Origin of the sequence: Legionella yabuuchiae (assembly GCF_900640115.1) — a bacterium.
GTDB lineage: Bacteria > Pseudomonadota > Gammaproteobacteria > Legionellales > Legionellaceae > Legionella_A > Legionella_A yabuuchiae.
In genome coordinates this window covers 1-56,752 of the sequence record NZ_CAAAIW010000019.1, presented here as the reverse complement: position 1 = coordinate 56,752, position 56,752 = coordinate 1, and the positions used below count along the sequence as shown (strand labels likewise).

Here is a 56,752-nt window from a genome sequence, read left to right as displayed (position 1 = left end):
TAACAGGTGTTATTATTGGGTGACGCAAGAATTTGACCTCTTGCGTTGGGTATACCGGAAAGAGTAGAGAAATTTACAGAAGAAAAGTTGCTTTATCGGGCAATTCATGATTATCAAGGATTCGGTGATATTGAGATTCATGAATTTGAGACTATCAGCACAATAACGGAATATGCTGAATTTATAACTGAGTATGAGGAACTTGGCCAGGCATTACTTGCTGAGTTTGGTCTTGAAGAAGCTAAAGCGATGATAGAGGATCAATATCACGGTTGTTATGATTCTGAAGTTGATTTTGCCCAACATCTTATCGATGACTGCTACGACGAAAAACTGCCGGACAATTTGATGGCTTATTTTGATTACAACTCATTTTCCCGTGATCTTTTTATTAATGATTTTTATGCGGTAAAACTCAAGGGATATGTTCACGTTTTTTCTAATTAGTAAAGCTCCTATTTGGAGCTTTACATCCCATCAAATTTTAAAAAAAAATGGTATACCACAAGACCTTAAGATTAAGGTTTCTCCAGGGTTTCAACTGGCTCATCAGTTGCTTTTTTCTTTCAGATTACAAAGCCACTGGTCGAAATCAAGTCTTTTTAAACCTTGATACTAAATGAACTCGATTAAAAAGGTAGATGATTTAAAGAAAATTGAAGAAAAGTGAAATGTGTGATCGAGGTGGAGAATTGAGAACCGCAATCCGTGCGCTTGCCACCATCCTTAGTGTTGTCTCAATTTCTCCTCGTTTAACCATCATAGCAAAATAGACCGACTTGGAAAGAGTGTATTAACTTAATCTTGTTTGAGATATTTCTTGAAACTTATAGGAGATATCTTTCAGGTTGAACAAAATGACTCCAAATTGGTTTGAAAAATTTGGAGTCAAGACTTTTATTTTAACTTTTTCTTAGTTAAGATATTCAATCCGCAATTAAAAATTAAGCCGCGATATAACCTGTGGATAATTTTTTTCATATTCTCATAATTTTTCTTGACAACAAATCCATTTGTTAGGCAGTCCAATAAATATAAGTGTTATGGGCGACTTGTATCCACGATTTAAATATTCTCTTATCCACAAAATCTGTGGATAAACCTGTGAACTGAGGTTTAAAACCCTTGAAAAATAACCTTCCCGGTTGAGTGGTCAGTGTTTCTTCAAACCAGCATAGATTTGATTGAGCTGGATTTTCTTTTTTTTAAATTCCAAAAAAATTGATGGCGGGGCATTTGGTTTTATCATAAATTCATAATTGAAACAGTCTAAAATGGCGGATATGGATAAATAAGTAAGCACCATATGAGTGCGGCAGGAATTCCGCACGATAGTAACTCATTGAGGCTATATTTTCTTGAATGACTACTTACACAAAATTCTGGAAAGACTCGGAAAAACACCTCAATTTCGTAAAAAGGCTGTAATTATCAATAAAAGAGTCAAACCTCTTCTTTAGCTTCATGTGTCTTTTCTTTTAGCAAACCAAAAGTCATTAATGTATTTTCAACTTCTTCAGCAAAAACTTCCTTCGATTTTGCTGAAAGCTCATTGCTTTTAAGCAATGTTTCCATATTTTCCAAAAGTCCTCTGAAGGCAATGTGGATATGTCTTCTATCTTTGACTTTATCACTTGAAGAACAAATAGACATAATGGATGACGCTTCCTTGTTTTTAAACTCTGAGACTTTGATGTGGTGGTATTCAGGTTTTTTTCCATCATATGTATTATATAAGTAAGCCATGCCATTGGTAATGCGTTTTGGATAGATAAGATGGTTAAATTCACTCATGCATAAAACAGCAGCATATTCCTCTATCTGATATTTAATAGAGGCTTCAAGCGACTGAGTTGTGCTCAAACATTTTTCCCATGTTTTTCTCATTTTTTGGTAAAAAGTAGACTTCTTTGCACTATCCGCTTCTAATAAACTCATATAAGAAGAGAGCTCATTCGTATTTCTGCTGTTCAAAAAGTCTTTCCATCTGATTATTTTGAAGCCATCCAGAAGTTCTTCATGATCGAGCAAATAAATGTCACCTTGTTTTAAAGCTTCCTCATCACTTTTACAATTAAATCGATTTAAATAGTCGCAAATTAAAATTGTTGTTTTATTGTGATGACCAGTGGCTCGAAGTGCGTGAACGATAGCCGCCATTCGAGATCCTCTTTCCAAGGGTTGGCTCATACTGACGGGCAACACAATGGTTTCACCTTGAGGAATTACCTCCGGAAGCTTGGCTTTAAAATGCATATCAATTTCCATGTCAATCTCAAAGAGAGATAAATTATATCATAATGGCTTATTTATGCGCACCTGAATTTTCGTATAATTTTTGTATAAGTACTTTTCTGGTTTTGTACGATAAATAAGCTAATCTTTATGTTAAGGAAACAATAAAAAGCATTATGGACAAAGACTACATACTTAAACACTCCGCTGGAAATCTCTATTGGAAGGATATCCAAGGTCGATATCAAGGTGCTAATAATGCATTTATGGAAATCATGAATATAAAAAAAGTTGATAACGTAATTGGTAGAACGGATAGAGAATTATTTTCAGGGATTTTGCCCGATGAGCAACTGAGCGCCATTGAAGAGATCGATCAATCTGTTTTCAAGACTGGAAAAGGAATTCGACTTAGAGAGGAAGGGATTGATAATCAAGGGAAGAAGGCTTATTACATCACCAATAAAATTCCTTTCTTTGATGATAAAAGCGGTCGTATAATTGGGCTCATTGGTACCTCAATTGATATTACAGCTGAAGTACTTCTTGAAAAGAAATTAAAAGAAGAAAAAATCAAATCTGAAGCCGCAAGCCAAGCCAAAACTGAATTTCTGGAAAACATGCGCCATGACATTCGAACGCCATTGACGGGGATTGTTGGTTTTTCTGACATCATAAAAGCAGAAGCTGAAAACCCAAGTGTGAAGGAGTATGCGGATAATTTGGTGGCATCGAGTCATGCATTGCTCAAACTAATGGATGAAGTGCTTGAGGCGGTTCGTGTCAGTTCTGGTGAAATACCAGGGGTTAAGAAAAAGTTTTCTTTAAAAAAATCCTTGCAGCATATTATTGATTTAAACCGTGCAAAAGCCGCCAGCAAACGACTGGATTTACAGTTGGAGTACGATGAAAAACTGCCCAATTATGTGATTGGGGATAATATTCGCATTCATCGTGTGGTGCTTGAGTTGGTTTCAAACGCTCTAAACTTTACCGATGCTGGATTTGTGAACATCACAGCTGAGCTTGCTCAACAAGAAGATAAAAAGCTGATTGTGAAACTGATAGTTCAAGATAGCGGCATGGGTATTCCGCCTGAACGAAAGCAAGAAATTTTTCTGCAATTTAAGCGTCTTACTCCTTCTTATCAGGGCATTTATAAAGGCGCAGGGCTTGGCCTTTCAGTGGTGAAGCAGTTTGTCGATGACGTCAATGGCGAAATCTACGTTGAGAGTGAACCCAATAAGGGTTCGCTTTTTACGTGCGTGATTCCACTTCAAAAACCATTGCTGGATGATTCCAGTGGGGTGGAGTCTGACCGTGAAGAGACGATTGAATTGCCCAAAGAATTAGAAGCGCCCTCTCAAAAAAACATTACGACCAATGGCCCAAAAAACAAAAAAACATCAAATCGAATTTTAGTGGTTGAAGACAATCCTGTGGCCCAACAGGTTGCACAAGCAGTTCTAAATCGGTTCGATTGTCAGGTTGATGTGGCCAATAATGGGAAAGAAGCGCTTCAGTTATGGAAACCACATTCTTACGATTTAATTTTTATGGATATCGGTTTGCCTGATTTGGATGGATACGAAGTCACCCATCACATTCGTGTTCAGGAAGTGTCAAACAAAAGCCACTTACCCATCGTGGCCCTGACGGCTCATGCCAGCGAAGAAAACAAAGAACGCTGCATTTCAGCGGGCATGAATGCCGTGTTAACCAAGCCATTAACAGTTAAACGCTGTGAAGACGTTTTGAACTCGTTTATTGCTTCAAGAAAACAAACGCCCGATGAAAACATCAACCCACATCTTTTCGGATTGCCAGAAAATGAGCAGCAAATGTTTGATTTGTCGGAATGCCCCATTTTAGATGTCGAAATAGGGCTTGAATCAACCAGTACAAAAGAGATGCTTACTGAAATGCTTGAAATTTTAGTAACAAAAGCCCTGCCAGATGATTTTGAGCTAATGAAACAGGCGCACGATGCCGGTGATTGGGATAAAACACAGCAACTCGCCCATAAAATCAAAGGTGGTGCCGTTTACGTGGGGACTGTGAAAATAAAAATGGCTTGTCAGTATCTTGAGGGGTATTGGAAATCAGGGCAACGTGAATTGTTGGAGGCGCTTTATCAACAAGTGGTGTCTGTTGTTGAGGAGAGTATCCAAAGTATTAAACGCTGGTTAGCGGATTAAAACTTGAAACATAATCTGCGGTTTTAAGACAAAGTATTTCAATACACTGTGTGGATTTTGCGTATTTGAGTACGACCTTGTTATACATCGTACGACAATTGTAGTGGTTTCCTGCGATAATATTTATAATAAAATCAATTGATTATTTCTTAATTAAGGGGCTGAAAATCCTCGTGTCGGCAGTTCGATTCTGCCTCTGGCCACCATGAATATCAATAAATAGTACGCAATTTGGCTCTTCCACTAATAGAACCAATTCACGAAGCTACATAGAACTATAATTATTAATTTAGGCTAATCCCCAAATCCAGGGCCACTTCACTCACCCACACAGAACTCTAACTATTAATCTATAATTTTCACAAATTTCTAAATCCATAAGCCTGACGTTTCCCCCAAAAATAACACCATGACATTGATGAGACTTCCATTAAAATTGTAAGATTGGAGAACTCAAAATGAAAAAACGTTATACAGAAGAACAAATTATCAAAGCCATTAAATCACATGAAGCAGGGACAAACGTTGATGATATTTGTCAGGTGCGTATTTCGGTGGATTCGAACGGTGATTATTGTTGTTTCGCAACCCAATAGTACTGAATTGTAGTGATGACTCAATCCTTCAAGTCATTTCAGAATTTAGTAGTTTGCGGACTTAACCTTAAATCTCCAAGTTAAGGTTGTCATCAGCACACGCGTAAGCAGTTACCAGAGCATTTAATGTAGCAGCAAGACGAAGAGCAGATTGAATTGCAACCTTTGTAATAGAATGTCCTAATAACTGTTTAATATGCGAGTGAATACACAATCCACAACCATTAATTACCGATACAGCTAATGCAAATAATTCAAAATCCTCTTTATCTACATCATGATTACTCAAGCCATTCATGCGCAAATTTGCCGGCATGGCAGTTAACTCTTTATTCTCTGCCAAATGGATTGCTCGATAATAAACATTATTCATGGCCATTAAAGTTGCAGCAGTTTTTGCAGCAAGGTATATATCCGACAAACCAGCATTTTGAGTTTCAAATTCTAGGGCACGAATAAGATTTTTATTTTTAAGACTATAAGCAATCGATAATGCAATGCCGTAAAATTGCGTAGGGGTTAATCCGGAAGATTCAATATTTCCGAATAAATTGCTAAGGTTTAAACGGATATCTTTTGCATAGTCGGGTAGATTTTCTTTTAATTGTTCTAGTCTCATTGTTCATCTCCTAAAGTGTTTCGCCGCCAATAGGACGATTACACAAACACAGTTCATCGGTTTGCAGGCCATCTAAAATACGTAATACTTCTTGGGGATTTCGCCCAACTTGTAATCCATTTACGCTAACATGTTGAATAATATTCTCAGGATCAATAATAAAAGTTGCCCGTAAAGGTACGCCGCTTTCTTGATCACGCACACCAAAACCATCCGTTAGCTGCCCACGAGTATCGGCAAAGCTGTATTGTTTGAGTTCATTTAAATCGTTGTGATCACGGCGCCATGCAAGTTTTACGAATTCATTATCTAAACTGCCCCCTAAAACAACAGTATCCCGCTCAGCAAATTCATGCGCTAATTTTGCAAACTCCACGATTTCTGTAGGGCATACAAAGGTGAAATCTTTGGGATAAAAAAACAGAACTTTCCATTTGCCCGCAAAGCTATTCTCAGTAATGGTTTCAAAAGCTGATTTTTCCTGTTCTTCAGGATGGTTAAAACCTGGTTTAACAGCAACCACACGAAAATTCGGGATTTTTTGACCAATGGTTAACATAATTTTCCTCATTAAGTAATTTCAGAGCCAGTATAGCTATGGTATATAATTAGTTAAAACGAATTAAATCTATTAAGTTAATCGGGAAAATCGATGAATAGGCTACCAACTTTAAAACAATTACATCATTTAGTCGCACTTTTTGATTATCAACACTTTGGTAAAGCCGCGGAAGCGTGTTTTATTAGTCAATCAACCATGAGTGCATCGATAGGGCATCTTGAAGAAATATTGGGCGTTCAATTATTAGAGCGAAGCTATAAAACTTTTATTTTTACTTCCTTAGGTGCAAGCATTGTGCAAAAGAGCCGAGCGTTAATTGAGAATGCAGCAGAGCTAATGGATTATGCACAAAATGAAGGCAAATCAATGCATGGTGTATTGCGTCTCGGATGTATCCCGACAATTGCTCCTTTTATAATGAGCGCATTAGTATCCCTCTGCCATGAAGTCTATCCCGCATTAAAGCTACTCATTCGCGAAGATACTACTGATAACCTACTTCATTCTTTAGAAATAGGTCAGATTGATACCATTATTCTAGCGTTGCCTTATCCTACAAAAAACCTAAACACACTAACTCTATGCCAAGATCCTTTTCAATTAGTAATACCTGCGAATTGGAGAGATAAAATTGAAGGAAAAGAAATGGGTTTTTGGCCAGACGAATGTATTTTTCTTTTAGAAAAAGAACACTGTTTAACGGGGCATACCCTACAGGCTTGTGCACTAAAAAATAGTAAAAAAATAAACCCCTTTTTTGCAACCAGCTTGCATACGCTAACGCAAATGGTAATCGCAGGGCTTGGTGTTACTATTTTTCCTGACCTAGCAATTAAAAATGGCATTCTGACAGGATCGAACTTAATTACTATTCCTCTACCTGGTAACGCATATCGTGAAATCGGAATGGCGTGGCGAGCCACATCCCATAAACAGGATACCTATCAGTTACTTGCTGATTTAGTTAAGACATTGATAACATAATCGATTTATTAACAGATAGTCGGGTCAGATTTTGCGTTTTGCTAGGTAAGATCTTTGATTGCTTCACTTTCCCTTGTGTAGGGGATGCTAGGGGCTTATAAGCCCCTAGCATCGATAGCAATTCTTTGATGTAATAAACCCCTTTTTCTGCGTCACTGCAAAAATGTACAGTGACGCAGGAAACCATCCTTGATTTTACGCTGTAAAATCAATACATTCCGCGTTTTTGTTCAAAGGCGCTCAACGCATTTGAACAAAAAACCCACGATAAATCCTTGCCCATCTTGCACCGATTTGATAACTTCTAATGAGTGCAGCTGATGAGCCGGTAAAGGCGAAACCTTTTAAAGAACTTGTGCTAGGCCGCCCCGATCCCTAACCCTGTGGCTGTGTAAATCCCCCATTATTAAGACAAGTTGCCTTTGGCATAGTCATCTACATTATTACACTCCTTCCCAAGCATCTCCCTCTCCTGAAAATGCCAATGAGTGTAACCTATGTCTCGATAAGGACATCAATTAGTTACGATTGATTTTTGCAAAACCCTAAAAATCCTATGTGGGGATTTTGCGTGGAACAATCAACACAACGTCACAAACTAAAGCTCTTCTAGTCTTCCCCAAATCCGGGACACTTCACTCATTCGCACAGCACTTAATCTATAATCTATAGTTTTCAAAATTTATTCGATCGGACATCCTATTGCTTTACATGCAGCCATAGAGCCGAAGCAAATTTCCACTTGCTTAAAATTTTTTTGTTTTAATAAAGAAGCAGCGATCGTAGCTCTACGGCCACTACCGCAAAAGGTTGTAATAACAGCATCTTGAGGCAGTTCTTTTATATGTTTAGGTAAATCACCAATGAAGATATGTTTTGCACCAGGTAGGTGGCCTTCTTCCCATTCATTGTCCGTTCGAACATCGAGGAGTACGAATTGTTTGTTTTTCTCAATACGTTTTTTTACTTCATATGCCTGTACAACAGGAATATGCCAGTACTCTTTTCCTGAGATTTCCCACCCATGAACACTTGGTAACCAGCCTTTTACACGGGTATACCCCAAACGTATGAGCTGTTTTACTGCTGATTCCATATTTTCTTCGTTTTCAGCAACTAAGATAATATCTTTTTCATAATCTAAAAACCATCCAGCAAATTTAGATATCATATCATGCGGAATAGCGAGGCTATTCGGTATTGAAACACCAGCATACCCTTCAGGTGGACGCACATCTAAAATTTGAGCAGATTTATTTTTTATTAAATCTTCGACACTTAATGCGGCTGGTTGTGGAAGTGTTTTTAATATATCGGGGCCCTGCAAATTTCTTTTTTCCATTTCATCAAAATAAGGGGGATGCTCAAACTGTCTGAGGCGTTGACCCTCTATAAATTCTTCTCTGCTCAAATTTTGTAATGATTTATTATATTTTTTTTCATAACCTATCGTAGAGAAATTATGAGCTCCCATCCCTTCCCCACAAACTGATCCCGCACCATGAGCAGGATAAATTATAACATGATCACCCAGCGGCAGCAGTTTTTGATAAATACTGTCATAAAGAAAGCCTGCCGCTTGTTCACGTGACTTCCACAAGTCAGTACGGCCAACTGCACCTACAAATAATGCATCTCCGGTAAATACAGCAAAAGGTGCTTCACAAGAATTGGTATTATAAAGAACAAGAGAAATGCTTTCCGGCGTATGTCCTGGTGTTTCTAATACTTTAATTAGAAGATTTGAAACCTGAAATTCATCCGATTCCTTAACGGGGTGTCCATATTTAAAATTTAATTGGTTACCATGATAAATGTTTGCTTTGGTTTGTTCCGCCAAAGAGCGCGATCCAATCACATAGTCTTCATTTCGATGTGTTTCAAAAATATGGGTTATCCGTACTTGTTTCTTACGGGCCAAATCGAGGTAATGGTTCACGTCAAGGCGTGGATCAATCACAACGGCCTGATCGCCATCACCTATCATATAAGACAGATGTGCGAGGCCTTCATCAAAAAATTGTTCAATAAACATAACTAAAACTCCTTTTCATGTCATTCTTGGTATGATTATAGTAGTTTAGAATATGTTATGTTTACTGGAAAAATAGCTTGGAGAGCTTAATAATGGATTATACAGTTTTTACTCCCTATAAAGGTTTAATAGGTGGTTTTTTAATTGGACTGAGTGCCGTGTTGCTCATGTGGCTAAATGGTAGAATCGCAGGGATGAGTGGCTTGGTGCACGGCTTGTGTCCACCAGGTAAAAAAATTGAATATTGGCGCGCGACCTTCCTCTTGGGGCTGATCGTTGGCGGTTTATCCTATCAATTATTTCCTAACATACAATTCCCCTTACGGACCCACTATCCAATTGTCGTGTTAATTTTGGGTGGATTTTGTGTAGGCTTTGGAACTCGAATGGGGCATGGTTGTACCGCAGGTCACGGGGTCTGCGGTGTGGCTCGTTTATCCTTACGTTCCCTTATTGCCACCATTACCTTTTTTATCTCCGCCGTCATCACAACGCTAATTATGAGATATTTATTGGGAGTTTATTAACATGCATAGATTATCCGCTTTTTTAATAGGTATCGTATTTGGAACGGGGTTAAGCATTTCTAATATGACAAACCCATATAAGATTTTAAATTTTTTGGATTTCTTTGGCCCATGGGATCCGACTTTACTGGTCGTTATGGCTACTGCTGTGGTAACCACCTATATTGGTTATCAAATCGTTTTTCGAGCCCCAAAACCCAAGCTCACGGAAACTTTTTATCTTCCTGAGAAAACGAAAATCAGCAAACAACTTATCCTTGGTAGCATTATTTTTGGGGTAGGCTGGGGTTCGACTGGCTATTGCCCTGGTCCATCGATTGCGGCATTATCCACATTTAATATGGATCCACTTTATTTCGTAATTGGTATGGTATTGGGGTCTTATATGTATTGGCTAATTTTTAATTATTTAAAAAGATAAGCAAGTCCAAAATTGCAAAAGTTATATACCCGTGATCGTTCAAAATGCGAGTTTTTAGGCGCCTTTATTGTTTGTCCTGTCGCATTTTAAAAAGGGGGCCCTTTCAAGCGCGAACTGCAACACTTAGTTAAACCCTCCTCAAAAGTTAGAGTGAGTCACGTAAGATTGATAATCTCAAGGTGCAAACCAAGGAGATTATCATGGCCAAAGGCTATCATCACATGACTCAGGAGATAAGGTCTCAAATTTACGCCTTAAAAGCAACCGGAATAGCATTGAGAAAAATCGGCCGTATCGTAGGATACGATGCGTCGGCCATCAGTCGTGAGATTAAGCGCAATACAGGCGGCAGAGGCTATCGCTATAAACAAGCAGATGCAATGGCAAAAGAACGCCGTGCTAAAGCCAGCCGCACACCCAAAAAACTTACCCCCGAACTGATATCCATCATTGAAGCTAAGATCCTGGAAGATTGGAGTCCAGACCAAATTGCTGGTCGTTTAAAAGAGGAAGGCATAGCCAATATTAGTCATGAGGCTATTTATCAGCATATCTGGAAGGATAAACGTACCGGAGGTACTTTGTACAAACATTTACGCCATCATGGCAAAAAATACAACAAACGCTCTTCTGATAAGGCTGGGCGAGGTTGTATTCCAAATCGGGTGGATATTGATGCACGACCAGCTATTGTAGATGAGAAGGCATGTATTGGTGATTGGGAAGGTGATACCATCATTGGGGCAAAGCACCAAGGTGCCATTGTTTCCTATGTGGATCGTTGTTCAAAATTTACGGTACTCAAGAAAATTGACCGCAAAACAGCCGATCTTGTCACGATGGCAACCATTGAAAAACTTGGTCAAGATTCATTGCCTGTACTGACCATTACCTATGACAATGGTAAAGAATTTTCAGATCATAACGCTATCTCAAAAGCGTTGAACGTCAATTGTTACTTTGCTAAACCTTACCACTCTTGGGAAAGAGGCTTGAATGAACATACAAATGGTTTAGTACGCCAATACCTACCTAAGTCAACTGATTTTACGCAAGTCTCCGATCAAACGGTACAAGTCATTGCAGAAAGGTTAAATCATCGACCACGAAAAAGCTTGCATTACAAAACACCTATGGAGGTGATATCGATGCACCGAAATCAGACAAGAATGACACGTATGAGTCCGGATGGATGAAGTGTCAAGAAAGCCTTGACTAAATTAGCCATTAAATTAATTTTGTCTTTTATAGTTTTGGATAGAGGCGCTTTAATTCACGCACTCTTTGGCAATGTCAAATTGCATGATATACCCGTAATCTTTCAAAATGCGTGTTTTTAGGCGCCTTTATTTTTTGTCCTGCCGCATTTTAAAAAGCGAGTAATGGCTCATTCCCTTGCGAGTTTTTTAAAATACGGCAGGGCGAAAAAGAAAAAAGCATAAATCACGCATTTTGAAAGATTACGGGTATATAAGCATTTATAGACTCCTTGGCTGGGGCAATAAAATAAGATGAAACGCTGGGATGCGAACAGTATGCTTGAATTAGGCAAAGAACTTTTTGCCAAAATCCACAGACAGAAAAAGCATGCCAATCACAACCATGATGTGCACATTATGGCAAGGGAAATAGATGAATGGCTGCCACAAGGCATTCAATCACTAATTGATGGCACTTATGATCCACGCTGTTTAAAACGTTACTGTTTCGAAGATGAAGTTGTTGATCATGTGCATCTATCGGATCGTATTTTGCAACACCTTTTATTGAAACAACTAAAACCGACATTCAAGCACGTGATGAATTCAAATGTCTATCATTTAGTTGGTCCTTCTGGTGTTAAGCATGCAACTTCGCGTATCAAACAAGCCCTGGAAGAAGAAAAACCCAAGTATTTTTTACGCGTGGATATCCGCTCCTACTATGCTTCAATCCCGCATTATAAATTATTGAATGACATCAAGCAGTATTATCACGACCCCAAAATAATCGCCATGTTGGAAAATATCATCACTAACCCCATTGATACACCAAGAGGAAGCAGAAATCCTTCTTATGGTATTGCATTGCGCGCCCCACTGTCTCAATTTTTTAGTGCGCTCTATCTTAAACCGCTGGATGATGCGCTATCTCGAATGGATATTGTATACGTAAGATATCAAGACGATATTCTGGCACTGTGCAAATCGAAGCGGCAATTAAATCGCTGCAAGAAGCGCATGATGGAAGTATTGGGCGAAAGACCATTAAAATTGTCACGCAAGAAATCGCGTATGGGGACGGTCACCGATTCATTTCATTTTTTGGGAATACACTATTCTCTGACACAGCCAGAGAATCACATCAGCGTTAAGCAGGCTAATGATGATTTAATAGCAACAACCCAACCTGCTCAATCTTTGAGCGAATGGGGGGGGGGGGAATCCATTGTTCAACATCAACAGCCTGTCGCTTTGCGTATTACACCGCATGCTCGGACATTACGCAAAGCACGCGAGAACGTAAAACTAATGGTCGCGGATCAGGTCTCTCCTGCAAAGATCAAACGTTATTTCGTTCAATGGGCGCGTTGGTGGGTAAAAACAGCAAACACATGGGATTTTCAAAGTCTAGTGGAACAATTCATTATGACGTGTTGGCAGGAAGCACCGGCAAACATTGCCGCCGATGTTCTCGCTCACTACACTACAGAATTATACAGCGCCCTGGATGGCCGCGAGTCGACTCTGGCTGCATAATTCTCCCAAGACTGCTGTTTTTGCTCGACATAAGTTTTGAAAAAAAACGGTACCCGCCCCACAGCACTCGACGCGCAGCCGCCCCCCCCACCTCCGCCCCCGGCACCGGCCCCGCCACCGCCCACTCATAACCCAGCCCAGAAAAAGAGTCAAATACAGGAGGGAAAATCGAACCATCACCATGCTTAAACTTGAATGACCGCGCCGATTTTTCTTGATTTTCTACCCGATTATAAAGCCCCTGAGCAAAATCCATTGCGATGTTAGCCGTCAGAAACCGCTGTATAAAACCTACGACCTGCCGCCAAAATAAATCTCGTTGGATCCAATTCCACGTATCAAATTGGCTATCATAAAGCTCAAATGCCTTAAGGAGATGTTGGGGGTTAAACACCGCTTCTTGGGATGAGTGTTGCGTGAAATCCGCCCTAAATTTCTCAAGATTGCGCCAGAGCGGGGTATCGTTAGGCAATTCAAGACTGAGTGCTTTTTCTACATCTGCATTACTGCTTCGACTAATTGTCTCTACGATTTGACTGAAGTCAAACGGGGTTTGTTCTTGAGAATACGTTTCATGCCCTGCTGGAAAAATTTCTTGATACTGGCGAGTCATTTCCTCTTTTGGCATGTGATGGGCTAACATCGCACAGAGTTCATCATCCATAGCGCAAAGCGCTGCCTGAAAAGCGGTCTTTTGTTTAACCTTCCGCCTTGAATAATCAATGACCGTGACTTTTTCGGTAAGCAGGGTCTCTAATAAGGCTGGATTGCCTTGTGCTTTTTGAAGTAAGGCTTCTGATTTGGGGAGGTCCCCATAAACAATGGTTTGCACTAATTGAGTCGCCAGTGGATTGAGTTTCTTGAAAAATCCTTCTCGAGTACTCACGGTCGTTCTATCAGTTTCTGCCTTCTGCAAAGCAGCAGAAAGTCCATTCGCCATGGTGGTTTCAGAAAGCAGGGTTTGTAATGTCTTATTCTCCAATAACAGCTGACGCCCTTTCTTAGTGCTCACCAAGGTTTCTGCAACCGTCTTTCCTTGGTATTTTCCCTCGGGAATGACGGTATTCATGCCTGCCACCGTCATCGTTTCCAAAAGAAGCGGATGCTCATGTAACCAGTAGAGAGTATCGTGTTTATGCGCTTGGCTAAACAACAGCAACAGTGCTTCATTGATGTTTTGGCCCTGTTCAACATAAGCTCTTACCTCAGCGACCTCTTTTTCAGCAATGGCAATCGCAAAATAAATGGCTTGCAAATTCCGCTCTTTTTTCAGTTGAGCCGTTAATTGAGGCGCTTCATTATGAAGAATAGCGAGTACCTCTTTTTGAGCATTGGGCGATTTATCATTGAGATAAGCGCTCACCAAGGACGCTTTTTGTTCCATGCTCCACTCACTGAAATACTCCAAACACTGGACTAATTCATAACCCTGGGGAATCAGCGTGTTAAGCGTCGTTAAATCCAATAACCTATTTTCATCTAGTAAAAGGCCATCTAATAAAACAGCCTCTTCTTGAGAAAGCGTGACATAGTTTTCATCTCTTAATTGTTGCAACAGATGATGTTTGACGTTTTGCCAATTAATGTCGGTTACTTTGCCCGATAGGGTATCTGTTTCTAATAATTCCCCCATTGGGATGGGAATAAAGCGCTTGATAGATTCACAAAATTTTGCATACTCCTCCATTTTATACTCATTTTCCAAGTCACGTTTGCCCTGGTATCCATGCTGTACAATCAGGGCTTCTAGTTCATCACGCAGTGCATTCACCAGGGCGAATAATTGAAAGTGATTGGTAAACCCAGTTTCGATACGGCGTATAATGTCTTCATCAGAAAGATTTTGGCTGCCTACGTGAGAATAAAAATCCTTCGTATTGATAGGCCAAACTCCGAACCCCGCGTTTCGGGCAACTTCAATCACCCGGTTGTGCACATGAATGCCTTGAGGATTTTTTGCGGCAATTATGCCCGCTATTCTATCCACAAGCTTAAAGCGTACCTGGGCAATTAATTCATCCCTGGTTTGTGGCATGTTGAAGAGCGTAATGGTGAAATTCACTCGATCGGTGAACCCTGGTGAGCACTGGTCCACATCTTCCTTAATCCTTGACGCAATCAGCTGTTTTTGCTCATAGGTCGTTTTAGGATGCGTAAAGAGAACGTACAACGTGCCTAAAGACTCCTGTAGTTGAGGTTTTAAAGAATAAGTGGATTGCGGCCCTACGTGTCGGTCTAATTCTTTATAAAACTGCTCTTTTTCTGTCAACAGGACTACTTGATTGGTTTGGTGGTCAAAGTCTTCTTGTGCTTGTGCCTTATCATCATTGAGTTTCAATTGCGCGCTCAAAAGCGCATAAAATTCGGTGCGCCAATCATCAGGGAGGGTTGTTGGCACTTCGATTGCTAAGCGCTGCGGTTGCTGTGTGTAGCATTTATCAGGATTCAAAATCGGCATTAATTCCCTCTCTCTTTTGCTCAAGCTAATGCAGTTGTCAATACATTGTGATTAAATAATGACCATTTTAACATAAGCAGGAGGAGGAAAGATTAAGGGAAGCTTAATTGATTGTTTTATTATTTATTTATTTGATTTTTAATTGGACTTTTTGGTTGTTAAATAGAATTAATTAAAACGTGCCGGCGCAGATGAGACGGCACGTGCAATTGCAAGTGTAGGTTTTGCCTTTGCACAACCCAATGATATTATCATTTTGGTTGAGCAAATTTTGACTTTCATGCTTGCAAACGCAAAAAATAAATGCATATACTTTGAAAATTAACCTTGGGATCAATTTTAGACCGCTATCACTTTAGCAACTTTGTTGCAGTTCACTTTTGAATCGGCGGGGAGTAATGGCTCATTGCCTTGAGAGTTTTTTAAAAGGCGGCAGGGCGAAACAGAAACAGCATAAATCACGCATTTTGAAGTTGATTGGGTATATGTGTGTAACCTTTATCATTATTTGGAAGGAAAGTTTGATCTTCAAATGTCATGCTTGGCCAGCACACTCAAGTTAAAAAAATTTAGCGTCTGCTACAATAGACCCTAATTCCCTCTATATTTTACTCCGTTAAATTTGTCTTTAATGCTAATCTTGACTTATTGTTAATAAGTTTTCAAATTATGGACTAAATTGGAATTTTAATTAGTTAAAGGATTAAGCCATGTCAAAATTTCACAATATCTTATTTGTCAGCCATGGATTAGGCGGAGAAGAAGAGGGGCTAAAACAAGCCCTCCAACTAGCGAGTGCAAACGAAGCCTCCTTAACTGTTCTCATAGCATGCCCAGCATTTCCAGATACTCTTGGTGACTACAAAGCATCTTATGAACAGTCCATCATTGAAGGAATGGAGCAAGCAATCAAGTCGACACAATCGCTTTTAAACATTAGTGAAAAAACACTTAACATTCATGTTGAACTTGAGTATGGCTCGGCCCCTGACGTTCGTATTATTCAATATGTGTTAAGACATTCACATGACTTACTGATAAAACAAGCCGAAACAAGTCCTAATCAAAGGGGCTTTAAAGCCTTAGATATGGAATTATTACGAAAATGCCCTTGCCCTGTATTTATGGTTCGCTCTGCAAAACATACGGATAAAGAAATCCGGATAGCCGTTGCAATTGACCCAAAGGATAAAGAGCATGTCGACAGAGAGCTGTCATTAGATCTTCTTAAATACGCATCTTCTCTAACTCATTACTACTCAGGCCAACTGAACATTGTCTCATGTTGGTTTTTTCTACTGGAAGAATACCTTAGGGACGGTATTTGGATAAAGGTTTCTGAATCTGAGTTAGATAAAATGGTTCTGGATGAAAAACATGAGCATGGCAGAGCATTGCAGGCTATTATTAAAGACTCTAATATTCAAGAACAATATCAAATTCACCTACAAAAAGGTCTTCCTGAAGAAGCCATTCCCTCTTTTGTTGAACGTCATGAAATCGATATATTAGTCATGGGTACCCTTGCACGAACCGGAATATCAGGTTTTATTATTGGAAATACCGCCGAAAACATTCTGCAAAAAATTAACTGCTCATTGCTGGCGCTAAAACCTCAAGGATTTGTTTCTCCTGTAAACGCTTATTAAGGCAGGCTTTCCATGATAGAGAAGAGCCTTAAAGAGCACCGAGGTAACTGGCATGTTCTGCCTATTGAAAAGGTAATGTCCTCGCTTAAAACAGATCCTCAAGGGTTAAATCAAACAGAGGTTTTTAAAAGACAGGAAGCGTTTGGGTCAAATAAAATACCTGAAACAGCAAAAGAGTCCATTGCCTTACGTTTTTTGCGGCACTTTAATCATATCCTGATTTATGTGCTTTTGGGCGCCTCAATAATTACAGCCTTATTAAATCACTGGATAGATACGTTTGTCATACTTGCTGTTGTGATTGCTAACGCTTGTATCGGCTTTATCCAAGAAGGCAAAGCAGAAAAAGCGCTTGATGCCTTACGACAGATGTTATCACCTACTGCTACAGTTATTCGTCAAGAAGAACGACAGACCATTACTGCTAAAGAACTAGTCCCAGGAGATGTGGTCTTTTTGGAGTCCGGTGATAAAGTGCCAGCAGATGTACGCCTTATTAAAGCGCATGGAATGATTGTAGATGAGTCCATTCTTACAGGTGAGTCTGTAGCAGTAGAAAAACATACTAACCCTGTTGCTGAAAATGCCGTGCTTGGCGAGCGTGCTTCAATGGCTTACAGCGGCACGCTAGTGACCAGTGGCCAGGCTAAGGGTGTGGTTGTAGCTACCGGTGAATTTACTGAAATTGGCCAAATCAGCCACCTCCTATCAAAAGTGGAACTATTAAAAACGCCTTTGATTCAACAAATAGATATTTTTGCCAAATGGTTAACGGTTTTCATTTTAATGGTTGCAGGATTATTACTGGCCTATGGCTATTTTGTTCAACATCAGGATTTTGGCGAGTTATTTATGGCGGTGGTTGGCTTATCGGTTGCGGCTATTCCTGAAGGGCTTCCTGCTGTACTCTCTATTACCTTAGCCGTTGGTGTGCAGGCGATGGCGCGAAGAAATGCAATCATTCGCAGGCTTCCTGCTATTGAAACCCTAGGTTCCATCTCTGTGATTTGCACGGATAAAACAGGCACGCTTACGAAGAATGAAATGACAGTGGTTTCTATTTTAACCGCAGAGAATCAGTTTAATGTTGAAGGCTCAGGCTATGAACCTACGGGGAGCATTAAACTTCATGACCATATCATTCATAAAGAACAACACCCTCTGCTTAAGCGGCTAGCACAAACGGCAATACTTTGTAACGATGCCGAGTTACATGAACGCAACGGAAACTGGGTCATCGAAGGTGATCCGATGGAAGGAGCACTGCTGACATTAGCAGAAAAAACAAGCTTATCGGTCACCGAAAACCGAAAGGTATGGACGCGCACGGACACTATTCCCTTTGATGCAAGACACCGTTTTATGGCAACGCTTAACCATAACCATCAAAACCATGCCTTTATTTTTGTTAAAGGTGCGCCAGAGCAATTGTTAGCGATGTGCCAAACACAAGAAAATGAACATGGTGAGTTAGAACCCATCAATCACACCTATTGGTTGGAACAGATTGAGTCCATTGCTAAAAATGGCCAACGTGTATTAGCTATGGCTTTAAAGTCAGTTCCTCCAGAACACACAGTGTTGCAATTATTCGATATGGAAAACAACTTAGTCTTGCTTGGCATGGTCGGAATGATTGACCCGCCCAGAGAGGAATCCATTACTGCAGTAGCACAATGTTTGAATGCCGGCATCCAGGTGAAAATGATTACTGGGGACCACTCAGCAACTGCTGGGGCAATTGGCCGGCAAATTGGATTAAAGCATCCAGATAAAATTTTGACAGGACTTGAGCTCGATGAAATGAGTGATTCGGAGCTTGCAGGTGTGGTGTTGGAGGATGATATTTTTGCCCGCACCAGCCCAGAGCATAAGCTGCGTCTTGTTATGGCGCTTCAATCTCATGGAATGACTGTAGCTATGACAGGAGACGGGGTTAATGATGCCTTAGCGCTCAAAAGAGCCGATGCAGGCATTGCTATGGGGAAAAAAGGCAATGAAGTATCGAAAGAAGCCGCAGAACTTGTGTTAGCCGACGATAATTTTGCATCCATTGCAGCCGCGGTACAAGAAGGACGTACGGTCTATGATAATTTAAAGAAAGTAATCAGCTGGACATTGCCCACCAATGCTGGCGAGGCCCTGACCATTATTTTGGCCTTAATTCTTGGCTTAAGTCTTCCGATAACCCCTGTTCAGATATTATGGGTTAACTTAATCACAGCGGTTACTCTTGGCCTATCACTTGCGTTTGAGCCAACAGAAGCAAACACAATGCAACGCCCGCCAAGGCCAAGAAATGAGCCTATATTAACTGGTTCGCTGGTATGGCATATCATCCTGGTATCCTTTCTTTTTATATGTGGAGTATTTGGTATCTATTCTTATGCCCTTGATAGAGGGTATTCGATTGAATTGTCTAGAACCATTGCTTTAAACACCTTGGTGGTTCTGGAGATTTTTCATTTATTTTATATCCGCAATATCTATGGAACCTCTTTAACCTGGCAAGCAGTAAAAGGCACCAAAATGGTGTGGATGAGCGTTATTGTGATTACGATTGCACAATTTGCTATTACTTATATGCCATTGCTACAAAGTATTTTTAAAACAGAATCGATTTCTTTTTTTGATGGCGTTCTCATCATCGTTATTGGCATAGTGTTTTTTGCGCTGATTGAGACTGAAAAACAACTTCGGTTACGACTTATTTCGCTTCGCCACAATGTTACAGCTACGAATTATAAGGAAGGTACATGATTGGATAGGCCTTTTTTACACACTCCCGTTTTATGAATAAACGCGCTGATGCTTTGCGCTATGATTCTTGGTTTTTTGATCCTTTTATTACGCAAACCGAGGAGGGATGATTGGTCAAATTTTTTTGGCATCGCACAGTCTTACGAACCTATTGAACTGCTGGCAGAGCTTGGAATCGCGGTATTACTGTTTCTGATGAGACTATAGCTGCCTATTTGTTAGTTTGTATTTCGGTGAGGCGCCATATAATTTGGCGGGGAAGACTCACTCGACGATTTAATGCTTCCATGTCTATTTTTGGATTTTAAGTAACTCATGAAGTTCTTTAATTAATCGACTTACTGTTTTTTCTATAGCCCGCTCAATTATTTTGCTTAATTTAAAGTTTTTGGAAACGTTTTCTATTTCAATACCGTATAAAACAATTTGCTTAGGTAATTCATTCAGTGCCTTACCAATCTCAATTGCATCAATTATGCCTATGCCATGGGTGGATAAGCCATTGGGAAAGCTGATGATTTCCTCATTTTTCAGATAATGTACTGTTCCTGCTGGTGCACCGGTCATCACTGCATCGATTAGAAAAACCTTATCTGCAGAACGCATCAATTCCAATATACGAGTTCCCGGGCGATCGCAAGCTGTAATTAACAATCGTTCCGAATCCGGACCGATTTGTTGTTTAAGACGATTAGCCACATGCCATCCAACCTGATCATCACCAAACGGTGAGCCAATGCCCAACACCCGAAGATCATTCATGGCGTGTCACACGCAAATTTAAAAAATGAGTAGAGCAGGATATGCAAGGATCATAGTTTCGAATGATTTGTTCACTATAAGCTTGCAAATCATCGTCTGTTTTGTTTAAGCCATATTGTTCTAATGAAATTCGCAAATCTTGTTCGATACGGGCCTGATTTTGACTAGTTGGTGGAACAATCCGGGCGGATTTCACAAGCCCCTTCTCCGTCATATCATAACAATGCCAAAGCATACCTCGAGGTGCTTCTGTACAGCCATATCCTCTGCCGGCACGGGTTGTAATTACGGCATGAGGGGCACTCGGATAAACATAGTTTTGGAGCAAGTGCTGGGCTTCCAGTACGCAGTAATAGATTTCAACTGCACGAGCGATGATGCTGTAATTCATGTTTTGGGTTGGGAAAGAAATTCTCGATTTTTTCAACACGTCTTTGATCACTTCAGGTAGATGATGATAATTGTTATTAACACGTGCTAATGGCCCAACCAAATACGGTTTTCCTTGGAGAAGGCAATGGAGAGCATTAGAATAAGGCACCTGATTTTCTTTAAAGTAATCATCAAATTGATCGATGCTTATTTCGAGACCTTGATCTGAGACAATTTTTCCTTCATTCATAGGATATTCATCGGTATGTCGTAAGGATACACTGGTAAATGGGTGAGAATTGTCTATTTTTGGCAGAGTTGCTGTCCATTGAATTAATCGTTCACAATCTTCTATTCTATCTGTTATAAGTGCTAACAATTTATTTATTTGCGCTTGCGTAGGGGCTTTATAAAACCCGCCAATGCATGCACCAACAGGGTGTACAGAGCGACCACCAAATAATGATATCAGTGCGTTACCAAAGGATTGCAATCGTAAACCGCGCCGCACCTCTTCGGGGTAAACTTTTGCCATTTCTGGGGCGGAATGGAAGCCTAAAAAATCTGGTGCAGCCAAAAAGTGGACATGCAAGCTATGACTTTCTAACCATTCACCGCAATAAAACAAGCGCCGCATGCCACGTACCCAGCTACCAGGCTTGAACCCAAAGCAATGCTCGATGGCTTGTGCGGCGCTCATTTGATAAGCCACAGGACAAATTCCACAAATACGTGCGACCATGTCCAGTACTTCCTTATAACTCCGTCCTTCCAGGAATTTTTCAAACATGCGCGGGGGTTCATAAATTTGCAATTGCAGCTTTTGAATTGCATCATTTACAATTTCGATTTCAAGCGCACCCTCTCCTTCGACCCTTGCTAATATAGGCACATGAATGCTTTTCTTATTCTTTGACAATTTTAATCCCTTTAAAATAACTTGCGGCTTGATTAAAAGCTGGCGCTTGGTTATTAATGTGTAACAATTGTTTGGCGATGGCTTTTTTGTCCAAACCAATGTTTTGCTTAAACCATCCACCTAAAGCATCCGTATTCGGGTTTTCCGAAGGGCCATAGCAGGCATAACAAGCGCGGTTCACACCAGGACAAAGCGCGCCACATCCTGTTTGAGTCACAGGCCCCATGCAGGGCTCTTTTTTTGCCACTAAAACACAGACCTGGTTTTTTCGTTTACACTCCATGCATACGGAGTCTCTTTTGATGCGTGGACTCGCGGAATACAATAATGAACGTATTGCATCCATCACTTGCCCTGTATTCACTGGGCACCCCCATAATTCCCAATCGACTTTAACATGATGCGAAATAGCCGTTGAAGTCTCAAGACTTTTGATAGTATCCGGCGTTGCATAAATACTGGACATCCATTGTTGGTAATTTGCGGCATTTCGTAAAGCCTGTATACCGCCCGCCGTTGCACAAGCACCAATCGTAATTAAGTATTTTGTTTTTTTGCGAACGGTTTGAATGCGTTCGACTTCATTAGGTGTGGATATACTGCCTTCCACAAAAGTTATATCTACTGGCGTATCCATATCAACTTGTCCGGCTTCAACAAAATGGATGATTTCCGTCATTTCAGACAAGGTCAATAACGCTTCGCCAGCATTTAAAAAAGCCAGCTGGCAGCCATCACATGAAGTGAATTTATGCACAGCCAAGCGTGGTTTTGCCATGGCTAAAACCCTTTTTTGTTAAACAGCGCTTTCACTTCTGGATAGGAAAATACTGGTCCATCTTTACAAATGAACAAGCCTCCATATTGGCAGTGGCCACAATGTCCTATGGCGCATTCCATATTTCGCTCCATGCTAAGATATATATCATCTTCTGAAATCAACTTGTTGCGCAAGGTTTTGACTGCCGCACGCATCATCATTTCAGGACCACACATCATAACTATGGTCTTTTTTGGGTTTAAGATCAAAGTGTCGATGAGATCAGTGACATAGCCTTTGTGCCAGGCCCAATTTGACCTGGCCTGATCAGCGGCAATATGCACTTCGGTGTCAGATGCTTCCTGCCATGTTTTATATTGCTTACGATAAATAAAATCTTCACTGTGCTTAACCCCTTGTAGGATTTTCAAGCTGCCGAAATATTTTCGTCTTGCTAAAATATATCGAACTAAGGAAACCGTGGGCGCACAACCTAAGCCCCCTGTGATAATAAGCACATCTCGGCCCTTAGCTCTATCCACGGGCCAACCACGACCATATGGGCCACGAATGCCTATCGTATCGTTTTCTTTTAACGTATTCATTGCCTTGGTTACCCGCCCCACAGTACGAATGGTATGACTTAAAAAATTATCTTCCGCAGGATCAGAAGCGATAGAGATTGGCACTTCACCCACGCCATAAAGGTAAAGCATATTGAATTGGCCTGGAGAAAATTGAAAACGGCTGGGTGGATCAACAAATTGTGTATTCAGTGTAACTATGGTTGGGGATTCTTGCTTGCGTTCTATAATTTGAGCTGTAAGGGGTAAGTAAGGGTCCTTCATTTTTGTTGTCTCGTCATGAGTTTATTTATAATATCATGTTGTTGTGAAAATTAGGCCTATGACAAATAGTACTTACTTAAGAGGCGTAAAGAACTTAAATAAGCACCTTTAGGCATCCTTGACCTATACTTTTAATCATCCTCGGCCTTTTTAATAGTTGATTCACTGGAAATTGCGGCCAATTCTTCAGTGATGTCGATACCTACCGGGCACCAGGTTACACAACGACCGCAACCTACACACCCGCTGACGTCAAACTGATCGAACCAACTTCCTACTTTATGGGTTAACCATTGTCGGTATCGCTTACGTGTATCATCTCGAATCGGCTCACCACCTAAATAACTATGGCCTTCACTAAAGCAAGAGTCCCATTCTCGTTGACGTTCACTGCCACTGCCATCAAGGCTTGGCTTTTCTACTTCACTGTGGCAAAAACAGGTCGGACAAACAAGGGTACAATTGCCACAAGACAAACAACGCTCAGCAACATCATCCCAACGTGGGTGATTTAAATTTGAAAACAGTAAATCACGTAATTCTTTTTTATTATCCAAAGGAATACGTTTGGTTTGCATGCTGGCCGCTTGTTTGGGCTGGTCGGCAGCTTGTTCTTGTTGCGGTGGTGAGGCTTTGGATAAATTGAGCTGTGATAATATCGTATGGCCGCGCTCACTTCCGCTTTTCACTGTAAATCCTTTATCAATTTCGGTCAGTAGTAAATCATAAGGACTTTGCACTTCGGGACCCGTGCCAGCGGAGACGCAAAAACAACTGGAAGAAGCATAGCTACAATTCACGGCCACCACAAATAATTGTTCACGACGAGAACAATAGCGGGGGTCTTGGTGAGGGCCTTCTACAAACACCTTATCTTGGATGGACATGGCCATCAGATCACAGGAGCGCCCTCCGATATAAGCTATAGGCTGTTCTTCTGCTTGCTCAGACTTAAATTCAAGCGTTCCAACATCGTTTCGAATGACACGCCAAATTGTTTCTCGTGCTTTGAACAGATGTGGCTTGATCCCCTGTGGGCCGTTGGCCCAGGCAAAGGCTTTTTTCTCTGCAGTGGTTTTGAGCGTGTATTCACCGGGCTGTTGACTGTCTCGCACTCCCCAGGGCAATTGCTTTGCTTCGGTAAGATCGTCATAAACAATCGCGCCGTCTCGTACTTGTGGACCGATGCAGCGATAGCCTGATTGTTGTAGAACTTCTAGCAAAAACTGGAAGTTTTCGTGTGGAAGAAATTGAGTGCCCATATCTTTTCTCTTATTTTAAATACCACGGGTATATCAGCAAATTCTTGGGAGTTGCTCTCCAGCGAGCCAATCTATGATTCTTTTGCCGCCAAATTTTGTTTGTAATTGAACAAAATGGCGTGAGTCCTCAATCACTTCCCCAATAATTGCAGCGTGTTGTCCCAGAGGATGTTGGTGCATGGCTTCTAAAAGTTTCTCTGCATCATCCGGCGCACAAATGGCTAACAATTTGCCTTCATTGGCCACATACAGAGGATCCAGTCCTAACAGCTCACAAGCACTAACTACTTCCGTGCGCACCGGTATTTTTGCTTCATGAACGAGAAAGCCGACTTGTGACTGTCTGGCAAACTCATTCAATGTGGTAGCAACCCCGCCTCGGGTTGGATCACGCAAGCAATGTATGTTTGGCACTGTTTTGATCATATTAGAAACCAAATCATGTAATGATGCTGTGTCTGACTGGATTGACGTAGAAAATTGTAAATTATTGCGTAATGACATAATTGCTACGCCATGATCGCCAACATAACCGCTTACAATGACTTGATCACCTGGGGTAGCCCGGTTACCGGAAATGTTGACACCTTCTGGCACCACGCCAACGCCGGTAGTGGTAATAAATACGCCATCTCCTTTACCACGTTCCACAACTTTGGTATCGCCGGTAATGATGGCTACTCCCGATTCTTTTGCCGCAAGAGCCATGGATATAACAATGGTTTTTAAATCAGTCAAAGGCAAGCCTTCTTCTAAAATAAAACTGGCTGATAAATAAAGGGGGGTTGCCCCCGACATAACGATATCATTGATGGTACCATGTACAGACAAAGCTCCAATATCCCCGCCCGGGAAAAACAAGGGAGAGATGACATGAGCATCTGTTGCCATCACCATTCGCCCTGCATTGACAGAAAAACAAGCCTGATCATTTTTCTGCGCTAACCATTCATTATCAAATGCCTCCAGGAACAATTGATCAATTAATTGTGCCATGGCACGGCCACCACTGCCGTGGCTTAAATTAACCCGGCCTTTTTTTATATCCAGTTTAGGGCCTGTTGATTTGCTTCGCTTGATTGAATGCTCTAAAACTGTCTCACTCATACCACATCCCCTCTACCATATGCATACACTGCGGCGCAGGCTCCCTCTGAAGAAACCATGCAGGAACCCAATGGATTTTCTGGAGTACATGCCTTGGCAAACAATTTGCAATCCAGCGGCTTTTTTACCCCTCGCAGAATGTCACCACAATCACATTGCTTATGTTCTGTACCCTGGCTTTCAGGGGGATGAAAGCGCTTTTCCGCATCAAAAAAAGCAAATGCTGATTTGATTTCCAGTGCACTTTTAGGGATATGGCCCAATCCGCGCCATTCAAAGCTTGATCGCAGCTGTAAGACTTCATCCATCATGGCTTGGGTGGTTAAGTTTCCTGTTGGCGTTACTGCTCTTGTATATTGAATTTCAACTTCACAGCGGTTTTGATTGATTTGTTCGACAAGCATGAGAATTGAGTGCAATACATCCAAAGGCTCAAAACCTGAAATCACCACCGGCTTTTGATATTTTTGGCATACTGCTTGATAAGCCTGGCTGCCAATGACAATGCTGACATGGGCAGGGCCGACAAACCCATCCAAATTCACAGCGGGGTCTTCTTCACTTTGCGCTTGCAACAAACTGTCCATGGCCACGGGAGTAAGGACGTGATTACAAAACACTGTGAAGTTGGAGAGGTTTAAATGCCTGGCTTGTAAAATGGCCAATGCTGTTGGTGGTGTCGTGGTTTCAAAACCAATCGCAAAAAAAATAACTTCTTTTTCAGGAGTTTGTTGTGCAATTTTTAAGGCATCATCGACAGAATAAATCATTCTGACATCCGCACCATCTGCTTTAGCCTGCAATAAGCTTTTTTGGTCTGACCCTGGCACGCGCAACATATCGCCATAGCTGCAGAGTATGACATTTGGTTGAGACGACAGCCAAATTGCTTTATCGACACATCCAATAGGTAATACGCAAACAGGACATCCCGGCCCATGGATCATTTCTATGTTATTCGGCAGTAAACTAGGTATACCATAGCGATGGATGGTATGAGTATGTCCACCGCAAAATTCCATCAGATTATAGTGTCGTGAAGGCAAGGCCTTATCTGCAATTTGCTTAGCCAGCGTTTGTGCATAGTCGGCATTTCGAAACTCTTCAATATATCTCATACACCACGTCCTGTTGCTTGCATTTGAGCAAATAGTTCCAACGTTTTTTTTGCTTCTTCTTCATTTAGTTTTGTGAGAGCATAGCCTACATGGAGAATGACATAATCGCCTTCGCTGACCTCTTCAACAAGTGAAAGGGAAATTTCTTTTTCTACTCCACCGATGTTAGCAATTGCGCGTTGTTTTGGAAGCAGTTTTGTGATTTGCGCTGGTATGGCCAAACACATTTTTTGAATCCTTGTGCCGTGAAGAATAATAACACTAGCGTTTCTTTGCACTATTAGCAACTCCTGCTACCCAAGCTTGCCCCAAGGAGATTCCCCCATCATTGGCAGGAAGCTGTTTTGGCAAATAGACATTCAAGCCTCGCTGACACAAGGCTTGGATTAAACCCTCCGTTAATATCTGATTTAAAAAGCAGCCGCCATTTAATAATACTGTGCGTAAACCGGTTTTTTTAACCCAGATTAAAATCCATTCACTTAATCCAGCCACTAACGTTCCGTGAAAATGATTGCTGCCTGTTACCGGATCGAGTTCCAAAAGCTCTGCGAAAGTTGGCAATAGATTAAAATGACCATTTTCAATGATCCAGCCATTTGATATCACAGCAGGTTCTGTTACCAAGCTTTCCAGCAATTGTGCTGCATGGCCTTCATAATTGGAAACGCGATTTACCCCCAACAGCGCACTGGCCGCATCAAAATAACGGCCACAACTACTGGTTGTTGGCAATGAACATTGGCTGACGAGTAGATCAGATAAGTGCTTCGCTTGAGTCATATTGCCAAATCGCACACTGATTTCTTCATTTAAGCCCAACTCATGTAAAACAGATGCGCCCATCCGCCAAGGTTCTTTGGCGACACGATCACCTCCCGGCATAAGAAGGGGGTAAAAACTTCCCAGCCTTTCAAAGCATGCATTATCCAACAACATCAACTCCCCTCCCCAGGCGCCTCCTTTCGTTCCATAGCCGTAACCATCCAGGGCCAATCCAAGAGCGGGGTGGATGATGTGATGCTCTGCGGCGACTGACGCCAAATGAGCGTGATGATGTTGCACGCTAATCATTGGGCAGTCATAGGTTTCAGCCAGTTGAGTCGTATAAAAATCGGGGTGTAAATCACAAGCCACTTGTTCAGGTTTGATGTTTAAAAAATCTTGTAAATGCTCTAAAGATTCATGATAAAAATCGATGGTTTCCTTGTTATTTAAACTTCCGATATATTGTGACACAAAGGCTTCATCATTCCGGGTTATGCAAAATGTATTTTTAAGATGCCCGCCTAAGGCCAGTGTTGTTGGTATCGTAAACGGCAGTTTAATGGCTTTTGGAACATACCCACGAGCGCGGCGGACAAACGCCGGTGAATGATTAATTATTTTTATAACGGAATCATCCACCCGTGTGACAATATTACGGTTGTATGAAATTTTCAAATCAGCAATAGAAGCCAACGCTTCTTCAGCCTGGGAATCGTCAATTAGAAGCGGATCACCCCCTATATTTGCACTGGTGACTACCAACATGGTTGAATCCGGTTTATCTAACCACTCTAATCCCTTAGGAAAACCCATTAAGGCGTGAAATAGCAGATAATGAATTGGGGTGGTTGGCAGCATAATGCCTAACTGACTTAAACCTGGAGCAAGATCTTCAGGCATGCAATCCATTAATTTATTTAACAAGACGATAGGCCGAGTTTGGCCAGTTAATAATTCTCGGGCCAACGGGGTGATAGAGACCATTTGCTCGGCGCTATTTAAATTAGTCACCATAACGGCGAAGGGTTTTTCTGCTCGGTTTTTTCTTGCACGTAACGTTGAAATGCTTGCTGTATTCCATGCATCACAGATTAACTGATAGCCCCCTAACCCCTTTACCGCTATAATTTTACCATGTTGGATGGCTTTGGCCATTGCTTTAATGCTGGTAGAAAGTTGTGGGCCGCATAAGCTGCATGCGGTAGGCTGGGCATGATAGCGACGATTTATAGGATCGCTATAATCTTTTTCACAGGCACTGCACAATGGGAAAACATCCATAGAAGTTTGAGCGCGGTCGTAGGGGAGCTGACGAGTAACCGTTAAACGCGGTCCACATTGCGTGCAATTTAAAAACGGGTAGAGATAGTACCGGCTCTTGGGATCAAATAATTCCTTCAGGCAATCCTGACATATCCCCATGTCAGGGGAAATAATCGTATGACCGCCCTCTCCTTCACTGGGCTTGATTTGAAAATGCTTTTCATTTTGGATTAAAGGTAGCGTTTGGCATTGTATGGCATCAATGCGTGCCAGTGGGGGCAACGATTTTTTGAGCTTTGATAAGAATTGATCGCTGGATGAACCCTGGATTTCTATGATGACTCCATGGTTATTGTTTTTTACCCAGCCAGTCAGATTTAAACTGATTGCTATACGATACACGTGAGGGCGAAAGCCTACACCTTGAACCACGCCTTGAATTGTAATTTGTTGTCTTTTTAAATCCGAAGCTTGCTCCGAAATTGTTTTTAAAATCTTGTGGGATGACATTTCAAGTCACTCAGATTACAAGCATCATGCAACCATTGATACCAATCACGAATGCCTTTGTCTGAGGTGGAGGATAGATGTAAAATATGAACTTTTTGGTTAATTCGCCGTATGTAATCTTCGCATTGATCAAGATCAAATTGTACATAGGGTAATAAATCCATTTTAGTGATTAATATCAAATCAGCGCCGCGGAACATGTCAGGGTATTTCAAGGGTTTATTATCACCTTCTGTTACGGATAACAGAACAATTTTATGGGTTTCCCCTAAATCAAAACTTGCCGGGCAAACCAAGTTTCCTACATTTTCAATGAATAAAAGGGTATTATCCTGGATTGATAACTCTTCAACGGCATGGCCTATCATGTGAGCATCCAGGTGGCAAACTCGTCCTGTATTAATTTGCAAAGCCTCTGCACCGCTCTTTTTTAGTTTTGCCGCGTCTTCATCGGTTTGCTGATCACCAACAATGACTGCCATTCGCATGTATTGCTTTAAGTCTTGGAACGTTTTACCGAGTAGGGTTGTTTTTCCGGCACCAGGACTCGACATTAAGTTTAAAGCAGTTATATTTTTTTGCTGAAAATGAGTACGGTTCTTGATTGCATATTGTTTGTTTTTCGCCAATAAATCTTCTTCCACAGCGATGATATTGCTGTCACTGTGGTGATGATGAACTTCATTGACATCTTGATCATGAACGTGATCGGAACAACCACATATTCCACACATTAACCCATCTCCAAATATTTTACCCTTAATTCCTCACCCTGCAGTATGGATAATGAAAAATTACCACAACTTTGGCAAGGATCATAATACTGTTTAATCTTGATGGTTTTCTGGCACGTTTCGCAACGTGCTTTGCCTTCTATGTCGATGATATCTAATATAGCTTGTTCAGCAATAGTACCTTTGGCGGCAACATCAAAACTAAACTGCAGGGCAGAGCGCTCAACACAAGTTAATTGACCAACTTCTAAACAAATTTTTTTGACGCATGCGCCCTTTGTCTCCTTAACATGTTGCTTAACAATCTCCAGTATATTTTTACATAAGGTCATTTCATGCATATAACACGCTCATCATTAATCAAGTTAGCGATTTTCTGGAAAGCACACTGGAACTATCTTCTTTGTCTTATTCAAGCCTAAAACTGAGATTGCTTGCAAACTCAACCAATGTTTCATTTTCTTTAAGAATGTCACCGCACATTTTTTGATTGCATGATTTTATCCTATAATTTTTGGTTGATTTAAATTACGAAATCACGAGAATAGAAAAAATCGCTTTCATTTGTTCGGGCGTGCCCTCAATTTGTTTCACGAGCTAAAAATTGTGATAATTTAGATCAAATTTTAGCTTGAATGAGGATAATAGCCAGCTCTATTTGACGAGTTCAAGCTGAAATTTGAGCAAATCAGCGTATTTTTTAGCCGTGTAACAAATTGAGGATACGCCCTAAACATAGTTAGTAATTTTTGCTTTCGCCAGAGCTTGTTCAATGAATAAAATTGTACCTTCACTCAAGGAGACTAACCATTAATTTTTCCAGTTATTCTTTTCCTTTATTAATTCTAATGGTATTAACCTTAGGCATGCGACATGGATTTGATCTGGATCATTTAGCAACTATTGATGCAATCAGTCGTACAACTAAAGATAATAAACGGCTCTCTCGGCTTGCCGGAGTTTTATTTTCATTAGGTCATGGCTTGGTGGTTGTGTTTATTAGCTTGCTTGTTGGCAGTGGGCTTTTGCAAGCAATAGTCCCGAGCTGGTTAGATGATTTTGGGCAATGGGTCTCTATATTTTTCTTGTCGTCCTTTGGATTTATAACGATTGGTATGTTGTGGTCTCAAAGGCTAAATTCTTCAGTTCCTCTTGGGCCAAAAAGCTTTTTTTTGAACAAAATTGCCAACAAAGGTTTAAGCTCTTTTTCTATTATTTTCATAGGCGCTCTATTTGCACTTTCTTTTGATACCATCACTCAGGTGACTTTATTTTCAATTTCTGCGTCCGTTATGTCGGGATGGTTATTATCTGGACTGCTAGGCGTGGTATTCATGTTAGGCATGATGGCATCAGATGGCATGAACGGCTTTTTAGTTTCTACTCTTATTCAGTGTGCTGATAAAAGATCTCAGGTAATTGCTAATTGTTTAGGGGTATGTATTGCAGGCTTCAGCCTCGTGCTAGGGGTTTGGTCTTTGCTAGATAAATTATAAATCTCTATCTCCAAAAATAATCGTAACTCCCCACATCATCCCGAGCGCAGCGAGGGATCTCCCTTCAGTGGCACAATTTTTTAAAGTAATGTTCGATACAAATCAGTCCACTTAGGATTCAATACATGAATCAAATCCTACTTCTTTTTTCGTGACCATCCCTTGATTTGTGTTTCTCGTTCAATAGGAGTAATGATACTTCCACAAACTTCATAATAAACCAGACGATCCATATGATATTTTTTCGTAAACCCTGCCACCAGTTAGTTCTTGTGTTCATAAACGCGGCGTATCAAATCATTGGTAACACCAGTGTACACAACATGATTGTGTTTATTGGCCAACGTGATAGTCAGTTGCCGTTTTAATCGATGCTACGTGTAACCATCGAGTAATGACTCATTCCCTTGCGAGTGGTTTAAAAGGCGGCAGGACGAAAAAGAAAAAGAATAAATCACGCATTTTGAAAGAACACGGACATAGATGACCGTTTCTCTGTAAGTATCAATTCCCAGCCACTTTAACGTTAAGGGATGGTTATGATTGTCTTTAGTAGAAATTTTCTGACTCACTTTAATTCCACCTTATCCAGATAATTCGGGACCATACAGTTCCAATTCAGCTCTGTTTTGATAAATTTCGCAAAACTTTTTATTGCGTCTGGTTCACCATGGGTTAGAAATACCTTCTTCGGTGGTCTTTTAAGTTGTTTGAGCCAGACCAACATTTCTTCATAATCAGCATGTGCCGAGATATTGGTCAAATTTTCTACTTCTGCATTGATGGAAATCATTTGACCAAGTAATTTGATTTTTCTCTCACCCTTTAAGAGACGATCCCCTCTTGTTCCTGCAGCCTGAAAGCCAGTAAGTAAAATTGTATTCCTATGATCCGGAGCAAATACTTTTAAATGATGTAATATCCGTCCGCCAGTTGCCATCCCGCTTGCGGAAATAATAATTTTAGGCATGACTTGTTTATCAATTGATTTTGATTCTTCTACCGTATTTGTATAGGTAGCTATATTACAGGTTTCATAGCATTCTTCCTGACTTAAGTGGTGTTCATTGGGATGCTTGTATAAAAGATCAGTCACGTTAATAGCCATTGGACTATCTAAAAAAATAGGTAAATCAGGTATGCGGTTTTCTTTTTTCAATTGAGATAAATAATACAATATGTTTTGCGTACGACCTACAGCAAAAGCGGGTATCAGGATGGTCCCTCCTCGCTTTGCTGTTTTATTCACAATGTTTGCGATTATATCTTTTGGATTCTCTTTTTCATGCAAACGATTTCCATAAGTTGACTCGATAATTAAATAATCCAGAGCCTCGATGATAGCTGGCGGTTGCATGACAGGATCATGAGTGCGCCCCATATCACCAGTAAATAACGTTTTAACACCTTTCACATAAAAATGAATAAAAGAAGAGCCCAAAATATGACCGGCTGGTTTCCAAGATACATTCCCATCAGGCACTAAAGAATAACGTGTTTCATACTCGATGACTTCAAATTGCTTTAGCGCCATTTCCGCATCTTTCTTGGTATACAAAGGTAAGGCCGGCGTATGCTTTGTATAGCCGTATTTATTGGCGCGTCTGGCATCTTCTTCATGAATATAGCCGCTGTCTGGTAAAAGAATGGAGCAAAGATCATATGTCGCCTCTGTGGCGTATATTGGTCCTTTAAAGCCATTTTTGACTAGTAAAGGAATATAGCCTGAATGATCAATATGGGCATGGGTAAGTAAGAGCGCATCTATGGATTGTGGCGAGACTGGCAGAGGCGCCCAATTACGAAGACGAAGTTCTTTATACCCCTGGAACAACCCACAGTCGACTAAAATCTTCTTATTATTTATTTCAAGAAGATACTTTGAACCCGTTACTGTTCCTGTTGCTCCCATGAATGTCAATTTCATAATCGCTCCCTGCTTCTAAAAGAGTATAGTATATGGGTATAAACAAGCCGAAATCAGCGTTTATCAAGCGCTTCCAATAGTAGAATGGCAATATTTCAAAACCTTGAGATTACCACTGTTCAACAAATTGAATTGCTAAAAATCGCGGCCTAACCATCGTTGATGAGCAACGCGCTATATGTTCTTAAAGCCATAAGCCTTTTTCGACTCACCTCCTACATGCGAAGCAGGTGCGAAATTTAGAGTGAACCCTCGCCCAGAATTAAAAAGTAAGATTGGAATTAAACAGGTTTAATTTTTTCTTCCTGATGATTTTATATTCCTCATAACGGTTTTTTCATTTGGATGTGCACTTGTTACAAAGTCCCTGTGGAGCAATATCTAAGGCCGAATTAAATTTACTGGACATGTTTTGAAATGCAATCAATGCCGTCAATTCTATAATTTCTTTTTCATCAAAAAAGTTTTTTAAGTTGTTAAAGCAGTCATCGTCAACTCTATGATTTAATTGAGTCATCGCTTCTGCATAGTGTAAAGCTGCTTGTTCAACTTTAATAAATAATGAGGATTCTCGCCAGTGTTCAAGCGCTTGAATTTTTTCGCTGTTTTGTGATCGTTTAATAAAAGATGCTGAATTGATGTCTACGCAAAACCGACAACAATTCATTTGGGCCACCCGCACGCTGATTAATGAACGAAGTTCCGGAGAAATGGGCGATTTTTTTCTATCGAGTACGCCATAGACACTGGCCACAGCAACAAATAACCTAGGTATAACCGCCCAAACCTTCGCCGGCTCTAAATATTTGCCATATTTTCTTTTTTGATTCCAAAAAAAAGGCTTTAAGTACCAAGGAACTTGCCTTATGGTTTCCCGTGAAATACGCATTCGTCATCCTTTTGTTTGGTTATAAAACTGATAGAGTCGTATCCCTGCGGTCATCAATACTAATAAACTAAACAATAATGCCAAAATGGTAAAAGCACTTGGCCATAACATCATGACCATAAAAAAGATAAACGCTTCCGCTCGCTCCATGATGCCGGGGCTGTAATAAAACCCTTTTTCCGAATGGTTCTCGCTAAAAATTCCCACAACCAGAAAACTTGTTATGCATAACAACATACTGCCTAACATGACAATACACCAAAAACCTCTGGCATCGGGGGCAACACTCCAGAGCGCAAACACCACCACAAACTCCACCATTCGGTCCATCATGATATCCAGCACACTTCCCCAGGCTGTCGTTTTCTGACTAAACCGCGCAAGCGTACCATCCAACGTATCACAATAGCCGGATAAAAGAAGAAGACTAACGGCGAGATAACTATGATTAAACCATAAAGCGGGAAGCACTAAAATTCCGAATAAACCAGATAAGACAGTCACCGCATTCGGTGAAATTTTAGATTTTAAATAACCTATCGATGGATCTACTAATAAAGCTTGATAATATTGGCGTATACTTTGTTCTATCATGGTTTATCCTAATTTAAGTAGCCAATGCACAACTCTATTCACCCATTTGGAAAATAATTTAGGCTTATAAAACTCACCGGCCACTTGTTTGCTAACTTCACTCAATGTTGGATAAGGAGCAATGGCATCAGCAAAGGTACGTAAACTTTTCTTTTCTCGAATCGCCATCACCCAAGGCAGCAGCAACTCTCCGGCATTTTTACCAACAATCGTCACGCCTAAAATTTTACCTTTCTTGGTAATAATGGCTTTTATTCTTCCTATCGTTGCATGCTCTGCCTGAGCACGGTCATTATCGGCAAATGTAAATTCTGTTGTTTGTACATCGTCTCTTCCTGATGCTTCTTTTGCGCTTATCCCCGCATGAGCTAGCTCCGGTGTGGTATAGGTCACCCAGGGAATGGCATGATAATCCACTTTAGCCGGAAGCCAGAATAAAATATTACGCAAAACGATGCCCGCGTGATAATTGGCAATATGGGTAAACTGATACGCACCGATCACATCGCCAATGGCATAAACTTTTTTGTTTTTGGTTCGCAAACGCTCATCGACTTCTATTCCTTTAGTAGAATATTTAACATTGACTTTTTCCAGATTTAAATCCTTAACATTCGGCCGTCTTCCTGTTGCAACGAATAAATGACTGCCGGTGACCTTCATTTCACCCCCCTCTTTTTCAATCATCACCTGAATCTCATCATTATTTTGATGTACTTTGATAACTTTGCTTTTTTCATGTAAGGTAATCTTCATTTTTTCAAATTGATTACGTACGATTTCAACACAGGATGCGTCATCATGCGGTAAAATCGTTTCTGCTTCTAAAATAGTCACTTCACTGCCTAACATGGCAAACGCTTGCCCCAGCTCGCACCCAATAGGGCCACCTCCAATGACGATTAAATGGCTGGGCTGAGACTTTAAATCAAAAATCGTTTCATTGGTTTTATAAGGAACGCTATCCAAGCCATCAATGGGAGGAACAAAGGGAGAAGAGCCTGTGGCCACCACAAAATACTTTGCTTCAATGAGAAAATCACCGGCTTTTAATGTTTGCGTGTCTTGAAATTCTGCCTTCTCTTTAATGACAGTTACACCAAGGGATTCGAAGCGCTCGACCGAATCATGCTCGCTAATTTTATCGATGACTGCATGAACATGCGCCATCACTTTAGAAAAATTAATATCAAGTTTTTTAGCTTCTACTCCAAAATAGCTTGCTTCTTTGACATGATAAAATGATCTTGCAGCAGCAAGTAGTGATTTGGAGGGAACACAACCATAATTTAAGCAATCCCCGCCCATTTTATGCCCTTCAACCAGCACAACCTTCGCTCCTAATTGAGCCGCGCCTGAAGCAAAACTTAAACCGGCTGAACCACCACCAATGATGGCAATGTCACTCCGAATGGTTTGACTCACGATTCGCGTCCTTGTTTCTTATTAATAATTTTTTTATAAAGCGTGGGCAAAATGGATAAAAAAGCCAGAGCTAATATCGGCAATAAAATTTTAGGGTCGAAAATAATATCAAGCCTTGGTTTTTCATGCGCCTCTAACGCATGGCCGAGTCCATTGCCAACCATTACATACACAAATGAGCCGGGAATAATCCCCAAAAAAGTGGCCAGCACATAAGTGCTTTTTTTCATACCTAATAACGCAGGCACAATATTCAATGCCCAAAAAGGAAATAACGGGATGAGACGGAGAAACAATAAATAAGAAAACGCATTTTCTTGAAAACCTTCTTCCATTTTCTTGAGCCATTTCACAGCTTTTTGCGCCACCCAGTCCCGAAAAGCCAAATCCACAGCTAAAAAAACAATAAACGCGCCAATAGTGGCACTAATCACTACCGCAAGCGTGCCTAAAAATGGCCCAAACAAAAACCCGGCTGTAATGGTTAAGAAGGTAGCACCAGGAATGGATATCGCTACCGAAAGTGCATAAATGGCCATGAAGCTTAAAAAGACTTCAAGAAAGTTTCGCCCCATCCAGATAAGGAGCATTTCACGATGGTCTTTTAAACGTTCAAAAGATAAATAGCGATGAAGCCGAAAATAAAAAAACAGTCCTAGAAAAATAGCTAAAATTACCAATAATCCCCAACGCCTGATTTGCTCTATCATCCTGATATTTTTCCTGAAAATTAATTCCTATACTTCTGAAGATTAAGAAACTGAGTAACCATCTCAACATGGGTTCGAATGACTTCCTGGTCAACTTGAGCTCTATCCATTGTCATTAAGCCAAAGACATTCACCACCAGGAAATCAGCAATGCCTTTAATATCTGGCTTTTCGCAGCTTTCGGTGTTTGAAAATGCTTGCGTCAAACAGGCTTGGAAATATTCATTTAATTCAGCTGAAAATCGTTCAATCACTTGTGCAACTTCTTGATCATGAGATGGCATATCAGAAGCCGTAGCAATCAAAAAACATCCGCAGGGATTGTCTGAATCACGCAGATGAAGGAACTGATGAAAAAACGTTTCAATCGCTTTTAATCCATCTGAATAATTTTGCAGTGGCGCGGTTAATTTATCCGTCACTTCCGCCCGATAGCGCATAAGTAATGCCAAAAATAAATCACGCTTTCCGCCAAAAAAATGATAAATTGCGCGACGATTAAAACCCGTGACCGCGATAAGCTCATCCACAGAAGTATTAAAATATCCTTTTTCCCAAAAAAGACGCATGGCCTTGTCTAATACTTGGTTAGATATCGTTTTAGAAATAATAGTGGTCATAACCTTGATGTCACCAATAAGAACGAATAGTCTGAAATTTAGATTAAGTATTTATTTGTGATAAGTCAACGCGACAAGGACTAAGCGCTCACTGATGAAACTAAAAATAGCAGGTTGAATCTTACTCATTTTCCTAATAACGACCATAGGCATCAACGAGAATTGGATTGACAACCCATTTATTTGAATAATGCATTTTCTTAAAGTGCCATCTAAACTAAAGCTCTAGAACTGTAACAATTATCAAGGAGGAATAAGCATGAAAGCAGCAATTATTGTTTTAGCCGACACAAAAACAGAGGAAGACTTAGCACGTGTGGTCAACGCCATGATGGCGGTTAAGGAGTTTCAGGAAGCGGAGGATGAGGTCCGGCTCGTATTTGACGGCTCGGGTACCCGTTGGATAAAAGAACTCTCTAATGATGAGCATCAATACCATGATTTATTTGCAAAAGTAAAACATAACGTTTCTGGTGCATGTGGTTATTGTGCAAAAGCCTTTAAAGTTAGTGAAGACATTGAAGCACATCACTTCCATTTAATCGATGAATACGAAGGACACCCTAGTGTTCGCCGCTTACTTAAGGAAGGATTTGAAGTACTTACGTTTTAATCATCTAATTAATTTTTTCAAAACAAGGACGGTTCAAATGAATAAATATTTAGTGGGTTTTATTTCGGGATTTATCGCAACAGCAGTGTTATCCCTTTTAATGATGCTGAAAGCACAAATGGGACTTATGCCGCAATTTAATGTCATTCGTGATTTTAATCAGTTTTTGGGTTCGGAAACACCAATCGTTGGTTGGATCATTCACTTCCTGTTAGGCTCTTTTATTTGGGGAGTTTTATTTGCACTGTTAGCTCCCGCTTTAATGGGTGCTTATTGGTTAAGAGGAATCTCTTTTGGAATCATCGCTTGGCTATTAATGATGTTTGGTTATATGCCGGTCATGGATCATGGATTTTTTGCAGCGGAACTCGGTGTTCAAGTCATAATTGCCACCTTAGTTTTACATATCATTTATGGCTTTGTCTTAGGTTTAGCTTATGGTCTTATGCCCAAAAAATAATATGACTTGGAGTTTAATACATATGACACATCTGTTGAAAAAATCCCGGGGGCATGCTTGCTTATGGAAACCAACGCTCTAAATGGGATGCTGGATGCCGTTTTGATTTTCCTAATCCGGATTATCACGATCGCTTTTTACGCCAGCAATTTGTTCAAAAGCTCGCAATAGGGCTTGCTATTACTTCGCTTTTGAACAAATTGCCGACACAAAAATCAAGTCGCGAAAAAACCAATATCTTCAGGTGAAATGGGTATATACCCGTAATCTTTCAAAATGCGTGTTTTTAGGCGCCTTTATTTTTTGTCCTGCCGCATTTTAAAAAGCGAGTAATGGCTCATTCCCTTGCGAGTTTTTTAAAATGCGGCAGGGCGAAAAAGAAAAAGCATAAATCACGCATTTTGAAAGATTACGGGTATATATATTACAAGATATTCCAAGAATTAAATGTTTTTGCTCTGTGCAGTACCGTACAGAAACGACGACTTGTTTTTGTCAGTTGTAATTTTGAGCTTAAGTTGTTTACCTTCAGCATATTTAGCCAATATTTGAATATTAAATAGCTTGCTGTCTTCCTCATGATAAATTCGATACCCTGCCCATTCCAATTGAGCTATCTACTGCTGCTGCTAATATGGCACTGCTTTATCGTTACTACTTAAAAGATCATAAAATGAAATTGGATGCTCTTATTTAAACTGTTAAACTTAATCCCCGAACGTATTCCTGGAGTGCTTCACGAGTTACCGTGACTTTTTTAAAGATGAATTTACAATGCATCTTATAAAAAGAAATAATCAGAGTCGACCAACTATTAGGAATTAATCATGCAACTGACGCAATTTACGGATTACTCCTTACGAGCCTTGATTTACATCGCCCTTAGAAAAGAATCCTGTACAATTAAAGATATTACTGATGCCTATACCATTTCGACCAATCATATGGTTAAAATCATTCATAATTTGGCCAAAATTGGACTTATTAAAACCAGTCGTGGTAAAGGTGGCGGACTTTTAATGGCCGCTCACCCTGAAACCATCAATTTAGGTCGACTCATTGCACAACTGGAGCCTCATTTTGATTTAGTGCCGTGTTTTAATAAAGAAAAAGCCAATTGTTGTATTGCTCCTGTATGTAAACTAAAGGGTATATTGCATGAGGCCCAAGCTGCATTTATGGGAGTTCTAGAACGTTACACCTTAGCTGACGTATTACATAATCCAAATGAGTTATCGGTTTTTCTGAGCATAAAGCAATAAATCAACGGTTAATGAAAGAATGACCGGCCTGAAAGGTTTGAACTAGAACGAAGCGCCTTTTAAAGAATAACTAATGATTATGTTCTTCATCTTTAGTGGCATAAAATTACGATTATATTTCTTTTTGAGCAATCAAAAGACCAAACTCTCCTGATATCTGCCTACCGAATACATCTTACTTATGTCGATGGACTACTGTTTCCTTATACTCAAGTATATACCCGTGATCGTTCAAAATGCATCATTTATGCTATTTAAACCTCTGTACATGACAGGTTTTTTTGTCATGTACAGAGTATTTAAACGATCGCGGGTACATTAACTCACTGTATTCTGAAATAATGATGCACCTTTTACTTCTGTTTATCGATAAATTCTTTTCTTAATTGTTAACCTGGTTCTCAGTAGCCTTTATATCCAGCCGAGTCAAAAGTGTGCGATCCTTTGCAAGTTTGTCAGCCAGTTGATGGTTTACGTCTCGATGCTCTTCCTCATCTTCACGCACGACAAGTAGCACATCACGTAATCGAGCATCAGTGGGCAGCCCCCAGTAATTTATAGCAACATCAGGGGCAGGGCAGTTTTCAATCCGCCCCTCATCCAATTCCTGCAAATAATGGGTGTAGCTAACAACAGCCTCTTCTTCAAGATAACCCACAAAGCGATGCGCTGTTTTTGAAGAAAGAACATACATCAGAAAATATAAAACCACGAAAATAGCCTGTGCTATGAATATAATAAGCCGTTCAAACCAATTGGGTTTGGCAATATACATAAACGTAATCAAATGCATCCGCTCATTATCCGCTTCATCCAGTAAAGTTTTAATCCATCCTTCATCATTTTTGATTTTTCTTAAGCAGCGTAAATGCAGTAAAGCAGCCCCAACCATACCAGGTACAGCCGCTACTGTTTCGAGCACTATGGCGCGATTCCCATACCGTTTTTGAAAAAAAGTGTCCGCAAAAAATCGAAAAAATTTTACAAGAACAAAAGCAATTTTATCACTGATAGTTTTGGCAGGTTTATGGCATGCGGACATGATGTGCTCCTTATGATGTTAATTAGGATTATTATATTAAAGATGTATTTTAAATACAACTTATAATTTGGCATCCATCTTTAAATCATTTCTTGACGAGCGTTATTTCTTTTCATAAGATGTATTCATAATACATCTTTAAGGAATATACTATGTCTGAAACATTATTTGAGCGTTTGGGTGGTCAAAACGCCGTCAATACCGCTGTTGATATCTTTTATCGCAAAATGTTAACTGACGATAGAGTCAGTCATTTTTTTGATGATGTGGATATGGGGCAACAAATCCTCAAACAAAAAGGCTTTTTAACTATGGTTTTTGGTGGTCCTAATCATTATAGCGGAAAAGACATGCGCGAAGGCCATCGTCATTTAATCAAACGTGGCTTAAATGATGCGCATGTAGATATTGTCATTGAGCATCTTGGAGCAACTTTACAAGAGCTAGGGGTAAATGAAAAGGATATACAGGAAGTGGCTTCTATTGCTAACAGCGTGCGTGATGATGTTTTAGACAGGTGAGCTGATGACTGAACTGCATTTCAATAAGCAAGTCCTTCATTCAATGGAGGGTGAATCTGTGCTTGATTGTCTGCTGCGGCATGATGTTAATTATCCTAATGCCTGCCGTTCGGGAGTGTGTCAGGCTTGTTTAATGAAAACCACCGACAGCCCAATTGAGTCAAAATGGCAGGAAGGTTTACCTGATACATTAAAGTCTCAGGGGTATTTTCTTGCCTGTCAGGCAAAACCAACGAGCACCATGCATCTGAAAGCTCCAGATGCTGCGGAGTGTGAGCAACCAGCCATGATTTCAGAGCTATCTTTCCTTACTCACAATACCATTAGAGTAAAACTTTTAGCAGAACATTTGGAAAACTGGATGCCCGGCCAATATCTGAATCTGTTGAATCCTGAAGGAGTATCACGAAGTTATTCCATTGCCAACTTGCCAGCAAAAGAAGGCTATATTGAACTGCATATCAAGCTTAAAGACGATGGAGCAATGAGCCAATGGCTTCGGAAAAAGGCCGCCGTTGACACAATGGTTCATATTCGAGGGTCTTTTGGTAAATGCTATTATATGAATCCGGACCAATCCTCCTTCAACATACTTTTAGCCGGAACCGGTACTGGATTAGCGCCTTTATTAGGCATTGTTAAAACTGCTTTAAGCATGCAACATCAAGGTAAAATTACTTTAATCCATGGGGGATGTCAGGACGATGATATTTATTACGCTGAAGAGCTGGAAACTCTGGCAACATTTTACCAAAATTTTCATTACATACCCTGCGTATTAAAGAGCAATGGACGTTACCAAGAATCGGATATTACGCAGCAATTATTGATTCATTTAAATAATAGCGATAATGTACAAGTATATGTGTGTGGGCCAAAAGAAACGACAAATAAAATAAAAACAAAAGCATTTCTAGCAGGCGTTCCATCATCTAAAATTTACAGCGATGCGTTTTTATAAGCATAAAAAATTTAAACGTATTTCCCGCTGGCTAGAGAGAATCAAGGATGCACAAGCTACACCAATAATGGCTTTTCTGTACTGTTCTGAGTGACGAACCTTGTGTGGTTAGTTAATATAAAAAAACACAGGAAGGTTATTTATGGAGCTACTTGAAGCAATAAAACGAAGACAGGCGGTACGTCCATTTTCTGATAACCCCTAAATGGGGAAACCATTTAAGTTTACCGGATAAAGTCCGGCACAAGCTTTTTTGTCCGCGGGATCCAGGAATCTAACAATATCGGTGGATCCCACGTATAAGGCGCGGATGGTGGGCAAATAGGGTAATTTACAATCACACGTGCCCTCGCCCTGGCAATGGCTTTAGCTGTGGCGAATAATCACTTTTTAGGGATAATAAAATGACAAGTTCTGCCAAAACACGCATAGAATCTGACAGCCTCGGGGACGTAGTCATTCCGGCAGATAAATATTATGGTGCACAAACCCAACGCTCCATTACTAATTTTCCTATTGGTGAAGAGCGGATGCCCATGAGCATTATTTATGCGATAACACAAATTAAAAAAGCTGCTGCACTCACGCATTTGCAATTGGGTTTATTATCCAAGGAAAAGTCGCAAGCGATCACCACCGTATGTGATGAGATCCTCAAACATGAGCATGATGACCAATTCCCTCTAAGTGTTTGGCAGTCCGGATCTGGAACACAGTCACACATGAATGTGAATGAAGTTATCACAAATAGAGCAAATGAGCTCCTGGAGTCTGAACGGGGAAGCAACACACCCATTGATGCACACGATGATATGAATAAATCCCAATCAACGAATGATGTTTTCTCATCAAGCATGCAAATTGCTACTTTGATTAAACTACATAACACGTTACTACCTGCACTTATTCATTTAAAAGATTCACTTCTTGCAAAAGAGAACGAATTTTCTGACGTAATTACCATCGGTCGTACCCACATGGGCGATGCAGTTCCTCTCTATATGGGGCAGCGATTTTCAGGCTATGTCAGTCAATTAACTTCTTCGATAGACAATATCATGCAACGACTAAGACCCTTACGGAAAATACCTATTGGTGGTACAGCAGTAGGTACTGGCGTGAATGCACCGGAGGGTTATGCCGCCTTAATGGTGAAACATCTGACAAAAATTACCGGCCAAAAAATTGAAAATGCCAGTAATTTTTTTTCTCATCAAGCCGCGCATGACGTATTAGTTGAGTGCAGTGGAACATTGAACACCTTAGCGTGCGCTCTTATAAAAATTGCCAATGATTTTCGGTTGATGTCATCAGGACCACGGTGTGGGTTGCATGAAATAGATTTACCCGCTAACGAGCCTGGTTCGACTATCATGCCTGGCAAGGTAAACCCCACACAGTGTGAAGCTCTTATCATGGTAGCAACACGCGTACAAGGGAATCACACCACCATTTCAAATGCAAGTGCTATGGCAAGTTTTGATGCACATAGTTTTAGAACAGTCCTAATCTACTCCTTACTTCAATCCATTCAATTGTTGTCTGACGCCATGCAAAGTTTTGCTGACCGTTGTGTGCAAGGGTTAACGTTAAACCTTGCAATACTAAACAAAAACGTTGAAGATTCTTTGGCATTAGCAACGATCCTCAATACGAAGTTGGGTTATGAAGCAGCAAGTAAGATTGCAAAAAAAGCCTATAAAGAAAATATTTCGTTAAAGCAATCCTCTGTTGAATTAGGCTTATTGACTGAAGAGGAATGTGACAAACTTTTGGATCCCAGGCAAATGATTCCTTGACCCGATCAGAATTAGCATTACTCTGCGAACAACGCATGGTGTATGTTCAAAAAGCAGAATAAACCTCATATTGTAACTGTTCGCCCACCTCGCCTCCCAGACTTCCAGCAGTCAAGCCGCAGGAAGTCGGCAAAGAGAAAGCCGTTATCTCATATTTATTCAAAGAAATAGCTATCATGTCAATGTTCGCGCCAAGTAAAGAGCCCTTTTCCGCGCATACGAGAGCAAAACGTGCCAGTGCGCTGTTACAAATTTTAAATGACAGCACACACAGTACCTGTACTTTAAATTTTACAAATACAAAGTGATGACAAACAGCAATCAACCACAAACAAATCAACTGGTGCCAATATCTGTTTGATTTAAACAAACTTATTTAATCGCAATGTCACTTGGCTGATTCCACGTTGCTTTATTGACATCCGTACAGTTTGCAGGGGTGAAATTGCCATTCGTATCCAAATTGCAAATCGAAACTAAACCACGGTTACCGGTCTCAACGTCCCCGATATCTGTGACGTATAGCTTGTTGTTCGACACAGTAACGCCGACGAGACTCTGCCACTCTGCTCTATCAACATCGGTACAATTATCAGGGGTGAAATTGCCATTCGCATTCAAGCTGCAAATTGTAACAAAACCGGGGGTTTCGGGCGTACCGCCGCCCATATTTGCAATGTAAAGCTTGTTGTTCGACACAGTAACACCGGCTGGACTATTCCACTCTGGCCTATCAACATCCCTACAATTTTCAGGGGTGAAATTGCCATTCGCATCCAAGCTGCAAATTGAAACAAAGCCGTTAAAGCTTCCATCACCAGGACCGGCCTGATTTGCGACGTAAAGTTTGTTTTTCGACACAATAACGTCGCTGGGCTCCCGCCACGTTCCTCTACTAACATCTCTGCAATCATTTGTGAAACTGCCATCCGGATTCAGACTGCAAATTGAAACAGTACCGTAAAATGGGAAGTCGACTCCAAACATGTTTGCAACATAAAGCTTGTTGTTCGACACAGTAAGGCCTTCGGGATTACCCCATTGGTCTCTTAAAACATCCGTGCAATCATCTGAAGTAAAACGGCCGTCCGGGCTCAAACTGCAATATGAAACAAAACCGTCGCCATTATTTCCCCCCTCAAGGTTTGCGACATAAAGCGTATTCTTCCAAACGGCAACACCACTAACAAGCTGCCATGTATTGCGATCAACATCCGTACAATTTGCAGGCGTAATATTGCCATTACTATCCAAAGGGCAAATTGAAACAAAGCCATTTTCGTCTGCGCCGCCGCGTAAATTTGAGATATAGGCTTTAGTGGGCGAAAAATCTGCCACATAATTCTGGCAATTAAGTGCTGCATCACCATTGGTGCACAGCATGTACGTTAACTGTCCATCACCGGTGATAGATAAGGTTTTTGGTTGAGACGGGCTTACGGCAAAAAGACAAAACCCGCTGGATGAAGGCGTGCATTCGTGTCCTTGGTTTTGCAATTCAAACCTAGAGGATGTGATTTTAATGCCAGCACTTGGGTAATAGAAATTCACATTCGGGCGGATGGTTAAGTCGGGCTTATTTACAGTGGCATTAAATAGCAATCCTGTATTGGCTGCAACGCTTATTGAAGAGATAAATAAAATACTTAAGCTTATGATTTTCTTCATGTCCTTTTATCCTTGGTTTAAGCAATAATCGTAAAGACTAAGGCGTGGGCATTCGCATTCCCTGTGTTAAGATGATTTAAAACCTGCGGCCGTGGATTAAGTTCGCCTTCATTTAGATAAAAGTATTTATACCCCACTTCAAGCGCTGTATTATTCCATACTTGATTTAATCGAAGCCCAATACCCGCCATCGCACTGAATTCAACCTGAGTATCCCCACTAAACGTCTGATTTGGAATCGTCACACCGCCATCGATTGAGTGTTCCTGATAATCATGGGTTTTGATGAAATTAGGACCAATCCCCGCATCGACAACTAAGGCTACACGCTCATCTTGTCCTTTCCAAACTCCTTTGGCATGAGCATAAAGTGGAATATTAGTAGTTTTATATTGATAACCTAAATTCGGAAAGGTGCGTTCAAGGTAAATGAGGCCATTAACGGTTGCAGAGCTTAAATAATAGATACTTGCTCCTAAGGATACATCCATGGGTTGACGGGAAAATACATCAAAAAAATAACCCGCACCGGCTAGAAAAACAGTATCCTTTTGTTGGCTTATCGTATAGATGTTGCCGAAAGTATTGCTTATATTAACTAGCTGCTCTTGACCTTGGTGAACATCAGCACCACCTAAAGAAAGATTCAATTGCCCCTGGGGTAGATGAAATGCATACGTGGATAAACCGGAAAGAGTGAGTAAACCTAGGAGAAGAAGCTTAAATAGCTGTTTCATAAAAATTCCTTTTTTAACCGCTAATGGCGGGTTTAATCTTAATGAATTTTCGATGAAAACGCTATTAGTATTTTTCTATGTGTCGTAGAGCTATTCGCGGCCGCATTAGTGTCAAGCTGAGGGTTTTTCAAGGTCACTTTTTCTTTGGATGATTTCGGTAATTAGGATCAATTCATTAAAAGAGCATAACTTCTTTATTCAAAATACAGTTCACCGGAACCAAATTGATCTTCCGGAGCATCTATATATTTCGGCAAGTCATCATCAAAATTAACGATTCGATTTGAATACCAAACATGTCTTACAGGTTTAAAGGATTCTGGAGTGGAGCCTATAAAACAAAAATTATTCGCGTTTATCCCAATACCAGCGTGCTTACTCTGTTCGATAGAGATGCCGTAAATAAGACTATGACATGATTTGCATGAAAAGAGCTTTGCATTATTTTTAATAATTTCGTCAAGATGATCACTACCAGAAATGATATTGAAATCTGACTTAAAATAGGCAGCCGTATAGGCATAACCAGATTTATCCACATCCCGTGTAGAAAGAGCCGATATCTCACGACATTTATTACAATGACAATATTGCGTAAAAAGCGGCTCGCCTTTACAAACAAATTCAACAACACCACAGTCGCATTTTCCCTTGTGTTGTGTCATTTTATAATACCTATGTTGTTCTATTACGATAAGTTTAACATAATCAGGGAAGTTTATAACCAAGTCATGGATTGGGCGGGCAAACACCTGCTATTGGGATAACGACCCCAATAAGTAGGTTGGTTGAGGAGTGTATGGATAAACCTCCGTTCGTACAGGGTTAAAAAAACGCAACGTACACAAAAACGAACCACCAACTTTACTGTTTTGTCTCGAGATTATATAGTGAAATGTTAATAACAGATGGAATATTTGCCATACAACCTCTAATGGAGTTGGTCCATTCTTACTCAAACTAGAATTATTTTCCGTGCGATGTTAGCTGCATTGGTAGCTTTGTCTCTGGTCTGTTGTTCGCCGCGCTCTCAGGAGCCTTTGCCTGTCACGATTGGCGGACCAAAGAACATCTCGATGCTTGTGCTTGTTGCGCAGAAGCAAGGCTTCTTTGAACAACGCGGTGTCGATGTCGCCTATCAGCCATTACAAAACGGCACAATCACGTTCGAAGCTGTCAAATCCGGACAAATTGATTTAGGCATTCTCGTGGATGCAAACCTCGCCTTCATTGGGTTCGAGGGTCTGCAAGGGGTCACCGCGATTGCCTCGGTCATGGAAAAAACCGACGATAGCATCATCGCGCGCACCGACCGCGGCATTCATACGCCCGCTGATTTGCGTGGGCGACGTATTGGTTATCTGCCAGGCACTTCATCCAATATGCTACTGCGCCGTTTTGCGGAGGCAAACAATATTGATTTATCGGAAGCGACGCTGGTGGCGTTGTCGCCACCAGCCATGCAGACTGCGCTGATCAATGGCGATGTCGATGCGATTAGTGTTTGGCAACCATACGGCTTCAACGTATTATCGAAACTTGGTAACGACGGCATACGCTTCCCTAACCGCGGTGTTTATTATGCGAATGTTTTTATGGTGGCACGTGCTAATGCGTTGGCGGAAAGAACCCAGGCCTTTCAACGAGTATTGCAAGCACTCATCGACGCCGAGGCGTATGTGGCTAAGAATCCGAAAGAGAGCATTACCTTCCTTTCTGGTGCCATCGGCGTGGATCGAGAGGATCTTCGGCGCGCTTGGGGCGAATACAACATGCGGGTTCGCCTTGACACCAATGCAGATAATTCTTTGACCAACCTCGCGCATGTGATCGTTGACTCAGGGCCTAAGTTCAGTGGCCGCGACCTGCCGATTTATGAAGGGGCGGTGACGCCAGATATTCTTGTGCGTGTTGATGCCAAGCGCGTTCAGTAATGAGGCTTGGCTGGGCTGAATTGACTGGTTTTGGTTTTACAAAAAACGAATCACATTAAACATGACAAAAAGCTATTTTCTCTTATAATGGTGAATTATATATTTTTATTAATCATGCCAGATATAAATAATGCTCATCATCCAAGATCTAAAAGAAGGTGGATCGGCTAGATATCAACAGGTCTCCCACTCTTTTTCACAAGTATGTTTAATGGACTTAGATATTCCTGATTGCTTAATGGAATCATTTGGATTTAAATTTGAAAGAAATTTTAAATCTATTATTGAAATTATGGATCCAGATGAAGATATTGAAGTAGATACCTTGTTAGAGAGTGAAGATAACGCTTTGTTAGAGAAAGCTAATGCTTTTTTATTACTAACTGATAGTCAATTATTTAACGAACTTTTTGAAGATATTTCCACTCACCTGTCCAGACCTTGCTTAATTACCAGAATTTATGATCAATCAAATAAGCAAGTAGGTGTTCAAGTTTCAATAGACAATTATCTTCTATTTCAATTTAACAAGAAAGATGTGCTCGTAGCAAAAAAAACCGCATTAATACGTAGCAAATACCACGAAATATTCTCTCATGCGAACTCAGTTGGTGACTATGTCTTTTACAAAGCAAAGTCTAACCTTGACCGATGTAAAGCAATCAAAACGTTCAATGATGCGTGGCAAGATTTAGTATATATGGAAGCGGTCGTATCTAATCAATATGAAAACACTTGTGATCTTTCCCTCAATGTGAAGTCGATTATGAATTTGGACCAGTCCCGTATATTATTTGGATTTGACATATTGTACAATGACAAAGTAATTCACTCTACCTGCATGCACAAAGCACCTTTTTTTACAGATAATGTAACCGAGAAGGATTTGGAAGACAAGAAATCGCTACTGACTTGCAGGTCTAGCTTTGGAATTGCAGCAGCAATAGCCACTGTAGGGTTTTTTTCTTACAAACTGTACCAAGAAGACGTTATCAATCAATATTTTTGTAATAACACCCTGCCGAGCTAATGTAGCTACCTAATCAATTAGGATACCCTATATCCTCAAATAAGCCGCCTTCGGCGCAATCACTGGCATAATCTCAATACTTTATTTAATTATCCAGAAAGCATTCGAAAGACCATTTATACAACAAATGTCCTACGTACCGGACAAAAAACCACTGAGCTAATACGTGCCCGTGCACAATGAAATCGTGCCCGAGCCCTTGCCCGGTTTTTTAATGGGCAGAGCTCACCATTTTAATGAGCATAGATACAATTCGGAATAACAGATCTCTGGCATCACTAAGCTTCTTTGTTTCGATCAGACCTAATTTCAGACCGATATCCAATATTGCAGCACATTCAGTTGCAGATCGCTTAGCCAAACGAAAAAAGCGATGTTTTTCATGCCTAGCATACTCACCTGCGCCTTCTGCAATGTTCAGCGCTATTGATGAGGCGGCTCGTTGTAATTGATCCTCAAGATAAGCTCGACCGCGGGGCAACTCTTCTAAAATTTCATCGCTAAGCATGACGAATGCTATGGCTGCCTGATAAACGTCTAAGCGTTCATGGTCAAAACGTCTATTTTCCATGTTTTATCCATAGGTTGGGGTTGGCGTTTTTTCCATTATTCCATGATGACTGTTGTCTGCTTCAAGATAAAAAAATCTCTAACAGTCCTGCCAATATGACTTATAGAAGTGCTGCCATTTAACACAAGATCTCGTATTGTATGAGGACCGTAGCGAAAATAGCTTATAGCTTTACGGCCATGTGTCTTGATTTTGATTTCCTTTTGTTCATTTCGCCATTCACCCGTTTTGTAAGCCCCGCAATTGTGACCAACCCTAATATTATCGTAGGCGATTACACCCATTATGATGACCCCAAGTCTGTTGAGAACTTTAACAATAATGTGCTGTATCACTTTGACTTTATTGGGGATAAGTTAATTATTGGTAAGTTTTGCCAAATTGCGACTAATGTTCGCTTTATTAATGAATGGCGCCAATCATGCAACCGATGGTTTTTCCACGTTTCCATTTTGTGCATTTGGCAATGACTGGCAAGACATACCGCTAACACCTGGCTACAAAGGTAACACTGTCATCGGTAATGACGTGTGGATTGGCTATAATGCTATTATCATGCCAGGTGTGAACGTTGGTGATGGAGCGATTATTGCTTCAGGCTCGGTGGTGACTAAAGATGTCGAAGCTTACAGTGTCGTCGGCGGAAACCCTGCAAAGCTGATACGAAAGCGCTTTGATGATGAAACCATTGCAAAGCTTGTAAAACTAGCCTGGTGGGATTGGCCTTGTGATAAAATCACCGCCCATGCCAAAGCGATTGCTATGGGCAATGACAGCTTGTTTGACCAGGATTAACCTGGGAGGTAGTATTTTAGCATCCTTCTAAACTTTCGAGTCTAGGAAAGAAAAGAATTCAACCAGGACGGTGAAAATGTATAGCTTCAAGGAACTGGGTCATTCAACAGTCTGGTTTATTGGCAGCATTCGAATATTTTTTAGATTCCTAGGACATTTTTTTTCAAGTTTTTTTCGTTGCTTGGCAGGCCCCAAGTCCATAGGATGGTCAAATTTCATTAAAACAGTTTACTTGTCAGGCGCTCATTTATTGCTTCCTATTATCGTCATCAGCGCCTTACTCGGACTTTCCCTATCCCTGAGTATATTTAGTATTCTCAACGAGATAGGTCGCGGTGATAATGCATTACCCATCATGCAAAATATTGCCATTAGTAATCTAACGCCTTTGCTCATTGGAATTCTATTATCTATCCAATCTTCGCTTAATCTCATTAATGCTGATATTCATCATTTGCACCATACGCCAGATGAAGTCATGTGTGAGTTTATTATCCCCATCACCATCAGTTTGTTTGTTAATGGTATATCGCTTTATATTTATTCATTATTTACCTTTCTGGTTTCAATTTACTCAACGTTTCAATTCATCATCAATATTGATACGCGTGATCTATTGTTGCACTTAGCGAGTATCGTTTCACCTTATGATATTGTTTATTCAGTTTTTAAGCTTTTAATGTTTTGTTGTATTATCTCTTTAGTGATTGGCTACTATTATTATGAAATATCAATCCGAGAAATTTCATTGCGAACAGCCGTCTCACGAATTATGACAAGAAGTTTATTTTTTATCCTATTTTTTGGCGTCTATCTGAATATTTTTCATGAATGATGGTTAATAAGTTAAGGACAACAATGCATCGGGAACGAACATATACCTTAATAGGAATCTTTATTACCGGTGCATTTATTATTTTGATTGTGAGTGCATTCTTCTTTTATGAAACCTATCTCAAGCAGGAAATGGAAACCTATGTGATGTTCTTTAATGGCTCTCTTGAGGGCATCGATTCACGCTCTGCTATCACCTACCGTGGCGTTAAAATTGGTGAAGTATCTCGTATTGAATTAACGGAAAGCCGGCAGGGAAAAACGGTTGACGTTCCAGTCTATGTGCAATTTTTTGTAGAAAGAACCGCGGGCTTTAGACAAAATCCAATTCGATTGCTGATTGAGCAAGGCTACGTTGCTGACGTTTCTAAGCCTAATTTAATTACCGGGATTGCAAGCATTGAACTCATTCAATCTGGCGAGCCACCTAAAAACCATCGCACTTATTATAATAACTATCCAGTGTTTCCAACGACTTTAATTGTTGACAAACATACCACCATAGAGGAAACGTTAAAGGTCGCCCGAGAAACCATGGAAGAAATCCGTGAATTTGTTAAATCCGGTGAAATGCAAGATATGGTTCGATCGATTAATCAGATGAGTGACCGTGTTGAGAAGTTAGCGCATCAGTTAAATCAAAATGTAACCCCTTTTATGACACAATTTGGACAAAGCATGCAACAAGTATCTAAAGCAGCAGAATCCACAGAAAACTTCATGGATTACTTATTGAGGTATCCTGAATCATTATTGAGGGGACGCGCGTGAACCATGCTAAAACCGGTTTAATCCTAATTATTGTATCCCTTCTAATAAGTTGCAGTCGAAGCACACCACCACAACTGTATGTGCTTAATCCGATTCCCTGTTGCAACCACACGAAAGAAAAGAAATTTTCTCATTTAAAGATTGGGATAAATCCGGTTCAACTTCCCGAGTACATACAAAAACCAGAGATAACACTCCATTGCAGTAAGCACCAAGTGAAACTAGCAGAAAATCATCATTGGGCGGAGTCTCTAAAAGATAATATTGCGCGCGTCCTTAGAACTAATTTATCAACCTTGCTTCCCGGATCTGTCATTGAACAAACACCGTGGTATAGTCAACTTTCCCCAAGTTATACCCTGCAAGTCATCATTTCACTGTTTGAAACCGATGTGCATGGCAATAACATTTTTCGGGCTGAGTATTTAATTTATCAAGAACATCGTGTAGTAAAAAATGGACACCTATGTTACAAGAAAAAATTGCCTATAGTTACTCCAACATCAGTGGTTGCCGCCATGAATGAAAATATCAACCGCTTATCTCGAGAAATATCACATTCCTTTAAGACATTAAGATAATTCTGTTTTTTAAGTCAGCAATGGTCAGAGCAACTTCTGATCACCTCAGTCTATCGTCTTTTGCCTCTATAACCAATCAACTTCAAAATGCGACTGGACAACAAATAAAGGCGCCTAAAAACACGCATTTCGAAAGATCACGGGTATATAATATATTCTATAGTTTAGGGCGAGCATTATTGTCGCGTTTTCTAGCAGCTGCGTGTGTTATTTCATCTCTTTTTTTCCTAGCAGACATTTTTGACCGGCGATCCTCTAACTTTTGTTTCATTTCCAGTTGCTGTTCTCTTTGCTTAGCAATTGCTGTTTGAAATGTGTTAAGGATCTTCTCTGTCTTTTCAGCTAATTGTTGTTTAGCACTGGTTGTGTTGCGTGGTTTGCGCCAAGTCGTTGTTTGCTGCTGTGGTATCGATGGCTTCATTGCTGTTGAATTAGCTGGTTTGCTCCATGCTAGGTTGTGCTCTGTCACTTTTGGCAAGGCTGTAGAAGTCTTTTTAGATTCATTCCTAGTCTGATGATTATTAGCTACGGGTTGCGTTGATTGCCTAGAAGAAGGTAGTGGCTGCGTTGATTGCTTAGTAAAAGGTCTTGGTTGCACGTCCACTGGGTTACGTTCACCTTTCATTGTGTTACGTTCATCTTTTCTCGTGAAGGCATTAAAGAATGCCTTCACGCCACTGATGATTCCCTGTGCTGCTTTTTTTAAAAACCCTAAAATACCAGAAGTTTCTGAAACCATTGGCGATGAAGTATGTTGAGGTTGTTGAGTTTTAGTACTTAATGCGGGTGAGGGAGCAAAAGATGAAGTACGTTTGTTGTCTTTATGTAATAGCGATTCCGGTGAGTTGTCCATTTGGGTTTGAGAGGAGGTGTTTGGTTCCACTGATTCTTTCAGGTAGTCATCAAGATCGCTTTCAAGTTCTGCCTCATTACTATCGGATAATGGTTGCTGTAAGACGGAGCTTATCTGATCCAATTCATCGAGTTCGTCTGACATCTCTTCTGATATACCGTCTATATCTGCGTGCATGTCAGCTAATTCTTCATCAAAATCCGTTTGTTGAAGAGGTGTTCTATCGATGTATGATTGTACAGCTGGTTTGGTTTTAGTATTCGCTTTGAGTTGTTCTTTGTCCGCAAGCTGCCTTAGAATGTCTGCGGCTTCTTTGTTGCGTTCTTCTTCTAATGAAGCCGCTGCTTCGTTATAGGTTCTTGCGGCTAAAGGAGCAAATTTAGTAGGTGTATTACCTCTTAATCTATTTAAACGACGCTCCAGCTCCTCCAAGGAGGACGTTTCACTCTTATTGGATGGTCTGCCAGTTGCAGGTAGAGAGCTACTCGGCTTATTATAAGAGCCAGCGATTTCAGCTAATAATCTGTCAACTTCATCAGCGTCATTAGTAGCGGTTGGTCGTCCTAAAATTGCCCCCATGCCTTTATCGAGCTGATCTGTCTGTTGATCAAACGTTTCCATTACCTTATCAAAATTTTCTTGGGCATTTTTCTCTTTGATTTTTGCTAGCGATGCAAGCTTAGCTGTTTCAGTTTCTAGAGATTTTGTTAATTTTTTTCGACGCGGGTCGTTGATCTTCAGAGCGTTAAGCTGCTTTGTCATCCTCAAGATGCTAGCCGATAGTTCGTTGATTGTATCATTGTTTGGCATGTAGGATTTCTCTAGAATGCTAGGCTATATAATTAATAATAGTACATATTTTAAACATTAAGGAACTCTTACTTACCCACCCGATTTTTTTATAGCTAATTCTTGCCAGGCATTTACCTGAACAACTGAACCAATTGTTAGGATTACTGTTTGGACTCACTTTAATGATGGTCTTAGATTAAAATTTTTTTTAAAAAGCAAGTCTGTTTTTTAAAAAAATACTTTGCTATTCTCTTTGTTTATTTCTATAAATTTCTTGTCATTAAGCCTGTGGATAATTTTTTATTCAGAAGGTTAGGCTTTATAAAAATTTTAGTTTAAAAAATCATAAAACCCCAGAAAATACAACCTTCAAGCAATGTTTTTTTCATTCTGATTTATCCACAAATTCTGTGGATAAGTATGTTAGTTAATGCTTAGCATTCATGGATGACCCGAATAACTCGGATCAATTAGGTGAGGTTCAGTAAGTGAGGCTTGGCATAATATACCCGTAATCTTTCTAAATGCTAGATTTGCCCTATCGCTTTTTCCGCCAGAGCTACTTTTAGAGATTCGCAATAGAGCTCGTTATTACTTCATCTTTAAAAGCAGCTCTGCCAAATACCCGTGATCATTCAAAATACGTTATTTTAGCCGCCTTTATTTTTCAACCTGCCACATTTTAAAAAGAGTTTTTAGCGAATTAGATGTTGTTTGTTCGCAATCTGCGCGCGCTATTTTATTTGATTTTTCTGCTGTCCGAATTGATAAACAATACTTAAAACAAACTGACTTGAGCTTGGAATAAATTTCAATTCTGATCCTACATCATATGAAGCTGGGAGATTGGTTCGAGATGGAGTTCGATAGGCTGTGTAATTATATTCACCACGAATAGCAATTTGCCTTTTGATTTGATATTGAGTTCCAACTCCAATACGTCCACCCCAAAGATGCTCATTTACAGAAACATCTAAAGGAGGATTTACAATAATAAATGGGGGATTATTATTAAAAAAATTAAAGTTTGTATTTACGGCTGCTAGACGTAAAAAAATCAAACTGTTTCTAGACACATTACATCCTGGTAATAGACTAATTGCATAGCTTTCACTTACATCAGCAGATTCTCTAGTGGTATTGGATATCAGTCCAATTGGAGTTGAGGTATTTAAAGACGCAACATTGGTTTTTTTAGCAGAACTGGTGGCAGCATTTAGCTCTACCGCCAAATTATATTTCGCATTTTCAAAAAGATACCCTGCAAAAATTCCACCCTGAATACCTTGACTGTGAATAGAAGTCTCAGCAGAATAATTGCTTGGTTGGAGAGCTGAACCGATATTGAATATATGGTCACCTTTTGTCGTATAACTGTCATATCCTGTTTGTGCGCCAATATAAAAATTATTAGCTAAAACGGACGAGCTAAAACCTAAAACCCATAAACCTAGTATTCCTTTCTTCATTTTATATCCTTATAAAGTGAATAAATTTATTATCCTAACAAAATAAAATCAAGAACTATTTGCAGGAAGGCTCTGTACATGACAAAAAACCTGTCATGCCCGCGCAGGCGGGCAACCATTTCTGGTTTGGCACTGAAGTAACTTAAGATAACTCGCTGCCATAGAATGAAAATCATATAATCTCGATCGTCAA

At 40.4% G+C, this 56,752-nt stretch carries 51 protein-coding genes and 3 pseudogenes; 23 read left to right on the top strand and 31 right to left on the bottom strand.

Features of this window, described 5'->3' with window-relative positions; translation table 11 throughout:
* The first annotated feature begins 45 nt into the window (after positions 1–45).
* On the top strand, positions 46–447 hold the full coding sequence (locus tag E1O47_RS08275) for an antirestriction protein ArdA (protein WP_133130790.1): 402 nt from the start codon (positions 46–48) through the stop codon (positions 445–447).
* Between the two features lie 996 nt (positions 448–1,443).
* On the opposite strand, the gene E1O47_RS08270 is transcribed toward E1O47_RS08275, so the two are convergent.
* On the bottom strand, positions 1,444–2,268 hold the full coding sequence (locus tag E1O47_RS08270; RefSeq protein WP_133130789.1) for a hypothetical protein: 825 nt from the start codon (positions 2,266–2,268) through the stop codon (positions 1,444–1,446).
* A 143-nt stretch (positions 2,269–2,411) separates the two neighbouring features.
* Here E1O47_RS08270 and E1O47_RS08265 point away from each other — a divergent pair, with 143 nt between their 5' ends.
* Positions 2,412–4,433, top strand: a complete 2,022-nt coding sequence (locus E1O47_RS08265) for a response regulator (RefSeq protein WP_133130788.1) — start codon at positions 2,412–2,414, stop codon at positions 4,431–4,433.
* A 458-nt stretch (positions 4,434–4,891) separates the two neighbouring features.
* Positions 4,892–5,008: pseudogene (locus E1O47_RS12285) on the top strand (transposase); the annotation flags it as partial.
* An 88-nt stretch (positions 5,009–5,096) separates the two neighbouring features.
* On the opposite strand, the gene E1O47_RS08260 reads toward E1O47_RS12285, so the two are convergent.
* Positions 5,097–5,648, bottom strand: coding sequence for a carboxymuconolactone decarboxylase family protein (locus tag E1O47_RS08260; RefSeq protein WP_133130787.1), 552 nt, complete (start codon positions 5,646–5,648; stop codon positions 5,097–5,099).
* 10 nt (positions 5,649–5,658) lie between these two features.
* A complete protein-coding gene (locus tag E1O47_RS08255; RefSeq protein WP_133130786.1) occupies positions 5,659–6,207 on the bottom strand; it encodes a peroxiredoxin in 549 nt (182 codons plus the stop codon).
* A gap of 93 nt (positions 6,208–6,300) precedes the next feature.
* On the opposite strand from E1O47_RS08255, the gene E1O47_RS08250 reads away from it, so the two are divergent.
* Positions 6,301–7,194, top strand: coding sequence for a hydrogen peroxide-inducible genes activator (locus E1O47_RS08250; RefSeq protein ID WP_133130785.1), 894 nt, complete (start codon positions 6,301–6,303; stop codon positions 7,192–7,194).
* Positions 7,195–7,876: 682 nt separating this feature from the next.
* Here E1O47_RS08250 and E1O47_RS08245 read toward each other — a convergent pair.
* Complete coding sequence (locus tag E1O47_RS08245; protein ID WP_133130784.1) at positions 7,877–9,229, bottom strand: MBL fold metallo-hydrolase; 1,353 nt, start codon at positions 9,227–9,229, stop codon at positions 7,877–7,879.
* 92 nt (positions 9,230–9,321) lie between these two features.
* On the opposite strand from E1O47_RS08245, the gene E1O47_RS08240 reads away from it, so the two are divergent.
* From E1O47_RS08240 to E1O47_RS08225, 4 genes are all read left to right on the top strand, one after another.
* Positions 9,322–9,756, top strand: a complete 435-nt coding sequence (locus E1O47_RS08240; protein ID WP_133130783.1) for a YeeE/YedE family protein — start codon at positions 9,322–9,324, stop codon at positions 9,754–9,756.
* Between the two features lies 1 nt (position 9,757).
* The gene (locus E1O47_RS08235; RefSeq protein ID WP_133130782.1) at positions 9,758–10,177 is read left to right on the top strand and encodes a DUF6691 family protein; all 420 of its coding nucleotides are present in this window, start codon (positions 9,758–9,760) and stop codon (positions 10,175–10,177) included.
* A 200-nt stretch (positions 10,178–10,377) separates the two neighbouring features.
* Positions 10,378–11,373, top strand: coding sequence for an IS30 family transposase (locus E1O47_RS08230; protein ID WP_133130781.1), 996 nt, complete (start codon positions 10,378–10,380; stop codon positions 11,371–11,373).
* A 315-nt stretch (positions 11,374–11,688) separates the two neighbouring features.
* Positions 11,689–12,915, top strand: a complete 1,227-nt coding sequence (locus tag E1O47_RS08225) for a reverse transcriptase domain-containing protein (protein ID WP_133130780.1) — start codon at positions 11,689–11,691, stop codon at positions 12,913–12,915.
* Here E1O47_RS08225 and E1O47_RS08220 read toward each other — a convergent pair.
* Entirely contained in the window at positions 12,863–15,373 is a 2,511-nt protein-coding gene (locus E1O47_RS08220) for a hypothetical protein (RefSeq protein WP_133130779.1), read from the bottom strand. The two genes, E1O47_RS08225 and E1O47_RS08220, sit on opposite strands and share 53 nt — an antisense overlap.
* Before the next feature lie 710 nt (positions 15,374–16,083).
* On the opposite strand from E1O47_RS08220, the gene E1O47_RS08215 reads away from it, so the two are divergent.
* Complete coding sequence (locus E1O47_RS08215; protein WP_133130778.1) at positions 16,084–17,022, top strand: universal stress protein; 939 nt, start codon at positions 16,084–16,086, stop codon at positions 17,020–17,022.
* A 12-nt stretch (positions 17,023–17,034) separates the two neighbouring features.
* A complete protein-coding gene (locus tag E1O47_RS08210) occupies positions 17,035–19,782 on the top strand; it encodes a cation-transporting P-type ATPase (protein WP_133130777.1) in 2,748 nt (915 codons plus the stop codon).
* A 291-nt stretch (positions 19,783–20,073) separates the two neighbouring features.
* On the opposite strand, the gene E1O47_RS08205 is transcribed toward E1O47_RS08210, so the two are convergent.
* The 11 genes from E1O47_RS08205 to hypA form a co-directional block, all read right to left on the bottom strand.
* On the bottom strand, positions 20,074–20,544 hold the full coding sequence (locus tag E1O47_RS08205; RefSeq protein ID WP_133130776.1) for a hydrogenase maturation protease: 471 nt from the start codon (positions 20,542–20,544) through the stop codon (positions 20,074–20,076).
* Entirely contained in the window at positions 20,537–21,835 is a 1,299-nt protein-coding gene (locus E1O47_RS08200) for a Ni/Fe hydrogenase subunit alpha (RefSeq protein ID WP_133130775.1), read from the bottom strand. The genes E1O47_RS08205 and E1O47_RS08200 overlap by 8 nt, the downstream gene beginning before the upstream one ends.
* Positions 21,822–22,613 carry an NADH-quinone oxidoreductase subunit B family protein gene (locus E1O47_RS08195; RefSeq protein ID WP_133130774.1) on the bottom strand — a complete coding sequence of 264 codons (792 nt, stop codon included), beginning with the start codon at positions 22,611–22,613 and terminating at the stop codon, positions 21,822–21,824. Before E1O47_RS08195 ends, E1O47_RS08200 begins: the two co-directional genes overlap by 14 nt.
* A gap of 2 nt (positions 22,614–22,615) precedes the next feature.
* Complete coding sequence (locus E1O47_RS08190; protein ID WP_133130773.1) at positions 22,616–23,443, bottom strand: FAD/NAD(P)-binding protein; 828 nt, start codon at positions 23,441–23,443, stop codon at positions 22,616–22,618.
* 131 nt (positions 23,444–23,574) lie between these two features.
* Complete coding sequence (locus E1O47_RS08185) at positions 23,575–24,705, bottom strand: 4Fe-4S dicluster domain-containing protein (protein WP_133130772.1); 1,131 nt, start codon at positions 24,703–24,705, stop codon at positions 23,575–23,577.
* A gap of 33 nt (positions 24,706–24,738) precedes the next feature.
* Positions 24,739–25,812, bottom strand: coding sequence for a hydrogenase expression/formation protein HypE (gene hypE, locus E1O47_RS08180; RefSeq protein WP_133130771.1), 1,074 nt, complete (start codon positions 25,810–25,812; stop codon positions 24,739–24,741).
* The gene (gene hypD, locus E1O47_RS08175; protein WP_133130770.1) at positions 25,809–26,930 is read right to left on the bottom strand and encodes a hydrogenase formation protein HypD; all 1,122 of its coding nucleotides are present in this window, start codon (positions 26,928–26,930) and stop codon (positions 25,809–25,811) included. The genes hypE and hypD overlap by 4 nt, the downstream gene beginning before the upstream one ends.
* The gene (locus E1O47_RS08170) at positions 26,927–27,208 is read right to left on the bottom strand and encodes a HypC/HybG/HupF family hydrogenase formation chaperone (RefSeq protein ID WP_242602070.1); all 282 of its coding nucleotides are present in this window, start codon (positions 27,206–27,208) and stop codon (positions 26,927–26,929) included. Before E1O47_RS08170 ends, hypD begins: the two co-directional genes overlap by 4 nt.
* Complete coding sequence (hypF, locus tag E1O47_RS08165) at positions 27,192–29,471, bottom strand: carbamoyltransferase HypF (protein WP_133130769.1); 2,280 nt, start codon at positions 29,469–29,471, stop codon at positions 27,192–27,194. The genes E1O47_RS08170 and hypF overlap by 17 nt, the downstream gene beginning before the upstream one ends.
* Positions 29,450–30,205 carry a hydrogenase nickel incorporation protein HypB gene (hypB, locus tag E1O47_RS08160; protein ID WP_133130768.1) on the bottom strand — a complete coding sequence of 252 codons (756 nt, stop codon included), beginning with the start codon at positions 30,203–30,205 and terminating at the stop codon, positions 29,450–29,452. The genes hypF and hypB overlap by 22 nt, the downstream gene beginning before the upstream one ends.
* On the bottom strand, positions 30,205–30,546 hold the full coding sequence (gene hypA / locus E1O47_RS08155) for a hydrogenase maturation nickel metallochaperone HypA (RefSeq protein WP_133130767.1): 342 nt from the start codon (positions 30,544–30,546) through the stop codon (positions 30,205–30,207). The genes hypB and hypA overlap by 1 nt, the downstream gene beginning before the upstream one ends.
* Before the next feature lie 441 nt (positions 30,547–30,987).
* Here hypA and E1O47_RS08150 point away from each other — a divergent pair, with 441 nt between their 5' ends.
* Positions 30,988–31,701 (top strand): HoxN/HupN/NixA family nickel/cobalt transporter, encoded by a 714-nt coding sequence (locus tag E1O47_RS08150; protein WP_242602069.1) that lies wholly within the window; start codon positions 30,988–30,990, stop codon positions 31,699–31,701.
* Between the two features lie 374 nt (positions 31,702–32,075).
* On the opposite strand, the gene E1O47_RS08140 is transcribed toward E1O47_RS08150, so the two are convergent.
* The 7 genes from E1O47_RS08140 to E1O47_RS08110 all read right to left on the bottom strand — a co-directional run bounded on the left by E1O47_RS08140 (position 32,076) and on the right by E1O47_RS08110 (position 37,866).
* Entirely contained in the window at positions 32,076–32,273 is a 198-nt protein-coding gene (locus E1O47_RS08140) for a hypothetical protein (RefSeq protein ID WP_133130766.1), read from the bottom strand.
* Positions 32,270–33,628 carry an MBL fold metallo-hydrolase gene (locus E1O47_RS08135; RefSeq protein WP_133130765.1) on the bottom strand — a complete coding sequence of 453 codons (1,359 nt, stop codon included), beginning with the start codon at positions 33,626–33,628 and terminating at the stop codon, positions 32,270–32,272. The genes E1O47_RS08140 and E1O47_RS08135 overlap by 4 nt, the downstream gene beginning before the upstream one ends.
* A gap of 337 nt (positions 33,629–33,965) precedes the next feature.
* Positions 33,966–34,517 (bottom strand): carboxymuconolactone decarboxylase family protein, encoded by a 552-nt coding sequence (locus E1O47_RS08130; RefSeq protein ID WP_133130764.1) that lies wholly within the window; start codon positions 34,515–34,517, stop codon positions 33,966–33,968.
* 3 nt (positions 34,518–34,520) lie between these two features.
* Positions 34,521–35,111, bottom strand: a complete 591-nt coding sequence (locus E1O47_RS08125) for a CDP-alcohol phosphatidyltransferase family protein (RefSeq protein WP_133130763.1) — start codon at positions 35,109–35,111, stop codon at positions 34,521–34,523.
* A 3-nt stretch (positions 35,112–35,114) separates the two neighbouring features.
* A complete protein-coding gene (locus E1O47_RS08120) occupies positions 35,115–36,536 on the bottom strand; it encodes a dihydrolipoyl dehydrogenase family protein (RefSeq protein ID WP_242602068.1) in 1,422 nt (473 codons plus the stop codon).
* The gene (locus E1O47_RS12520) at positions 36,533–37,246 is read right to left on the bottom strand and encodes a TVP38/TMEM64 family protein (protein WP_242602067.1); all 714 of its coding nucleotides are present in this window, start codon (positions 37,244–37,246) and stop codon (positions 36,533–36,535) included. The genes E1O47_RS08120 and E1O47_RS12520 overlap by 4 nt, the downstream gene beginning before the upstream one ends.
* 20 nt (positions 37,247–37,266) lie before the next feature.
* Positions 37,267–37,866 carry a TetR/AcrR family transcriptional regulator gene (locus E1O47_RS08110; protein WP_133130762.1) on the bottom strand — a complete coding sequence of 200 codons (600 nt, stop codon included), beginning with the start codon at positions 37,864–37,866 and terminating at the stop codon, positions 37,267–37,269.
* 259 nt (positions 37,867–38,125) lie between these two features.
* On the opposite strand from E1O47_RS08110, the gene E1O47_RS08105 reads away from it, so the two are divergent.
* The 3 genes from E1O47_RS08105 (at position 38,126) to E1O47_RS08090 (ending at position 40,201) form a co-directional block, all read left to right on the top strand.
* Positions 38,126–38,479 (top strand): DsrE family protein, encoded by a 354-nt coding sequence (locus tag E1O47_RS08105; RefSeq protein ID WP_133130761.1) that lies wholly within the window; start codon positions 38,126–38,128, stop codon positions 38,477–38,479.
* Between the two features lie 37 nt (positions 38,480–38,516).
* Positions 38,517–38,939, top strand: a complete 423-nt coding sequence (locus E1O47_RS08100) for a DUF6789 family protein (RefSeq protein ID WP_133130760.1) — start codon at positions 38,517–38,519, stop codon at positions 38,937–38,939.
* 827 nt (positions 38,940–39,766) lie between these two features.
* Positions 39,767–40,201: an Rrf2 family transcriptional regulator gene (locus E1O47_RS08090; protein ID WP_133130759.1), complete on the top strand. Its 435-nt coding sequence runs from the start codon at positions 39,767–39,769 to the stop codon at positions 40,199–40,201.
* Positions 40,202–40,583: 382 nt separating this feature from the next.
* On the opposite strand, the gene E1O47_RS08085 is transcribed toward E1O47_RS08090, so the two are convergent.
* Positions 40,584–41,243 (bottom strand): alternative oxidase, encoded by a 660-nt coding sequence (locus tag E1O47_RS08085; protein WP_133130758.1) that lies wholly within the window; start codon positions 41,241–41,243, stop codon positions 40,584–40,586.
* Between the two features lie 152 nt (positions 41,244–41,395).
* Here E1O47_RS08085 and E1O47_RS08080 point away from each other — a divergent pair, with 152 nt between their 5' ends.
* The 3 genes from E1O47_RS08080 to E1O47_RS08070 all read left to right on the top strand — a co-directional run bounded on the left by E1O47_RS08080 (position 41,396) and on the right by E1O47_RS08070 (position 44,524).
* Complete coding sequence (locus tag E1O47_RS08080) at positions 41,396–41,764, top strand: group I truncated hemoglobin (RefSeq protein WP_133130757.1); 369 nt, start codon at positions 41,396–41,398, stop codon at positions 41,762–41,764.
* A gap of 4 nt (positions 41,765–41,768) precedes the next feature.
* Positions 41,769–42,725: an FAD-binding oxidoreductase gene (locus tag E1O47_RS08075; protein WP_133130756.1), complete on the top strand. Its 957-nt coding sequence runs from the start codon at positions 41,769–41,771 to the stop codon at positions 42,723–42,725.
* A 404-nt stretch (positions 42,726–43,129) separates the two neighbouring features.
* Positions 43,130–44,524, top strand: a complete 1,395-nt coding sequence (locus tag E1O47_RS08070; RefSeq protein ID WP_133130755.1) for a class II fumarate hydratase — start codon at positions 43,130–43,132, stop codon at positions 44,522–44,524.
* 372 nt (positions 44,525–44,896) lie between these two features.
* On the opposite strand, the gene E1O47_RS08065 is transcribed toward E1O47_RS08070, so the two are convergent.
* The 3 genes from E1O47_RS08065 to E1O47_RS08055 all read right to left on the bottom strand — a co-directional run bounded on the left by E1O47_RS08065 (position 44,897) and on the right by E1O47_RS08055 (position 47,594).
* On the bottom strand, positions 44,897–46,192 hold the full coding sequence (locus E1O47_RS08065; RefSeq protein WP_133130754.1) for an NHL repeat-containing protein: 1,296 nt from the start codon (positions 46,190–46,192) through the stop codon (positions 44,897–44,899).
* 17 nt (positions 46,193–46,209) lie between these two features.
* Positions 46,210–46,929, bottom strand: coding sequence for a hypothetical protein (locus E1O47_RS08060; protein WP_133130753.1), 720 nt, complete (start codon positions 46,927–46,929; stop codon positions 46,210–46,212).
* A gap of 194 nt (positions 46,930–47,123) precedes the next feature.
* Entirely contained in the window at positions 47,124–47,594 is a 471-nt protein-coding gene (locus E1O47_RS08055) for a GFA family protein (protein ID WP_133130752.1), read from the bottom strand.
* 375 nt (positions 47,595–47,969) lie between these two features.
* Here E1O47_RS08055 and E1O47_RS08050 point away from each other — a divergent pair, with 375 nt between their 5' ends.
* A complete protein-coding gene (locus E1O47_RS08050; RefSeq protein WP_165475081.1) occupies positions 47,970–48,863 on the top strand; it encodes an ABC transporter substrate-binding protein in 894 nt (297 codons plus the stop codon).
* 211 nt (positions 48,864–49,074) lie between these two features.
* Positions 49,075–49,893, top strand: a complete 819-nt coding sequence (locus E1O47_RS08045; RefSeq protein ID WP_133130750.1) for a hypothetical protein — start codon at positions 49,075–49,077, stop codon at positions 49,891–49,893.
* A 211-nt stretch (positions 49,894–50,104) separates the two neighbouring features.
* On the opposite strand, the gene E1O47_RS08035 is transcribed toward E1O47_RS08045, so the two are convergent.
* Positions 50,105–50,464 carry a four helix bundle protein gene (locus E1O47_RS08035; protein ID WP_133130749.1) on the bottom strand — a complete coding sequence of 120 codons (360 nt, stop codon included), beginning with the start codon at positions 50,462–50,464 and terminating at the stop codon, positions 50,105–50,107.
* Between the two features lie 35 nt (positions 50,465–50,499).
* A pseudogene (locus E1O47_RS12720) lies at positions 50,500–50,706 on the bottom strand (hypothetical protein); the annotation flags it as partial.
* Here E1O47_RS12720 and E1O47_RS12605 point away from each other — a divergent pair.
* The 4 genes and pseudogenes from E1O47_RS12605 to E1O47_RS08015 all read left to right on the top strand — a co-directional run bounded on the left by E1O47_RS12605 (position 50,644) and on the right by E1O47_RS08015 (position 53,445).
* A pseudogene (locus tag E1O47_RS12605) lies at positions 50,644–51,259 on the top strand (CatB-related O-acetyltransferase). The pseudogenes E1O47_RS12720 and E1O47_RS12605 overlap by 63 nt on opposite strands.
* Before the next feature lie 76 nt (positions 51,260–51,335).
* Complete coding sequence (locus E1O47_RS08025; protein ID WP_133130748.1) at positions 51,336–52,094, top strand: ABC transporter permease; 759 nt, start codon at positions 51,336–51,338, stop codon at positions 52,092–52,094.
* 23 nt (positions 52,095–52,117) lie between these two features.
* Positions 52,118–52,864 (top strand): MlaD family protein, encoded by a 747-nt coding sequence (locus E1O47_RS08020; RefSeq protein ID WP_133130747.1) that lies wholly within the window; start codon positions 52,118–52,120, stop codon positions 52,862–52,864.
* A complete protein-coding gene (locus E1O47_RS08015; RefSeq protein WP_165475079.1) occupies positions 52,861–53,445 on the top strand; it encodes a PqiC family protein in 585 nt (194 codons plus the stop codon). Before E1O47_RS08020 ends, E1O47_RS08015 begins: the two co-directional genes overlap by 4 nt.
* A gap of 157 nt (positions 53,446–53,602) precedes the next feature.
* On the opposite strand, the gene E1O47_RS08010 is transcribed toward E1O47_RS08015, so the two are convergent.
* Complete coding sequence (locus E1O47_RS08010) at positions 53,603–55,060, bottom strand: hypothetical protein (protein WP_133130745.1); 1,458 nt, start codon at positions 55,058–55,060, stop codon at positions 53,603–53,605.
* Between the two features lie 764 nt (positions 55,061–55,824).
* Positions 55,825–56,559 carry an outer membrane protein gene (locus E1O47_RS08005; RefSeq protein WP_133130744.1) on the bottom strand — a complete coding sequence of 245 codons (735 nt, stop codon included), beginning with the start codon at positions 56,557–56,559 and terminating at the stop codon, positions 55,825–55,827.
* Positions 56,560–56,752: the final 193 nt, after the last annotated feature.

Coding starts and splice junctions, on each gene's coding strand:
- E1O47_RS08270 (WP_133130789.1), bottom strand. CDS start 2,268: ATGGAAATTGATATGCATTTTAAAGCCAAGCTTCCGGAGGTAATTCCT.
- E1O47_RS08265 (WP_133130788.1), top strand. CDS start 2,412: ATGGACAAAGACTACATACTTAAACACTCCGCTGGAAATCTCTATTGG.
- E1O47_RS08260 (WP_133130787.1), bottom strand. CDS start 5,648: ATGAGACTAGAACAATTAAAAGAAAATCTACCCGACTATGCAAAAGAT.
- E1O47_RS08255 (WP_133130786.1), bottom strand. CDS start 6,207: ATGTTAACCATTGGTCAAAAAATCCCGAATTTTCGTGTGGTTGCTGTT.
- E1O47_RS08250 (WP_133130785.1), top strand. CDS start 6,301: ATGAATAGGCTACCAACTTTAAAACAATTACATCATTTAGTCGCACTT.
- E1O47_RS08245 (WP_133130784.1), bottom strand. CDS start 9,229: ATGTTTATTGAACAATTTTTTGATGAAGGCCTCGCACATCTGTCTTAT.
- E1O47_RS08240 (WP_133130783.1), top strand. CDS start 9,322: ATGGATTATACAGTTTTTACTCCCTATAAAGGTTTAATAGGTGGTTTT.
- E1O47_RS08235 (WP_133130782.1), top strand. CDS start 9,758: ATGCATAGATTATCCGCTTTTTTAATAGGTATCGTATTTGGAACGGGG.
- E1O47_RS08230 (WP_133130781.1), top strand. CDS start 10,378: ATGGCCAAAGGCTATCATCACATGACTCAGGAGATAAGGTCTCAAATT.
- E1O47_RS08225 (WP_133130780.1), top strand. CDS start 11,689: ATGAAACGCTGGGATGCGAACAGTATGCTTGAATTAGGCAAAGAACTT.
- E1O47_RS08220 (WP_133130779.1), bottom strand. CDS start 15,373: ATGCCGATTTTGAATCCTGATAAATGCTACACACAGCAACCGCAGCGC.
- E1O47_RS08215 (WP_133130778.1), top strand. CDS start 16,084: ATGTCAAAATTTCACAATATCTTATTTGTCAGCCATGGATTAGGCGGA.
- E1O47_RS08210 (WP_133130777.1), top strand. CDS start 17,035: ATGATAGAGAAGAGCCTTAAAGAGCACCGAGGTAACTGGCATGTTCTG.
- E1O47_RS08205 (WP_133130776.1), bottom strand. CDS start 20,544: ATGAATGATCTTCGGGTGTTGGGCATTGGCTCACCGTTTGGTGATGAT.
- E1O47_RS08195 (WP_133130774.1), bottom strand. CDS start 22,613: ATGGCAAAACCACGCTTGGCTGTGCATAAATTCACTTCATGTGATGGC.
- E1O47_RS08190 (WP_133130773.1), bottom strand. CDS start 23,443: ATGAAGGACCCTTACTTACCCCTTACAGCTCAAATTATAGAACGCAAG.
- E1O47_RS08185 (WP_133130772.1), bottom strand. CDS start 24,705: ATGGGCACTCAATTTCTTCCACACGAAAACTTCCAGTTTTTGCTAGAA.
- hypE (WP_133130771.1), bottom strand. CDS start 25,812: ATGAGTGAGACAGTTTTAGAGCATTCAATCAAGCGAAGCAAATCAACA.
- hypD (WP_133130770.1), bottom strand. CDS start 26,930: ATGAGATATATTGAAGAGTTTCGAAATGCCGACTATGCACAAACGCTG.
- hypF (WP_133130769.1), bottom strand. CDS start 29,471: ATGTCATCCCACAAGATTTTAAAAACAATTTCGGAGCAAGCTTCGGAT.
- hypB (WP_133130768.1), bottom strand. CDS start 30,205: ATGTGTGGAATATGTGGTTGTTCCGATCACGTTCATGATCAAGATGTC.
- hypA (WP_133130767.1), bottom strand. CDS start 30,546: ATGCATGAAATGACCTTATGTAAAAATATACTGGAGATTGTTAAGCAA.
- E1O47_RS08135 (WP_133130765.1), bottom strand. CDS start 33,628: ATGAAATTGACATTCATGGGAGCAACAGGAACAGTAACGGGTTCAAAG.
- E1O47_RS08130 (WP_133130764.1), bottom strand. CDS start 34,517: ATGCGTATTTCACGGGAAACCATAAGGCAAGTTCCTTGGTACTTAAAG.
- E1O47_RS08125 (WP_133130763.1), bottom strand. CDS start 35,111: ATGATAGAACAAAGTATACGCCAATATTATCAAGCTTTATTAGTAGAT.
- E1O47_RS12520 (WP_242602067.1), bottom strand. CDS start 37,246: ATGATAGAGCAAATCAGGCGTTGGGGATTATTGGTAATTTTAGCTATT.
- E1O47_RS08110 (WP_133130762.1), bottom strand. CDS start 37,866: ATGACCACTATTATTTCTAAAACGATATCTAACCAAGTATTAGACAAG.
- E1O47_RS08105 (WP_133130761.1), top strand. CDS start 38,126: ATGAAAGCAGCAATTATTGTTTTAGCCGACACAAAAACAGAGGAAGAC.
- E1O47_RS08100 (WP_133130760.1), top strand. CDS start 38,517: ATGAATAAATATTTAGTGGGTTTTATTTCGGGATTTATCGCAACAGCA.
- E1O47_RS08090 (WP_133130759.1), top strand. CDS start 39,767: ATGCAACTGACGCAATTTACGGATTACTCCTTACGAGCCTTGATTTAC.
- E1O47_RS08085 (WP_133130758.1), bottom strand. CDS start 41,243: ATGTCCGCATGCCATAAACCTGCCAAAACTATCAGTGATAAAATTGCT.
- E1O47_RS08080 (WP_133130757.1), top strand. CDS start 41,396: ATGTCTGAAACATTATTTGAGCGTTTGGGTGGTCAAAACGCCGTCAAT.
- E1O47_RS08075 (WP_133130756.1), top strand. CDS start 41,769: ATGACTGAACTGCATTTCAATAAGCAAGTCCTTCATTCAATGGAGGGT.
- E1O47_RS08070 (WP_133130755.1), top strand. CDS start 43,130: ATGACAAGTTCTGCCAAAACACGCATAGAATCTGACAGCCTCGGGGAC.
- E1O47_RS08065 (WP_133130754.1), bottom strand. CDS start 46,192: ATGAAGAAAATCATAAGCTTAAGTATTTTATTTATCTCTTCAATAAGC.
- E1O47_RS08060 (WP_133130753.1), bottom strand. CDS start 46,929: ATGAAACAGCTATTTAAGCTTCTTCTCCTAGGTTTACTCACTCTTTCC.
- E1O47_RS08055 (WP_133130752.1), bottom strand. CDS start 47,594: ATGACACAACACAAGGGAAAATGCGACTGTGGTGTTGTTGAATTTGTT.
- E1O47_RS08045 (WP_133130750.1), top strand. CDS start 49,075: ATGGACTTAGATATTCCTGATTGCTTAATGGAATCATTTGGATTTAAA.
- E1O47_RS08035 (WP_133130749.1), bottom strand. CDS start 50,464: ATGGAAAATAGACGTTTTGACCATGAACGCTTAGACGTTTATCAGGCA.
- E1O47_RS08025 (WP_133130748.1), top strand. CDS start 51,336: ATGTATAGCTTCAAGGAACTGGGTCATTCAACAGTCTGGTTTATTGGC.
- E1O47_RS08020 (WP_133130747.1), top strand. CDS start 52,118: ATGCATCGGGAACGAACATATACCTTAATAGGAATCTTTATTACCGGT.
- E1O47_RS08010 (WP_133130745.1), bottom strand. CDS start 55,060: ATGACAAAGCAGCTTAACGCTCTGAAGATCAACGACCCGCGTCGAAAA.
- E1O47_RS08005 (WP_133130744.1), bottom strand. CDS start 56,559: ATGAAGAAAGGAATACTAGGTTTATGGGTTTTAGGTTTTAGCTCGTCC.